The organism is Campylobacter concisus (assembly GCA_002092835.1).
Taxonomy (GTDB): domain Bacteria; phylum Campylobacterota; class Campylobacteria; order Campylobacterales; family Campylobacteraceae; genus Campylobacter_A; species Campylobacter_A concisus_K.
Window position 1 is genome coordinate 1 of sequence record LVWL01000008.1, and the last position, 40,681, is coordinate 40,681.

Genomic DNA, 40,681 nt, shown 5'->3' on the forward strand with positions numbered 1-40,681 from the left:
CCCCTCATTAAAAGTGAGATGCTCTACCGACTGAGCTAGCAAGACATTTGCTTAAAAAAGAATTGAGATTATACAAAAAACATTATTACATGTCAAGAAACAAGAAAAAGTACCTAATACTTTCTATAATAAAGGTTAACTTTAATTTTTAACAACATAAGATTATCTAAAACTATAAAAAGAATGGTGCGGATGAAAGGACTTGAACCTTCACGCCGTGGGGCACCAGATCCTAAGTCTGGCGTGTCTGCCAATTTCACCACATCCGCACAACAATAATAAAGTGGTACGCCCATCAGGATTCGAACCTGAGCCTACGGCTTAGAAGGCCGTTGCTCTATCCAGCTGAGCTATGAGCGCATAAAGTATTTTAAGTGGCGCGCCCGATAGGAGTCGAACCCATAACCTACAGATCCGAAGTCTGTCGCTCTATCCAATTGAGCTACGAGCGCCCAAAATGGGGTGAGTGATGGGAATCGAACCCACGACCCTCAGGACCACAATCTGATGCTCTAACCGACTGAGCTACACTCACCATTTAACATGGTCGGGGTGAAAGGATTCGAACCTTCGGCCCTCTGGTCCCAAACCAGATGCGCTAACCAGACTGCGCTACACCCCGCCTGAGTCGTGTTTGTAAGTTTATGCCACTACCTCATTAAAAAGTCGTATTTTAACTTGTTTTTTTTATAAAGTCAATTAAAAAACACTTAAATTAATAGAAATTATATATAAAAAATAATTCGATCAAAAATATTAATTAGCACTTTACTAAATACATAATCTTTTAAACGAGCTAGCTTTCTATGCTTCTATATTTTGCTATCTACCACAAATTTAACCTTTATTTCATGGATTTTTAGTAGCTTGATAAGAATATTTTACACTGATATTACAACGAAACAAACATCAATCTATTGTCTATTATGCATTTTATGCTTATCAAAATTTTACCTTCAAATTTCAACAGATTTATCTTTTCGGGCTAGAATTTTTTGATTAACATTTTATCCATCATATCATTAGCTTTTTTCATCGTCGTAAAAATATTATTTAGCTATTACTTTCTTTTTTGCATAGATATTTATACTTTCCACTGCCAATGAAAATGCCATCGCAAAATAGATATATCCCTTTGGAATATGAAATCCTAATCCTTCAGCAACTAGTGTCATGCCTACAAGCACCAAAAATGCAAGTGCTAAAATTTTTATAGTCGGGTTATTATCTACAAAATTAGAAATACCTTTTGACGCTATCATCATTACGCCAACTGCTAAAATAACAGCTATGATCATTATCTCTATATGCTCAGCCATTCCAACAGCTGTGATAACACTATCAAGAGAAAAAACAATATCCAAAACAGCTATCTCGCTTACAATAACCAAGAAATTTGCATGTGTTTTTTTACTATTTTTATGCTCTTCGCTTTCGCCAGAAACACTAGAATGTATTTCAAGAGTTGATTTCACAAGTAAAAATAGACCGCCTAGTATAAGTACCAAATCTCGGCCGCTTATGCTAAATTCCGCGATAGTAAAGAGTGGCTTCGTAAGCTTCATGATCCAAAACAATGAAAGTAAAAGTAAAATTCTAGTCACCATAGCTAGCCCTAGGCCGACAATCCTACCACTGCCACGCTGCTGAGGAGGTAGTTTACCTACCAAAATAGCGATAAATATAATATTATCTATGCCTAAAACTATCTCTAAGCCAGTTAACGTAAGTAGTGATATCCACGCTTCTGGCGAACTAAACCATTCAAACATTTGCTTCCTTTGTTAAAATTTTTATTATGCTATCAGGCAAAATTTCATGCTCTATCGCATGGATTTTGCTCTCCCAATCCTCTAAACTCATATCGTCCTCTCGTTCAAAAGCCCTTTGTGCGATGAGTTTACCTCCGTCAAGCTCCTCGCTCACGTAGTGCACGCTAACTCCGCCAAGCATCATCTCGCTCTCAAAGCTCTCTTTTATCGCATGAGCGCCTTTAAAAAGTGGCAATATGGAAGGATGTAAATTTATGGCTTTTATCTTTGATGTAAAAACAGGAGTTAATATCCTCATAAACCCAGCAAGCACCGTTAGTTCAGCGCCGCTTTTTAAAATTTGCTCTACAACTACAGCGTCAAATTCTTCTCTATTTGCAAATTTGGCACTCTCTATTACCATCGTATCAAGCCCAAATTTCTTAGCTCGCTCGATGCCAAATGCACCAGGCTTGTTGCAGATACAAAGGCAAACTTCGATCTTTACGCCATTAAAAATTTGATTATGAACTTTTTTAAGTATCGCTTCTAAATTTGAGCCACTGCCGCTAAAAAGCACGGCTATCTTTTTTGTAAGCATTTTACTCCTTTGATGATGTCTGTTGGCTCGAGCGCGTAGCTGTTTTTGTCAAAATTTCTAAGGCTAAGCGCATGAGCTAAAGTGGCTGAGATGGCAGCATCAAGAGGCTCATAGCCTTGAGCCAAAAGTGCTAGTACAAGACCGCTTAGCACGTCGCCGCTACCGCCTTTTGCAAGCGTGTTTTTGCCATAAGGCATGACGTAAATTTGCCCATCTTTAGCAATTATGGTGTTTGCCCCTTTTAGCACAAGCACAGCCTTAAATTTCTCGCTCCAAGCCCTCGCGTAAGCGTATCTGTTTTCTTGCAAAGTTTGCACATCTATATCGGCTATTTTGCAAATTTTTAAAAGCGAGCAAAACTCCTTTGGATGAGGTGTCAAGACGCAGTTTTCGCTTAGCAGCTCAAGCACTTTTTGGCTGTAAAAGATATCAGCGTCAAGAACGAGCTTTTTGCCCTTTAAAATTTGCACCTCAAGCTCTTCTACGCCCCTTTTGCCAAGCCCCATACCAAGGGCTCCAGCGTTCATTTTTTCGCTTATCTTGCTAGCTTGCATGATATGCGTTGGTAAATTTAAACCTTGCTCGCCTATCACGCTAACTAGCCCAGCTCCAAAGGCAAATGCCGCCTTTGCGCAAAGTTTGCTAGCTCCTATGTGCTCGCCAGATATGATAAAAGCGTGGCCAAAATCGCCTTTATTTACGCACTGATTTTTTCTATTTGGAAGTATGAGGTCGCATTTTTCAAGCAAGTGATAGTCGCTTTCGCACTCGTAGTTTTGAGCGCTTATGCCAAGAGTAGCGACCTTTATCTTGCCCACGTAGTCCTTTGCCGCGTCACTATAAAGAGCTAGCTTTCTAGCTCCCATCGTTATAGTAGCGTCTGCTTTTACGCAAGTGCCAAGCACCTTGCCCTCGCTACTTAGCCCGCTTGGCACGTCGCAAGCGATGATATAGGCAGTGCTAGCGTTTATTTTTGAGATAAGCTCTATGTGTTTTTCGTCTAAATTTCTATTTAGCCCTGAGCCAAAGAGCCCGTCTATAACGCATTGTGCGCTATTTAAGCTATTTTCTACGTCTTTGCTCTCTCGCACGCCAGCAAATTTAGCCCTTTCAAGCTGTTTGCTCGCAAGTGGCTTTAAATTTTTACTAGCTAGGATAAATTCACACTCATACTCGCCCTCTAGCATCCTTAAAGCGCAAAGCACGTCAGCGCCGTTGTTTCCGCCACCGCAAATGCCAAGCACTCTCTCGCCTTTTTTAAATTTCATACGTATGAAATTTGCTATGCCCGCAGCTGCATTTTCCATTAAAAGCTCTTCACTAAGGTCAAATTTCTCGCCTGCTCGCTCGTCCAAAACTCTCGTGTCTAAATATAAATTTTTCATTCTATGCCCTAAAACTAAGCGCCTCTAGGATGTGGGGCTTTAAAATTTGCTCGCTCTCATCAAGATCAGCGATGCTTCTAGCCACTCTAAGCGTCCTTTTTATGCCCCTTTGAGAGAGGTTGTACTTCGTGGCGGCCTTTTGTAAAATCTCACTTGCCTCGGCATTTAACGTGCAAAATTTAGCTACCTGCGCGTCATTTAGCTTGCCATTTAGCTCATCTTGACCCCGCTTTTTTTGAAAGATAAAGGCTTTTAGCACCATCTCGCTCATCTGCTGTGAGCTCAAACTCGCCTTATCATCTGGCGAGCTCTCATCCATCGCTACTTTTAGATCGATGCGGTCAAGCACTGGGGCTGAAATTTTGGCTTTGTAGTTTTTTATCTCATTTTCGCTGCATTTGCAGTTTAGGTTGCGTGAGAATAAATTTCCACAAGGGCAGGGATTTTGAGCGGCTACGAAGATAAATTTAGTCTCATAAGTCACTTTTGAATTCACTCTTGCGATATGGATTTGATTGTCCTCTAGTGGCTCTCTTAGGCTTTCAATCACCTGCTTTGAAAAGTGAGGAAACTCGTCAAAAAATAGTACCCCGCCATTTGCAAGCGCGATTTCGCCGATCTTTGCGACGTTTGAGCCTCCTCCAAAGATCGAGCTTTTAGTCGAGGTGTGATGGGGCGAGCGAAAAGCTCTAATACTTGTAAATTCGCTATCTTGAAGATTTAAAGAGCGGTAGGCGGCAGACTTTAGCACCTCTTCTAAGCTTTGTGGCGCCATGATATAAACTAGGCGTTTTGCACACATGCTCTTGCCACTACCTGGGCTGCCTTCAAATAAAATATTGTGCATACCAACGGCCGCAATAACGCAGGCTCTTTTTGCGCGATCCTGACCCAAAACATCCCTAAAATCAAGCTCGAAGTTTAAATTTGGAACATATCTTTTACCAGAAATTTCTATCACATTTGAAAATAGTTCATGAGTAGCGTTAAAACGTATGCTTTTTGCAAATTCTTCATCGCTAAAAAATCTGATCGCCTCCTCTAGTGTGCTAACTCCATAAACCTCTAAATTTGGGATCATCGAGCTTTAGCGGCTATCTCACTAGGCACTAAAATTTTTGCCTTTTGCACCTGTGTGCTTAAAAAAAGTAGGATCGAAAACAAATTTGCCGTGCTTTTTACACTGCCATCAAGTCCAAGCTCGCCAAAAACAAAAATTTTCTCCAAGCTTTTTGCTTTTTGAAGTGCGATTAAAAGGGCGATACTTAGGTCAAAATGTGAGCCGCTTTTTGGCAGGTCTGAGGGGGATAAATTTATGGTTATTTTCTGAGCTGGAAAGGCAAAGTCAAGCGCTAAAAGTGCCGCCTTTACGCGCTCTGTGCTCTCTTTGATGCTGGTGCTTGCAAGTCCTACGATACTAAAGCCAGGAAGCCCACGAGAAAAGATTGACTCAACATCAATAATCTTTAGTCCGTCGCCGTAAGTAGCACATTTTAGGGACTTCATGATGTCTTTTCTTTTTTCTGCTTTTTGTATTCCTTGTCGAATTTTTTGCGTTTGTTAAAGCCTATTTTTTCTATAAAAAGATGTCCGTCTAGGTGGTCATTTTCATGCTGGATAGCGATCGCTAGAAGCCCATCAGCTCTTAAGCTTTGCTCTTTGCCAAAGCGATCTTGATATTTGATAGCCACAACCTCATTTCTTTTTACATCTTCATAATATCCGGGCACACTAAGGCAACCCTCTTGATAGATGCATTCTCCTTCGCGTAGTTCAAACTTTGGATTTATGATTTCGATTAAATTTTCTTTATCTTGCACGCCCTCGTCATTGGCTAGATTTATAATAAAAATTCTTTTTGCGACACCTATCTGAATAGCAGCAAGACCGATGCCCTCTTTTGCAATCATCGTATCATACATATCATCAAGTAGTTTGTGAAGTTCCTCATCAAAATTTTTAACCTCTTTTGAGACTTCGTAAAGCTTTTTATTTGGATAAGATAAAACCTCTAAGATCAAGCCCAAACTCCTACTTATTCACCCAAAAATATAGGCTGCTCATCATCTTGTGTTAGCATTAGTTGATCTAACGAGTAAGAGATTAATTCTTCAGCACTTCTTGTCTTTGTTATCATGCTTGAAACCACTTGGATGTCAAGCTTGCACTCTTCACCATCTATCTTCCAAGGTATAGATGAAAGCATATTTAAAATTCTACTACCGGCTTGTTTTGTACCATTTTCATCAGTATATTTCATAACCATAGCAAAACAGCCATCTCCGTAATGAGCTACTATATCGCTTCTTCTAGAAGTTCTTAAAAGAAGCTGTGATATAGCTTTATACATATTGTTTCGCTCTTTTAAATTTTTAACACGATTTGTAAATCTATCTTTTGCTCTTACTAGTAAAAACGATGCGTTATAGCCATATCTTTTAACAGCTTCTACTTCACTTTGCACTGTGGCTACTAAAAATTTTTTATTATAGACGTCATATGTCGTATCATAAATCGACTGCTCTTCAATAGATTTAAGCATCTTGGCTACTTCGTCATAGCTTACTTTAATGACATCAAGATGCTTATCCATAAGGCTGTTTAATTTTATTAAGTCATGGTTAAATGCGCTTAAAACATTTTGAAGAGCTAGGATATTTGTATTATTTTTAAGTGCATCCATGCGCTTTTGCACTAGGCCTCTCATAATGCCTAAATTTTTATAGATTAGCACCACGGCTTGAAGCATGCTTTTTATTTGGATAAAACCTTGCTTTATCTCTTTTTCAATAGAGATATTACCATTTGTAGGCACTGAGATTTCAGAATTTGCGACTATAATATCACCGATCTCTTTTCTAAATTCATCAGGCTGTCCATCAAGCATTTTCTCAAAATAAATAGAGTAATTATTTGGCGTAGATGGAACATTATCGTCGCTTAATTCATGCAAAACATTTTCTGAAAATCTGTAGATATCTACCTTTTCTTTTTCTAGAATATGTTTTACCTCAACCGCTTTTTTCTTAGGGTCTGGTGCATTATCTATCTTTATCACTTTGGGCCTTATTTAAAACTTTTCTCCAAAATTTTATCAACAAGTCCGTACTCTTTGGCTTCGGCCGAACTCATAAAGAAGTCACGTTCAGTATCTTTTACGATCTTACTTAGCTTTTGGCCTGTATTTTTGGCCAAAATTCCATTTAAAATCTCTTTCATACGCAAAATTTCACGAGCTTGTATCTCGATATCAGTCGCTTGTCCTCTAGCACCGCCAAGTGGTTGATGTATCATGATGCGAGAATTTGGTAGTGCATATCTTTTACCTGGCGCACCACAGCTTAATAAAAATGCACCCATACTAGCGGCTTGGCCAATACAGATCGTGCAAACATCTGGCTTTATGTAGTTCATCGTATCATAGATGCTAAAGCCACTTGTTATCACGCCACCTGGTGAGTTTATATATAGATAGATATCTTTATCTGGATCTTCAGCCTCTAAAAATAGCAGCTGGGCGACTATAGAAGCAGCCATGCCATCTTCTATCTCGCCACTTAGCATAACGATCCTGTCTTTTAAAAGACGGGAGTATATATCATAGCTTCGCTCACCTCTGCTAGTTCTTTCAACTACGACAGGAACGTAATAGCTCATTACTCGGCCTTCTCTTTTTTACTTGCTTTTTTCTCGTCTTTTTCTTTGTTAAATAGCTCACCAAATAGCTTCTCTTCGATCATTGACATCTTTATAGCTGGAAGCATGCCTTGGTTGCGGTACATATCAAGGTGTGCTTTTGGATCTTGTCCGCTTCTATACGCCTCAAAATAGATCGCTTGAACAACCTCTTGATCGCTTACTTTTACGCCTCTTACACGAGCTAGTTCATCAATGATGAAAGTTAAACGAACGCTATTTTCAGCGTCTTTTCTAACTCATCACGTTTTTTAGAAAGAGCATCTTTATCCTCTCTAAATTTTTTCATATCATCTGGAGTAAATGAGCTCCATGCGTTTCTAAACTGCATATCAATCTCTTGCTCGACAATATTTTTTGGCACGTCAAATTTAAATTTCTCAACCGCAGCTTCAGCAAATTTTGGCTTAAGCTCATCATTTATAAGTTTATAAATTTTCTCTTGGCGGATTTGCTCTTTTATACGCTCATCAAGTACCTCTTCAGTTGGTTTTTCTTCATTTGGAAGTAAAGTTTTTAGCATCTCTTCATCTAGTTTTTCAGGAATTTTTTTCTCTTGAATTTCATGAAGTTTGACTTTAAAAACAGCATCTTTGCCAGCTAAATGTGCAGCGCCGTAGTTTTCTGGGAATTTAACCTCGATATCTTTTTCGCCACCAGCTTTTATGCCTACCATGCCATCTTCAAAGCCTGGGATGAATTGATTTGAGCCGATCTCAAGCACATAGTTTTCAGCCTTGCCACCATCAAATGCAACGCCATCAACAAAGCCTTCAAAGTCAAATTTAGCAAAATCGCCAACCTTTAGGCCTCTTTTGCCATCAATTTTCTCAAGTGGAGCTATCATTTTTAAAAGTTCAGTTTTTTTCTCATCGATATCTTTTTTCAAAACACGTGGGTTTGAAAACTCAGGTATCAAGCTCTCATAGCCGCTCACATCGACACTTGGCTTAAATGAAACTGTTAGCTCAACATCGATCTTACCATCTTTTCTGTCAAATTTTGAAACGATAGCTCGCCGATAAGATCATCATTTTTCTTTCCTGCTTGTTTTATAGCCTCATCAACAACATCTCTTAAGACATCTTGCTCAGCATCATTTGTTAGCTCTTTCTCGTAGCGTTTTAGCACAATAGCAACTGGCACATGGCCTTGTCTAAAGCCATCTACTTTCATAGTTTTTGCTGCTTTTTTTGCTAGTTTCTCTACGCTAGATTTTATAGCATCCGCACTTATAGTCGTGCTTGCTAAGGTATTTACGCTATCTAGAGCTTTTGTTTTGATTTCCATCTAATTCCTTTATGAATACAAATTTTTAGCCCAAAATATAGCAGAATTTTCCTTATTTCATTGTAAATTTGTAAATTTTTATAGATATAAAAGGCGTTTTAACGTAGAATCTAGCAATAAAATCATGGAGAAAATTTATGCAAGAGAGTTTTGAAAATTCGGTTAAAAACATGCTAACGATTATAGGCGAAGATCCAAATAGAGAAGGGCTTATAAAGACGCCTGAGCGTGTCTTTAAAGCATTTAAATTTCTAACTAGCGGATATGATGAAGATCCAAAAGAGGTTCTTGGTGACGCACTTTTTACTAGCTCAAATAATGAGATGGTTTTGATGCGAAACATCGAATTTTACAGTCTTTGCGAGCACCATTTGTTGCCTATTATCGGCCGTGTGCATGTGGCGTACATCCCAAATGGCAAGGTCGTTGGCCTTAGTAAAATTCCACGCATGGTAAATATCTACGCAAGACGCTTGCAAATTCAAGAGCAAATGACTGAGCAGATCGCAAAAGCACTTGAGGACGTAATCGCTCCAAAAGGCGTTGGAGTCGTCGTCGAGGCTAGACATATGTGCGTTGAGATGAGAGGTGTGCAAAAGATAAACTCAACCACCACGACCTCAGCACTTAGAGGCTGCTTTATCAAAAACGCAGACACAAGGCGAGAATTTTTCTCACTTATAAATTCTCCTATGGAAACGCATTTTTGAGCTTAGAGCATATAAATTTAAAGCTTAAAGAGGGTGTGAAACTCTCAAACACCTTTGGCATCATAACCAAAATCACAGCTACGACTATCGAGATCACTGGACTTCGTCCAAGTATCGGTGACATCGTGCGTATAGTTGCAAAAGATAAGAGTAAAAATGGCCTTGGCATGGTTACACAGATAAAGACAGATGGCGCTTATATCAGTCCATTTGGCTTTGTTGAGGGCTTTAGGATAGGCGACTTCGTCTATGAGAGCGATCAGGGCATGAGCATACCTGTGGGGCCAAATTTGCTAGGCCGCGTGGTCGATCCATTTATGAAGCCCATTGATGGCAAAGGAGCGATCGAGACGACTGAATATATGCCGATCATGAGAGCGCCGATAGATGCGATGAAAAGGGGGCTTATAAATGAGCCATTTAGCGTTGGTATAAAGACGATAGATGGGCTGCTCACTTGTGGTAAAGGGCAAAAGCTGGGAATTTTCGCAGGTTCGGGCGTGGGAAAATCAACCCTCATGGGTATGATCGTAAAAAATACGCTAGCTCCCATAAAAGTAGTCGCACTAATAGGCGAGCGTGGCCGTGAGGTACCTGAATTTATAGAGAAAAACCTAGGAGGCGACCTGGAGGGCACGGTCATCATCGTAGCGACCAGCGATGATAGCTCACTCATGCGAAAATACGGCGCATTTTGTGCGATGAGCGTGGCTGAGTACTTCAAACAGCAGGGCAACGACGTACTTTTCATCATGGATAGCGTGACGCGTTTTGCGATGGCACAGCGTGAGATCGGCCTTGCGCTTGGCGAGCCACCGACCTCAAAGGGTTATCCACCAAGCTCGCTCACACTTTTACCTCAGCTAATGGAGCGTGCTGGTAAAGAGGAGGGCAAGGGCAGCATCACGGCATTTTTCACAGTGCTCGTCGAAGGCGATGACATGAGCGATCCGATAGCTGACCAAAGCCGCTCTATCCTAGACGGACACATCGTACTAAGCCGGGAGCTAACAGACTTTGGAATTTACCCACCCATCAATATCCAAAACTCGGCCTCGCGTGTCATGGGCGATGTGATCAGCAAAGAGCACAAGCTAAATGCGATGAAATTTAAGCGTCTTTACTCGCTTTTAAAAGAAAACGAAGTCTTGCTTCGTATCGGTGCTTATCAAAAGGGTAGCGACAAGGAGCTTGATCTTGCGATCTCAAAAAAAGAATTTATGGAAAATTTTTTAAAGCAAAGTTCAGAAGAGACCTTTACGCTCGAAGAGGTCGAAGAACTACTCGATAAGATCAATCAGTAGATTTCTAAAATTTGTAAGCCTTTTGACAAATTTTGCTACTAAAATTTTTATAGCTTCTTGAGTCTTGCCAAAAATATAATCAATTTTTTATACTAATTGCTAAAGTGATCACGCATTACTTCTTTGCTTCGGGTATAAAAATTGCGCTCAAGGACCTATATAAATTTCTATTTTCTCATCTTTTTTTTAATTTCAAAAAGCGCTGCTACAAACATCATGAAAGAGAATTTGAAATTTATGAGGCTTTTTATTTTAGACTTCGTGAGGACAGTTTTTGTGTTATGCAAAACGATAAAGTATTAAAAACTCTTTCTAAGCACAATACGCATTCCAAACAGCGATCACAAAGTGGACAAATTCCAAAATTTGGGATTTTTTGACAAAAATTACTTATTTGCAAACTCTACAGTAGTGAATTTGAGACAGGCGAGCGAGCTAAATTTATAATATACTGATGTCTGTCTTGCTATAAATTTTGGTGGCAGTCATAGCGCAAATTTAATTATAAAATCAAAATTTTACGTTTAGTCCAGTAATCCCTAGCACTTTAGACTTTACCTCTTGGCAAAAGCGTATAGTCACACGAGATAGTAAAATTTGAAAGAGATTAAGAACCAAATCCCATCTTTTTATCCTCGCCAAAGCTTGAGTTTAGTTCGCGCTCTATCGTAGTTTTGAAGTCCTCAAAGGTAAAAATTCCATCATCTTTTATCGCAACTTTTAAGGCGGTATTTTTTAGTGCAAGGACGATCTGAGCGCCACTTAGGTTAAACTCAGCCAGCCTTTCTACACTAAAGCCATCTTCAAAGCTCGCATTTTCAGGCAAAATTTTACGCCAAATGGCAAGCCTGCCGTTGAAGTCTGGTTTTTTAAACTCGATCTTATAGTCAAACCTTCTAGAAAACGCGACATCAAGGCTTTGCAAGAAATTTGTCGTAGCGATCAGCACACCCTCAAAGCGTTCGATCTGCTCTAAAAAGATGTTTTGCATTTGATTATGCATCTTCTCAGCGCCGCTTGAGCTCTCCACTCTCGTGCTTAAGAACTGATCGGCTTCGTTTAGTAAAAGTACTGGCTCACTGCCACTTTTTTTGCAAATTTCTTTGTAGGTGTCAAAAATTTTCCTTACATTTTGCTCGCTCTCGCCGACATATTTGCTTAAAATTTTTGAACAGTCAAAGCTTAGAATTTGCTTTTTTAGGCTCTTTGCAAGTCCAACGGCGCTCATCGTCTTACCAGTGCCAGGCTCGCCGTAAAAGATAATCTTAGCGTCTATATTTTTTCTAGTTTTTATGCCCCAGCTACTAAGTCTGGCGAGCACTTTTTTATCTACTTGCTTTAGGATCGTGCTTAAAAGCTGCTTTGTCTTTTCGTTTAGCACGACATCTTCTAGGCTAGTTACCGGCTCTATTAGCTCAAAAATTTCTTGCTCTTTTACTAGGCTTTCGATCTTGATTTTTTTGCTATTTTTATCATTTTTTGGATGCATTATGCTTTGCAAAATTTCTTCATTTATAAAAAAGCTCTTGCTTACATTGCCGTAAGCGTTTAAAACCTCATCATAATCGATCAGCGCACCTTCAATGAGCCTTGAGCCGTCCTCTAAAAGCGTGCGATTTTTGATGCGCTCAAGCTCGTCTTTGCTTATTAGCCCAACTAGCGTGTTTAGATCACGACCGTTCTCAAAGTCGCCCGCGTACTCCTCTTTTAAAAGGGCTAAAAAGATGATCTGCTCTTTTTCATCAAGCGAATTTTCTTTAAAGATTTGCTCTATTTTTAGACTAATCTTGCTTAGTTTTACGCGCTCGTTGATTCGCTTTGTAAGCTCAGAAATTTGCTCATTTATGCGCTTTTTGGCATCACTTGAGCTGTTTTCAAAAATAGCAGCCTTTGAGTAAAGCTCCACCTTTAAAAACTGATCTTTTAAATACTCCAAATGATCCTCATATGGCGTAAGCTCTGGTAAATTTATATCAGCGTTGCCATCTTCAAGAATTTTTAAAAATGTGGCTGATAGAGAAATTTCAGAATGAAGCAACGAAAGAAGCCCTTGAGCTGAAGCCCTTTGCGTACTCTCAGGTATTTTAAAAAGACTATAATTTTGTACAATCCAACCGCTATCAAGCAAATTTTTTATAAATTTTAGATACAAAAGCTGCTTATCATTTTGCGTGCCAAAGACTGCTCCAAGTAGCTCAAAAACGCTCATATTAGCTGTTCCTTGCACATAAGCTTTACTTAGATATTTTAAAATTTCTCCCTCTTCGTCGCCACACTTTATCAGCTCGTAAATTTTGCTTTTTTTAAGGTCCTGGTTTAAAAAATCAAGCAAGTATTTCACTAAAATTTATCCTTCATCTGCTCTATTTGCTCTTTTAATACACGTTTTAGCACCTTGCCAGTAGCATTTCTAGGCAACTCTTCGGCAAAATAGATACTCTTTGGTATCTTGAAATTCGCTAAATTTTTCTTCAAATGCTCTCTTACTGTCTTTTCATCAAGATCCATGCCCTCTTTTACTTGTATGAAAGCGACGACCTCTTCATCGGCATGTACGTCTTTTACGCCAATTACCGCTGTTGCTTCGACTGCTTCAAGTTTGTAAATAACCTCTTCGATCTCGCGCGGATAGATGTTAATGCCCTTTGATATGATGAGGTCTTTTTTGCGATCAACGATGTAGATAAAGCCCTCTTCATCGACTTTTCCAAGATCTCCGGTCTTTAACCAGCCGTTTATTATGGTCTCATCAGTGATGCTTGGCATACCATAGTAGCCTTGCATGACGCAGTCGCCCTTTACAATGATCTCGCCGATCTGGCCAACTGGAAGCTCCATCATCTCATCATTTACGATCTTTACCTCATAGCCATCAAGCACAGGCCCTACACTTAAAAGCTTTTGTTTATCATATAAATTTGCAGCTACGACAGGTGAGCATTCACTAAGGCCATATCCCTCGACAAGTGTTGCACGTGGAAATTTCACTCTAAAGTCATCTATCGTCTGCTTTGCAAGCGGAGCTGCACCGCTTACAAATAATCTAATGCGGTTAAACCATCTAAAATACCAAGGAATTTTTGCCTTACCAATAGCTGTATAGATGGCTGGAATTCCTAAAAATACAGTTACACGCTTTAGCAAAGTTTGCTTTAACACATTTGAAAATGGAAATACTGATTTTACAAGAACCATAGATGCACTCGCAAATATCGGAAGCAACACCATTGCAGTTAGCGTAAAACTATGAAACATCGGTAAAAAGACTATGAAACGATCGCTTTTTTTCACTATAAAACGATCATGAGCTCCAATTAAATTTGAAAAGATATTTTTATAGCTTATCATCGCACCTTTTGGCTTGCCAGTAGTGCCTGAAGTGTAAATTATATGCATTAAATCATCTATTGCCGGATACTTTGTGATACTAAGGGCGTATTTGTGATTTAGAGTTTCTGTAAAATTTACATTTTTAACAAGGCCATTATTTTCATAACCCTTGCTCATATCCTCTTTTGAAATTTGAGGTGTTGAAGTAAGATACGCGCTCTCGCCATACTCTTCATCAGTGTCTATATATTCATCCTTTGAGGCACTTTGAAGTTTCTTTGGTATTGCTCCGATCCAGATTATCTTTCTTAAAATTTCAAGCTCATTTAATGCGATTAACTCTTTTGCAAGCGAGCTAGACGCAAAAAGCACCTTTGCACCGCAGTCATTTAAGATATACTCAAACTCATTTGTTTTTAAAAAGGTATTCATCGGCACCGCAACCGCACCGATAGCCGTGATGGCAAGGTATGAGATGATAAATTCTTTCGAGTTTGTAACCGCCATAGCTACTTTATCACCAAATTTTACTCCAGCAAGTTGCAGATAAGCTGCCACTTTATCGACATTTTGCTTTAATTCGCGATATTTTAGTTTCTCTTTTTCTTCAAAAAGAACTACTTGATTTGGATTTTCCTTTGCTACTTTGGTTAAAATTTCATAAAAATTATTATAAGAGTATCGCATTCTTGACCCTAACTAAAATGTATATTTAAAAGTCGTACCAAGGATCTGGATCTTGCCAGTTTCAAACTCGCCTGATATTTTTCCAGCAGCTGTTGAAATACCTGTTGCGCGCTTTTTGTCACGATGTTGATAAACATATCCAACTGCCATTTCAAGATTTGGTGTAAATTTATAATTTACTCCAAAAGAATATACCTTAGATGTGGTATTTGGAAGCTCTAAGCCAGTATGCTTGCTGCTTGTAATATCTTCATCATAGGCAAAGCCAGCCATTAGTCTAAATTTTTCATTTACGTCGTAGGCAAGACCTAGCCTATATGTATTTGTATCTTTTGCATTTTTTATGACTGGATCATCCATGAATCTTGCAAAAGCTGGATGCGAGTGAGCTGGACCTTTATCCATGTATTCAAAGTCATAGCCTTTAAATTTAGACCAATAAGTCCTCTCAAAAGCTAGTAAAAGAGTAAAGTCGCTAAATTTATATCCAGCAGCAAGCACAAGCTGAGCAGGAAGTGGGATCTCAACTTTTGTTTTGCCATGATAGCTTATAGGGGATAGCGCTCCGTTAAAATCAGCATCTGTATGGCCTTTAAGTTCTAAATTTACATTTGAGCGGTAAGTAACGGCAAAGCTCAAATCCTCAATAGGTCTATAAGTAAGCGCGACATTATAGCCATAGCCCATACCATCGCCTTTTATCTCTCTGTAGCCTATTCGTCCAAAGTCGCTTGCTATCTTACCTTTGGTGTAAACACCTCTAGCACCAAGAGCAACGGCAAGTTTATCATTTATGCGGTAAGCCACGGTTGGATTTAGCTCAACAACTTGCAGCTTAAACCTTTTAGCGGTAAATGCAGTAGCTGGATCCTCCCATGATACACCAACAGCAGCAGGAACGGCAAGAGCTAAACCAAATTTCCAGTTTTCATAAATTTCTGGCGTTACAAAACTAAATGTACCAGCTAGCGAGTCAAATTTTTCTGACCTGTAGCTTTTGCCACTATCACTTTTAAACTCAAGCTTATTTATATGAAACCAGCCAAGGGTACTTTCTATGTGATGACGTCCATCTAAAAACATCATATTTGCAGGGTTAAAATATGCCGCGTCAGCCCCAAAACTAAAGGCTACGTTACTAGCAGCAAGACCTAAAGAATCAGCACTTTGCTCAGGAACCTTATAACCTCCAGCATTTAGCAAAGTAGATGCCATAATAATGCTTAATAGCACTTTTTTCATAGTTTTTCCTTTTCGAAATTTCTTAAAATTTTTATCTCGTCTTCCCAAATACTCTCGTCAATCGTCTCTAATATTAAAGGAATTTCGCCTATTTTATCATCATTTATTATATTTTTAAAAGTACTAAATCCAAGCTCACCCTTGCCAATGCTCTCGTGCCTATCTTTTTTCGAGCCAAGTCCAAATTTTGCATCATTTAAATGCATGCCAGATAAAAATTTATAGCCAATGATCGCATCAAATTCCCCCATCGTTTTGGCGTAGGCCTCTTTATTTCTTAGATCATATCCAGCAGCAAATGCGTGACAGGTATCAAAGCAGACACCAACCCTACTCTCATCGTCTACTCGCTCTATCAAATAAGCAATCTGCTTAAAACTAAAGCCTAAATTTGAGCCTTGTGCAGCTGTATTTTCGATAACTAGCTTTACACCGCTTGTACGCTTAAGTGCCGCATTCATGCAGTTTGCAATATTATCTAAGCACTCTTTTTCGCTTATTTGTTTTAGATGTGAGCCTGGATGAAAATTTAAAAGCTCTAGCCCAAGCTTACTGGCGCGATCTATCTCATCTACAAAGGCTTCAAGCGACTTTGCTCTTGCCTCCTCATCTGGATGGCCTAAATTTATCAAGTAACTACTGTGTGGCAAAACATGCTTTGTGCTTATGCCAGAAATTTTTAGATTTTCTTTAAACTGCTCTATTTCACTAGCACTTAGCTCTTTTGCATTCCACTGGCGTTGATTTTTTGTAAAAAGCGCAAAGGCATTTGCTCCTATTTTTGCAGCATTTAACGGAGCGTTGAACACGCCTCCAGCTGCACTTACGTGAGCTCCTATGTATCTCATTTTAACTCTTTTATTATCACTCTTATTTTATTTTTGCTATCTACAAATTTGACGTAGTTATCACAAACCTCGTATTTTATAAAATATGAACTTAGATCTTGTCTAAAGCCACACTCCGTATTTATCAAGCCTTTGCCGTCGTAAATCTTTTCTTTTTGCAAAATTTCTTCAAAAAGGCTCTCGTAGTGCGGGGCTAGAAAAAATTTCTCATTAAACTCAGTCTTGTTAAAGCAAGCGTTATTTACGCAAATTTTATCTCTTATGCTTATATTTGCGGTGTTTACACCAGAACTATAAATTTGCAAATTTAGCTCATTTTTATATTTATGGAAAAATCCAACGTCATTTATCTTGATCATCGGCGAAAATAAAGTAACTTGAAAAGCTTGTGAATTTTGCGGCGTTTTGGTAGCCACGCAACCTGTAAAAATAAAAACAGACAACAAAGTAAATAAAAAATTTTTCAAAAATTTTTCCTTATTAATCTAAAATTAAGTATAAAAGAAATATAATCCCAACTTCATAACCGACATGTGGCCCATTCGTCTAGCGGTTAGGACATCGCCCTTTCACGGCGGTAACACGAGTTCGAGTCTCGTATGGGTCACCACTTCTAAAAACCAAAATCTTATCCATATAAGCTTTAAAATATAGTTAATCTTAAATATTATTTTTAATTGTTATTTTAAATTTTTATTGAACTGCGCCGCTTTCAATTAAATGTGTTATTAAAATTTTAAAACCTAGAAAAATTAATATCGCTCCTCCCAAAAAGAGCGCCTTTTTCTCTAAAATTTCACCCATAAATTTACCTATATAAAAAGCAATCAAACTTAATGCAAAGCAGACTACACCGATGATGAGCGAGCTTTGAAAGATATTTATCTATTCAAAGCTAAGTGTGACGCCAACGGCAAGAGCATCCACACTAGTAGCAAATGCCCCATACAAAATGGTCTTAAATCCTATCTTAAGATACTCACACTCCTCTTTGCTACAGGCCTCTTTAAACATTCTAAAACCAAGAAAGCAAAGTATAAAAAATGCAATAAAATGATCAACCGAGCTTATAAATTTTGCAAAACTAACACCTAAAAGATAACCAAGAAGCGGCATAAGAAACTGAAAAAAACCAAGTATAAAAGCAATAAATAAAATTTTATTAAGAGCTAAATTTTTATATCTTGCACCATTTGCCATGTTTAGTGCCGCACTATCCATACTAAGAGCGAAGCTAAGAAGTAAAAGTTGCATAATCTTCCTTTAGAAAAAAGGGTGAATTCTAGTGCAAAAAGATTAAATTTATTTTAAGTGTTTAGATATTTTTTGTATGATTTTGCTCTAAATTTTAAAAAGGAGAGAAGATGAAAAGATCTCTTGTTATTCTTTGTAGCGCGCTTGCTTTAAATTTACAAGCCACAAATATGGATGATATGATAAATAAAGGTGTGAAAATCGCCACTCACGCATCAAGCGGCGACTACAAAAGCTTAGTTAGCGAGGCGCTAAATGCCGCTGTTAGCGAGCTTTCAAAAGATGGCTTTATAAACAATGCCACAGCTAAAATTCCACTTCCAAAAAGCCTTGAAATGGCTTCAAATTTAGCCAAAAAAGTAGGCGGCGAGAAGTGGGCGCAGGATCTTAGCAAGTCGATAAACAACGCCGCGACCACAGCCGTACCAAAGGCCGCTGAAATTTTTAGCGAGAGTATAAAAAATATGAGCGAAGCAGATGTCAAAAAGCTCTTTAACGGCGGCAGTGACAGCGTTACGAAGTATTTGCAGCAAAGCTCCAGCCAAAAGCTAAAGGTAGCTTTTACGCCGATAATTGAGAAAATGATGAGTGATAATAGCTTTGCGACCGCATATAATGGGCTAAATTCTTTCATAGGCGGCTCAGCAAAAAACAACGAAACGATAAAATCAGTAAAGAGCCTAGCTAAAAATTTAGGCGCAAGCGAATATGTACCAGATGATGGTGAGGATCTAAACGCATATATCACAAGAAAGACGTTAGATGGGTTATTTAACGTAATGAGCGAGAAAGAAAAGGGGTTAAGAAGCGGCTTTAGTCTAGATAGTGGTAAAAAGGTACTTGACTCGATCTTTAAATGAAAAATTTAAGCCCACAAAACAGAGCCGACATCGCACTCATCGTAGTTGCTATCGTTTGGGGAGCTACGTTTTTACCTATGGCAAACGCACTAAAAACAAATAGTGTCTTTGTCATGCTCCTTTGTAGATTTTTTATTTCCGCTATCTTTATGGGACTTATAGCATTTAAATTTTCTAAAATTTTTGATAAAAAAAGTGTGGTTTATGGCACTATTCTTGGCGTAGTTCTCTTTAGCTCATTTGTTGCTCAAACTTACGCCCTAAAGCTTACTTTTAGCTCAAGTGTTGCCTTTATTACAGGGCTTGAGTGTGTGATTGTGCCTTTTATGACAGCACTCATTTTTAAAAATAAAATAACCATTTTTGCTATTTTTGGTGCGCTTGTTGCCATTTTTGGACTATGGCTTTTAAGTGGAGCCACTCTTGCCTTAGGAGCTGGCGAGGCACTTGCCCTACTTTGTGCCATATTTTATGCACTTTACACAAGCTTAAATGGCCACTTTGTAAGAAAGTGCGAGCTTTATTTGCTTGTATTTGTGGTATTTCTCACCGTCTCTTTACTCTCATTTGTCTTTGCATTTATTGAAGGTAGTGTGGTGCCAAATTACGATAGGGAATTTTTTATAGCAATTTTTATAACTACATTTATTGGTACCATTTTTTGCTACTTTGTACAAACCATCGCTCAAAGATATACAACGGCTAGCAAAGCAGCTTTATTTTTCTGTCTTGAGCCAGTTTCTGCTGGCTTTATCGGCTATTTTTTCGCTGGTGAAAAGCTAACACTCATACAAATTTTTGGCGCAATCTTAATAATCTTTGGAGTTATCTTTAGCGAATTTGGTAAAAATTTTTTCTCTAGATCAAAACTAGTTTAAAAGACAAAAAGCTTCATTTGAGAGTCAATTTTCTCGTCTATAAATTCGCCGTCAAATCTCTCTTTTAACATCGCTAAAACCACCTTTTCATCGTAGCTTTTAGCTCCGTTTATCTCAAGGTGCCAGCAGATATTCTCAGCAGCTTCTTGCACACTTCGTCTTGCGATCCTTGTTTCGTTTAAAATTTCACTCTTATAAGCTATACTTTGCTTATTTAGCCACGCTTCAAGCCTATTTACAACATTTTTTTGAGAGAGAGTGCGTCCAAATTTTTTAAAAATGGCTCAATCAAATCAGAGCTTCTAGGATTATCCCAGCCAAGATAGAGTCTTTGCTTTGCGATGCTATGAAATTTAGCGAAATCTTCATCGCTAGCAATCGCTGGACTCATCGTACAAATAGCGATATCAAAGTGCTTTGTAGGCTTAAATTCTCTCCAAGAGCAAACCTCGCTGGTTAAATTTGTCACGCCAAATCTTTTGGCATCTTCATTTAAAATTTCTATCATATTTTTTGAGCTATCAATGCCAGTTATATCTTTTGCAGTTTTTGACAAAAATATCGTCCAAACACCGGTACCACAGCCTATATCAAGAATTTCTTTACCGCTAAAATCAACTCCCCAAGCCAAGGCTTTACTATAAATTTGCTGCTGGATAGCGCTGATCTTGCCGTCAAATCTTTGGTAGTTTGACGCCTTTTTATCCCATAAATTTTGCATTTTAGCTCCTTATTTTTTGGTTATAATTCTAGCAAAAAAGGCCAGAAATGAAAGATTTTATCTACAAAGTAATAATCCCGCCACAAGCCATTGATATGCACGGACACATGAATAATGTCTATTATTTCACTCTTATGCAAGAGGCTGCATTTGCACATTCTGCCGCGGTTGGAGACACGGTCGAGGCGCAGTATAAAAGAGGCGAGATCTGGCTCATTAGAAAAAATGAAGCCAAATATATAAAAAGCGTAAAATTGATGGATGAGATAGAAATTTACACTTACACACAAGCTGAAGGCAAGGCGACTTCGTGTAGATATTTTGAGCTTAAAAAAGATGGTGAACTAATAGCAACCGGCAAGACCGAGTTTGTTTATGTTGATCTAAAAACGAATCGTCCAAAAGCCATTCCAGCTGAGATCATTGCTCTTTACTCGTGATCACACTCATCACAAACGCCTTTTATCACGGCGCTTTTTATATTTTTAGCGATGTTTAGATGAGGCATATCGATGTTTGTGACTTTATGACAGACATCGCAGATAAAGTACGCTTTTGCCTCATTTGCTAGTTCGTAGTAGCTTTTATGATTATTTTCAGTTTTTATGACAAGGCCCTTTTTTTCAAAAATTTCTATGCTTCTATAAAAAGTAGTTTTATTTGCATTAAGGCTTTCTAAAATTTCATCATAACTTAATGGAGTTTTGGTATTTTGCAAAATTTCAACGAGCTTTATGCGAAAAGTAGTTGCCTTGATACTATGCTCTTCTAAGAAATTTCTTGCATTCATCCTTGCCCTTTTTATTTTTTGTATATTAACGCTAAAAGTTTTAAATTTCATTTAAAAAGCACTATATTTAGGCTTTCGTTCTTTAAGTTGCAACCAAGTTGCAATTTGCTAAACTTCCGCAATATTTTTTCAAATAAAGGAGAGATGGTGAGAAAGATTTTTGTTTTTTTAGCAGTTTGCGCTTTGTCGCTTTTTGCAAAGCCAGTTGTTACGACTAGTATATTGCCTACAAAATTTTTTGTTGAGCAAATCGCTGGTGATACACTAAGTGTAAATACAATGGTTGGCAAAGGTGCTGATCCGCACACTTATGAGCCAAAGCCAAAACAGATGAAGGAGCTTGAAAAGAGTGAGCTTTACTTTGCTATTGGCATTGAGTTTGAAGATACTTGGCTAGAGCGTTTTTCAAAATCTTTTAAAAATTTACACATTGTAAAAACACAAGAAGGTATCGAAAAGATCGCTATGAGCGATGAACATGAGCATCATGAACATCACGAGCATCACGAGCACAAGCATGAGGGTGAGCATAAACATGAGCATCACGAGCATCATAGCCATGACCACGAAGCTGGCGAACATCATCACCATCATCATGATGGCCTTGATCCGCACATTTGGCTTGATCCAGTTTTAGTAAAAACTCAAGCTGATAATATTGCTAAGGCATTAATAGAGAAATTCCCGCAAAATGCAAAGCTCTATGAGGAAAATTTAGCTAAATTTAAAGCTAGTCTTGACGAGCTTGATAGCTTTATCAAAAATACTCTAAAAGATGTTAAAACTCGCGAATTTATCGTATATCACCCATCTTGGGGATATTTTGCAAAACGCTATAACTTAGAGCAAATCGCTATCGAGATAGAGGCAAAGAGCCAAAACCAGCTGAGCTAAAAGAGCTCATAGAAGAAGCTAAAGAGCACAGTGTAAAGGTCATTTTCGTGGCTCCACAGTTTCCAACAAAGGCTGCAAATTTAGTAGCAAAAGAGACTAGCTCAAAGGTCATAAGCATTGATCAGCTCCCAGAAAATTGGTTAGATGAGATGAAAAAAACAGCAGAAATTTTTGCTAAGAGTCTATAAAAGATGTTAGCACGCCTGATTGTCATTTGCTTATTTGCTATAAATGCCTTCGGGTGTGCTCTTTGCTCGCTTTATAGCCCAACCGCTCACGTGAGCGTGAAATTTGATTCAAATGAAAACAATATCTCTACAATTGCTTTTTCTTGGACATTTTCGCAAAATTTCTCAGAGCTTATGAGGCAAAATTTTGACCTAAATCAGGATGAAAAGATAGATGAAAGCGAGATCAAAAAGATCCGCTTAAATTTACTTGATTATCTTGTGCCAAGGCATTATTTAACGAATATTGAGTACTTTTACAAAGATGAAAATGCTACAAAACTTGAGTTAAATTTAAAAAAGTATAAACTCTATTTTGATGAGGGTAGATTAAAATTTGACGTTAGTTTTAAGACAAATTTGCTTATCAAAGATGGCTTTGTGGTGTCTGTCGAAATGGACGATAAAGAGGGATATTTTAATTTTAAATTTACACAAAACAACGCATTTTTGGTATCAGATCAGTTTTGGACGATACCAAATCCAAACGCAAATTTAATATTTTTTACATTTTCAAGTAAAGCTGCAGCCAAAGCTCATAACGAAAAACCTGCATTAAAAGAGCTTCTAAAAGAGCCAAACTCGGTAAATTTTGAAGATGAAAATTTAAGCCAGATCGATAAGATCGATGAGGCCAAGTTTGATCTTGTTTCAAAAACAAGTCTAAGCATGCTTGATAGATTAAAGCAAATTCTAAGAAATTTTGATCAAAAAAGTCCGCTCACTCTGCTATTTTTAGCGCTCATATCATTTGGTTATGGCTTTTTACACGCTGCATCTGCGGGGCATGGCAAGGTGCTTACAAGCTCTTATTTTGCCGCAACTGGTGGAAGCTACGCCAAAGCCTTTTTCTTCTCTTTAAAGATCGGATTTTTACATGTTGTGGGTGCTTTTATCTTTGTGCTTGCTAGTTTTATGATGTTGCGTGAGATCAGTAGCGATCTGACAAAAGATACAGCAAGCGTTACGACAGCATTTTCTGGCGTTATTATCTTTTTTGTAGCGATTTTTATGCTTTATAAAAAGGTCAAAATTTATTTTTCAAGCAAAAAAGAGTTAAATAAATTTTATATTTTTAGTTCAAGCTTAAGTCAAAATTTGAGTAAAAATACAAAATTTACTAGCGACTGTGGCTGTAATATCTGTACTACAAAAAAACCAAAAAGCAAAGAAGAATGGCTAGTTGCAGCTGCTGCGGCACTTATTCCTTGTCCTGGCACGATACTTGTCTTTGTGCTAGCAAATGAGCTAGGTAGCTACTTTGCAGGCATTATAAGCGGCCTATTTATGGCGCTTGGCATGAGCGCAGTGATATTTTTAGCGGCTGTTTTTGGAGCCAAGATAAATGAGAGCACAAACATTAAGTTAAAAAAGTTTAAAATCTATGCCGAATTTATGGCTCTTAGCGTTATGCTTTGGCTTGGACTTTTTATTTTTACTACGACATTTACGCAAAAGAGTCTGTTTTGAAAGAAATTATAAAAATTAGAAATTTAAACTTTAGCTACGATAAGCAAGTGGTTTTAGAAGGTATCAATTTAGATTATAGTAGCGATGAATTTTTAGCTATCATCGGTCCAAATGGTGGCGGTAAAAGTACGCTTTTAAAGCTTATTTTAGGGCTACTTAAGCCTCAAAGTGGCGAGGTAAAGCTCTTTGGAAAAGAGCCAAGCGAAGTCAGTAAATTTATAGGTTATGTGCCTCAAAATTTTCTCTCAAATCAAAGCTTTCCGATGATGGTTTTAGAAGTAGTTTTAATGGGGCTAATCAATAAAAAAATTTTTGGTTTTTACTCGCGAGCTGAGAAACAAATGGCTCTTGCAGCCCTTGAGAAAGTTGGCATGAAAGAATTTGCAAGCGCTAGAATTGGCGAGCTAAGCGGTGGCCAAAGACAGCGTGTATATATCGCAAGAGCACTTTGTGCAAATGCGAAGGTTCTCGTTTTAGACGAGCCAACAGCTAGTATCGACACAAAGGGCCAGGCTGAAATTTATGAAATTTTAAAAAATATAAATGCAAGCGGTGTTGGCGTAGTCTTGGTAAGTCACGATCTAAATATCGTGCTAAATTATGCTACAAAAATCGCCTATGTGAGTAAAAATTTACATATCCATAAAACTCATGAAGATACTGCAAAAAGAGAATTTATAGAGCATTTAGCAAAATCTCATAGCCATTTTTGCGATGTCGAGATCGCACTTGGCGAATGTGAGTGCAAAATCAAAAGTAATGTTTTTAAGATAAAGAGATAAAATGAGTGAAATTTTAGAGTTAAATTTTATGCAAAATGCCTTTATTGCTGGCATCTTAGTTAGTATCATTTGTGGGCTCATAGGCTCGCTCGTTGTTATAAATAAAATGACTTTTATCGCTGGCGGCATCGCGCACGGAGCGTATGGCGGCATCGGACTTGCCTTTTTCTTCTCGCTTGAACCACTTCTTGGCGCTAGTATATTTTCACTCTTTTTAGCCCTTATAATCGCCACTATCACGTTAAAAGATAAAACCAACATCGACTCAGTTATCGGTGCTATTTGGGCATTTGGCATGGCTATTGGCATCATTTTTATCGATTTAACTCCGGGATACAATGCCGATCTTATGAGTTATCTTTTTGGCTCTATCTTAGCAGTAAGCGGGCAAGATATAACATTTATGAGTATTTTAGATATCTTATTTTTAGCACTCATTGCCCTTTTTTACCGTCAATTTGTAGCTATTAGCTTTGATGCAGAGTTTGCAAAGTTGCGCGGTGTAAATACAACATTTTTTCACTATTTATTAGTGTGCATGATGGCACTTTGCGTGGTGGCTACGATTCGTGTTGTTGGGCTTATTTTAGTCATCGCTCTTCTTACTATACCGCCATATTTAGCACAAATTTTTGCCAAAAGACTGGGGCTGATGATGCTAATCTCTACTGTCTTTTCAGTCGTTTTTTGCTTTAGCGGTCTATTTATTAGCTTTTATTTTAACCTAACAGGCGGAGCTAGCATAATCTTAGTTGCTTCACTTTGCTTTTTTGCTTTTTGTTTTAAATTTAAAAGCTTACGTCAGTAGCCATTCTTAACTGATAAAGCGTCCAAAAGACAAAACAAATGGCTGTGAGATAAACACTAAAAAATAGGGCCAACCATATAAATTTTATCTCAAGACCAAAATAAAAAACTACCGCGTAAAAAAGTGATCCTTGAAGCACAAATTGCCTAAATCCATTTAGCAAAAAGATGGCCACTGGGCGTTTTATAGCCTGAAGAGTGCTGCCTGAGACATTTATCGTACCATAAGCTACGTAAGCAAGAGAATTTATACCAAGATAAAGCCCTGCTATCTCCAAAACTGCCGGCGTATCATCAAAAATTCTTATCATATCTTCACCAAAAAATCTAATAAAAACACAAGCAAATACACAATAAATAAGCAAAAAAAGAAGCGAAATTTTATAGCATTGCTTAGCTCTTTTAAAATTTTTAGCACCATAGTTTCTTGAAACGATACTTAAAACTGCTGCGGCCATACCAATGGTAGGCAATACCAAAATTTGCTCTATCCTTAAAGCTATACCATATCCTGCTACGGCATTTACACCATAGTAGCTTATAAATTTTAAAAGTACAAGTGAGCCAAGCGACATCGATAGATAGTTTAAGCAAGCTGGTAGAGCTTGCTTTGTAATCTTTGCCCAAATGCTAAAATTTGGCACAAAATAGCTTAAATTTCTTGGCTCGATCATCTTAGCTTTTTTAACTTTTACAAAAAGGTAGATCATGCCCAAAAGCTGAACACTAGCTGTTGCTAGAGCAAGTCCTTTTACGCCAAGATCCAAAATGAATGCAAAAAAATAGCAAAAAGATGCGTTGATAAAAAGGCCATAAAATAGCCAATTGCGGTAACTTTTTGTATCTCCAAGTGCTACAAGCACTCCGTTTAGAGATTTGATAATCAAGAAAAATGGTGCAGCAAGAAAGATAACACCTGCGTAATCAAGTGCCTCTTTTAAATAGTGATGATCAGCCCCTAAAAAAGTGAGTAAATTTGGTGCTAAAAAATAGCCACAAAACCCCATAAAAATAGCAAATACCAGCACAAAGATAATTCCATTTGCTGCATAAAATTTAGCCATTTTTATCTTTCCTGCTCCAAGACTATTGCCTATTAGCGCAGTTAGTGCTGAGCCAAAACCAAGCCCAATGCCTACAATACTTAGATAAAGCAAAAAGCTCATAGCCATACCAGCTACGGCAAGGGTAGAAATTCTTGCTGCAAAAAATGTGCCCGCGACGTTATAAAGAGTATTAAACATCATTGCGGTGCCAGCTGGAAGCGAAAGCGAAATGATGAGCTTATTTAACGGGTCTTTTAGTAAATCCATGGCTTGATTTTACGTTTTTTATCTTTAAAATTTGTAAAGGATAAAATCAACTAAATTTAATAAAAAGCCATTACCTATTAGTATAAGTTAGGATTGATACCTTTTGGCAACGCATTAAATCTTAGAAAGCTTATTTTTATGTATATAAATTATTTGTGTAAAAATTTGTATTTCTATTAGTCTTTGTTATATTAAAAATTTAGTAGGACAAAAATCATAAAAAGCAAGGAAAATACCTTGCTAAAAATTTTATTTATATTTTATGCCCATGCCACCGAATTTAAGTGTATTAGCTGTCTTGTTGTCGGTAGTACTTTCGATTAAGGCTTTAACATCCACTAAGCCTGGCAAGCCCCAAACTTGTTTACAAAGACCGCCTGTTTTTATAGTTATTCCTATCTCACCAGTAGTATTATTTCCAGGACGTACTTCTAAACACTCATCATCTTTTGCTTTTACTGGTGTTTTTACATTTGACATTTTTTTGACAGCTTTGTTAATATCCGAATCAGTAGCAAATTCACCTTGCGAAGTATAGTAAGAACCCAAGTCCGAAATAAGTGTTTGTATATTTGAAGCAGTTTTTGATATCTCTGCATCATCCCTTGTTGCAGCTAATTTCGGTATAGCAACCGCAGCTAATATGCCCAATATAACGATCACGAAGATCAACTCAATCATCGTAAAGCCTTTTTTCATGACTTCTCCTCCCTGAAATATAAATATTTTCTAAATCGAGCGAATTGTATCATAAATTTCAAAAAAACAATAAAATAATGTACTATATAAAAAATCAAAAATTTGCCGATATAAAAAAGAAAATTAAAAATTTAGGGGCGTTATGAAGGGCGTTATACTTTGTCTATTTATCATCACGATTTCATTTTGCAAATATGAATCCTACAAACCTCTCACGGTAGTAAAATATAATGAAGAAAAGGCCCTGCTTGGTAAAAAACTCTTTTTTGACAAAAGACTAAGCCCGAATGAAAACTACTCTTGCCAAACTTGTCACAACCTGTATTGGAATTTAAGTGGAAGCAACCAAGATAGCATGGAAAAAGGCACTTTAAATCCTCCAACCATATTAAATGCTGCAGCGAATTATCTGTTTTATAGCGATGCAAAGATTAGCAATTTAAAAGATCAAGTAAAAGAGTCCATAACTTCTAGAATAGAACTAAACTCAGATAACGACAAGATAGTGGATTCTGTAAATAACATCTCTGAGTACAAAATTTTATTTAAAAAAATTTATAATGACGGCATTAATTTTGATAATATTGCAGATGCAATAGCTGAGTTTGAAAAGGCTGTCTTAAGTATTGATTCGCCATTTGATCGTTTTATATCAGGTGATAACAATGCCATAGATGATAGCGCAAAGAAAGGATTTGAGATATTTAATAATATAGGCTGTGCCGCTTGTCACAATGGTAGAAATTTAGGAGGAAATTTGACACAAGATATTGGCCGAGAAAGAATTTCTGCCCTAGATGCAAACAAAAGATTAAGAAGAGTGCCATCACTAAGAAATGTTACAAAAACTGCCCCATATTTATCCCATGGAGAGATAAATGATCTAAAAGAGGCTATAAGCTTTATTGGTAACTACCAGCTAGGATATGAGTTTAGCAAAGATGAAATTGATGCTTTATACTCATTTTTTCTGACATTAAATGGTAAAAAGCCTAGGATACTAAATGAGTACTAAACGAACAAGAACCGTACTTAGCTTCTTAGTAGCTATATTTTTCATTAGTGCATTTTTTATATATAAAGCAAATATAGCCATTGATACGGCTCATAAATTTGATGACGGGATTTTAAATCTAAAATTTATAGACAATGAGATAACTTTTTCTTTGAATAATATTTATGATGTCTCAAACTACGACAAACTCAATGCTGACATAAATTCTTTTGATACAAATTTGAGCAACCTTTCAATGCTTAGTGATGAGATGATGTTGTTTCATCAAAATAAAATAACAAAAGACCTACAAAACATAAGAGATGTATTTATTAAAAAAGCATTTTTTACACAAAGATCAGCTTATGTAAACTCATCTATAGATTCTTATATCCAAATAAGTCAATATGAGATACAAAATCTCGCACTTTCAAATAAGCTTGAGCCTATATTTTATGCGATAAAAGGTGCTTTGATGCTTAGTCCTGAAGCAATAGATGATATTTCAAAGCAAATAAAAATATATAAAAACGAGTATAAAGATAACCAAAAAGCTCAAAATGTATTAGACAAGATGCTTTATGCGACTCAAGCTACAAAAACTTTACATACAATCTCAAATAGTGCAAAAGAGCTACATCTTGATAATATGCTAGAAAATTTTAGAGATAAAATCCTAGAATTTCACTCTGACGCAGTGGATAACACAAAAATAGCTCAGACAATCTGCTTACTTACATTTATAATATTTTGTGCATTTGGCCTCTTTCAAATTAAAATGGCCTCAGAGCGTTTAAGACAGATAAAACTCCTAAGAACGACAGTCGAAAACGATCATAGCTCTGTTATCTATTGCGATAAATACAATAGAATTTCATACGTAAATAAAACCTTTGAAGAAAAAACTGGCTACAAACTAAAGGATGTAATCGGTAAAAATCCTAGAATACTAAAATCATATATGCATCCACAAAGCTTTTATGAGTCCATAAAAGAGGCTGTGCAAAAATCTCTACCTTGGGAGAGCGATGAGCTTATAAGCAGAACAAAAAGCGGTGATTTTTTATATGAAAAGGTAAAATTTTCACCATTTTTCTTTAAAAATAAATTTGAGGGCTATATAGCGGTAAAACTTGATAGGACTAAAGAGACGCTAATACTAAACGAGCTAACTCAAAAAAATGAACAAATAAAAATACAATCTTCAATCGATAAGCTAACAGGCTTTGGTAACTACTTTGCTTTAACTGAAATTTTAGACGCACAAAAAGATGGATTGCTAATTTGCTTAAGCATTAAGAATTTTAAAATTTTAAGATTCTTTTATCAAACTAAGATTATCGATGCAATGCTAAAAGCAGTAGCTGATACACTAAAGCTTTGCATAGATACTTCTGAGATAAAAGCAAAGCTATTTAGATTTCAAGATGACGCATTTTATATATGGTATGAAGGCGATAATATCGTAAGAGATATTGAATATATTAGAGAATATTTTGGTTCAAATAGAACAAATGTCACTATTGATGAAAAATTTGAAAATTTACCAGGCATAAAGATGGTATTTGGTGTTTCATTGCCAAACGACACCCCACAAACCAACCGCCTAATGCAATCAGTCCTTGCAAATCAGCTCGCAATAGAAAATGGTAGCAATATTTACTACTATCTAGAAAATGACGCTATCGAGATGAAATATCACAAAAACCAGCTGGCAGTTCAGCTAATCGAAGATGCGTTAGAAAACGATAGAGTCATAGTGGAAGCACAAGGCATCTTTAACTTAGAAGAAAATGAGACCGAAGCAAAGTATTATGAAGTTTTGGTTCGTATAATCGATCAAAATGGAAAGATACACTATCCGGGCGAATTTTTAGATATTGCCATGAAAACGCAACTATATCCGCAAATAACCAAAAAGGTGATAAGTCTTGCGTTTGATCTAGCCAAAAGATATCCAGATTATATGTTCTCAATAAATTTATCAATTACCGATATTGCTGATGCTAGTATGAGAGAGCTTATAGAGAGCAAGCTAAATGAGTGCAAAGATCCTAATAAAATTTGCTTTGAAATGCTAGAGAGTGAAGAGCTTAGCGACTATGTTGTGGTAAATTCTTTTATAAAACGCGTCAAAGGCTATGGATGTAAAATTTCGATTGATGACTTTGGCTCAGGATACTCAAACTATTACCGAATTTTGGAGCTTGATATAGACACCATAAAAATAGACGGCTCGATAATCAAAAAGCTTCCATTTGATGAAAATGCTAGAGTTCTAGTAGAAACCATCGTAAGCTTTGCAAAAAAGCAAGGCTACAAAATAGTAGCCGAGTTTGCAAGCTCAGAAGAAATTTTAAATCAAATCAAAAATTTTGGAATACCTTACGCACAAGGTTTCTTACTAGGCAAGCCCCGCAGAATGGAATAGTGGCTAAATTTCTATATCTATCCCAACTGGGCAGTGATCGCTGCCTGTGACCTCTGGCAAGATAAATGCGTCTTTTAGCCTATCTTTTAATCCTTGTGAAATAAAGAAATAATCAATTCTCCAGCCGACATTTTTAGCCCTTGCATTAAAGCGGTAGCTCCACCACGAGTAAGCGTCCGCTACGTCGCCATTTATAGCTCTAAAAGTATCTATAAAGCCACTTTTTAGCACCTCGTCGATCCACGCTCGCTCAATAGGCAAAAAGCCAGAAGTTTTGGCATTTGCCTTTGGATTTTTAAGGTCAATCTCGCGGTGAGCGGTATTTACATCACCGCAAAATATCACCTCTTTGCCGTTTTTTACAAGCTCTTTGCAGTAAGCTAGAAATTTCTCGTAAAAGTCCATTTTATAGGCTAGTCGCTCGTCATCCTTTTGGCCGTTTGGAAAATAGATATTAAAAAGCACGATATCATTAAATCTATGCTCCAAAACACGCCCTTCCGTATCGTCGAAAAAAGCTGCCTTTTGTGTAGAAATGTCAAAATTTGCTAGGCTCATCACACCAGAGTATCCAGCTCTCTCGCCTGAGTTTACACTTATATCTTTAAAGCCAAGATTATAAATTTCCTTTGGCACGTCATTTTCTTTGACTTTAATCTCTTGAAGTGCCAGGAAATCAGGACTTATCTCATCAAGCCAACCAAAGCCATCTTTTGTTACAAGTGCTCTAAGGCCATTTACATTCCAGCTAATAAGTTTCAAATTTCATCCTTTTTTTAATTATAATTATGCCAAAAATCGCAAAAAGGAAAATTATGAGGAACCAGCCAGAGTATAAATTTTTAAAAAATTTTGGCTACGCAAGAGAGGGTTTGGCTGAAATTTTTAAAAATGAAAAGAGCTTTCGTATAGAAATTTGCATATTTTTATTAGCAGCACTATCGCTATTTTTTTGGAATTTTGACCTTGTTTTTAATCTATTTTTGATTTTTAGCATGGCATTTGTGCTAGTTTGCGAGTGCCTAAACTCAGGCCTAGAGCGAGTAACTGATCTTGCAAGCCCAGACTATCACGCCCTAGCAAAGGCGGCAAAAGATGCAGGAAGTGCGGCTGTGATGATCGCAAATTTCTTATGTGGCGCGCTTTGGTGCGTGGCAATAGGATATAAATGGATCTAGCATGAATGAAGAAATTTACAAGGCAATAATTGGTGAGAAAAAGGTAGAAATTATAAATTTGCTAGTTAAAAGCTGTGATGAAAATGGCTTTATTGTAGTAAAAATTTCAGAAATTTGTGAAAAGCTAGACGTGAGCAAACCAACCGTGATAAATACCTTTAAGCTACTTGAAGAGAAGAAAATTTTCGAGCGAGTGAAAAATGGAGTTTATAGATTTAAAAATTTATAGTGGCGAGCAAACGCCTGCCACATCTTTTTAACTGATACTCTCAGTAGTGATCATGCTAAATGTCAAGCGGTCAGTTATCACGACTGGGCCTAGACGAATAGCTCATGAACGCCACCTACATTCTCGCCAGATGCATATAAATTTGGTATAGACATAGCTGTTTGAGAGCTTATGACATAGACTTTTGTATTGATACTTAGACCACCTATTGTGTGGTGAACTTTTGGCATGCTACACTCTGCATAAAATGATGGATAGGCTACAAAAGTAAAAAGTAATATAAATTTTAGCTATAAAATTTTTAAGTAAATAGCTTTAAAAATATTTACTACAACTTCTTTAAATTTATAACTTGGCTGATAATTTTTAGAGTATTTTAGATTTTAGTTTAAGAATAAAATTTAATTTAGAAGGAACGGAGCAAAACTGCTCCATAAATTATTTAACACCGACTATAATTTGAGTTGCTTTAATGATTGCAGTTACATCATCGCCTACTTTTAAAGCCAGGTTACCAACAGACTCTTTTGTGATGATAGCTGAAATTTTGCTACTATTTGCATCGATAATCACCTCTGCATTTACAGCTCCATCTTTTATCTCGCTTACAGTGCCTTTTATTTGGTTTGTGGCACTTAGTTTGATGCTATCGTCTTTTGAAACGATAACGCTTGAAGCTTTGAATAAAAATATAGCTTTTTTACCAACTTTTAGATCAAGAGCTTTCTCGCTATCAACTGTAATAGTTGCTTTTAGCACCTCACCACCTGCGAGTTTACCAGCGATCAGCGAATTTACCGCACCTGTTCTTACTTCAGAAATTTCAACATTTAATTGATTTCTTGCGCTTATTGACATTTTATCTCCTTGTTTTGAATTAAATTATGGTGAAATTGTAAGGTAGAATTATTAAGCAAAACTTAAAAGCTATTTATACAAAATTATAATATCAAAAATAAAAATTTTATACTTTTAAATACCCTAGGAATCGCTATTTGAGAAATAAAATCTAAAAATTTAATTTATATTATTTTGAAAAAAATAAGAAAAAATATTACTAATTACCACTTCTAAATATCTATTTTTTGTAAAATCCTTGTAAATTTGGCTTTAAAGCTGGATAAATTTAAAGATATTTTTAAGTTAAAGTAATGTTTTTAGGTAAAGAAATAAATTATAAAATTTGAAGTAAAAATTTGAAAGTTTAAATGCCAGCTTCTAGCATAGCTTCTGCTTGATAATGCGTAATAAGTGGCTCTATGATCTCATCAAATAATCCCGCAGCCATAATCGCATCAAGGCGGTAAAGTGTTAAATTTATACGGTGATCACTTATACGGTTTTGCGGATAGTTGTATGTCCTTATCCTGCCAGAACGATCTCCGGTGCCAACTTGGCTCTTTCGCTCAATAGTCTCTTTTGCAAGTCTCTCTTGCTCTTGAAGCTCATAAAGTCTAGCCTTTAGCACCTTCATCGCGGCTTCTTTGTTTTTGTGTTGGCTTTTGCCATCTTGGTTTGTTACAACAAGTCCAGTTGGTATATGCGTGATCCTAACAGCACTATCAGTTGTATTTACTGACTGACCGCCATGGCCCGAGCTTCTCATCACATCAACTCTTATATCATTTGGATTGATCTCGATCTCGCTATCCTCGACCTCTGGCATAATAGCTACAGTCACAGCCGAAGTGTGCACCCTGCCCTGACTCTCAGTCTCTGGCACACGCTGAACTCTATGTGTACCACCTTCAAATTTTAGCCTTGAGTAAGCACCTTTGCCTTTTATAAGCACGATGATCTCTTTAAAGCCGCCAGTATTGCCTTCGCTTTGGCTAACGATCTCAAATTTATATCCTCGAAGCTCCGCATATCTAATGTAAGCATTAAAAAGATCTCCAACAAATAGCGCAGCCTCATCACCACCAGTACCTGCACGAATTTCTAAAAATATATTTTTATCATCGTTTGGATCTTTTGGAAGAAGTAAAATTTTTATCTCTTCTTCAAGCTTTTCTCTTGAAATCTCTAAATTTTTAAGCTCGTCTTTTGCAAGCTCACCAAGCTCAGAGTCCTCAAGCAGGGCTTTATTTTCGTCAATGTCTTTTAAAATTTCTAGATATTTTGTTGCAGCAGTTGTGACTGGCTCGATAGATGATTGCTCTTTTGAGAGCTTTGTCATCTTTTCGATATCGTTTGCTATATTTGGATCACTAAGAAGCATAGAAATTTCATTATAGCGATCCAAAAATGGATGAAGTTTATCAGCAAACATTAAATTTTATAGATTAAGCAACTTTTAGAGTATTTACTAATTGTGCAAGGCGACTAACACGGCGAGCAGCAGTTTGTTTCTTCAAAAAGCCCCTACTTACGAAGCTGTGGATACTTTTATTAGCAACTTTTAAAGCTTCATTTGCAGCATTTAGATCTTTAGCTTCTACAGCTACACGCACTGCTTTTGTGATATTTTTAAGTCTTGTGCGGTAAAATCTATTTCTTTCTGTTCTTTTTATAGTTTGTCTAGCTCTTTTTTCAGCAGATTTATGGTTTGCCATAATATACCTTTTTGAATAATTTTAGTCGGTGATTATATTAAAGATATAATAAATTTAACCTTAATTTAAGTCATCCTTAATGAAAGTAAAATTTTAAGATTTTAAATTAGGTAATTTCTGATAGAATAGCACAATTTTATAATAAAAAGGATAAATTTATGAAACTATTTGGAACAGATGGTGTTCGTGGCAAGGCAGGCGAAAAGCTCTCAGCTCAAACATCTATGCGTCTTGCAATGGCAGCTGGAATTTATTTCAGAAAGACCTCAGCGACAAATGTGATTTTGGTTGGAAAAGATACTAGAAAAAGCGGCTATATGATAGAAACAGCCATCGTTGCAGGACTAACCGCAGTTGGCTACAACGTCCTTCAAATAGGCCCTATGCCAACACCTGCGATCGCATTTTTAACAGAAAATATGCGCTGTGACGCTGGCATCATGATAAGCGCCTCACACAACCCATACTACGACAACGGCATCAAATTTTTTGATAGCTTTGGCAACAAGCTTGATGAGACAATAGAGGCTGAGATAGAAAAAATCTTCTACGACGATGAGCTCATCGCAAACGCCCAAAAGACGATGACAGAGATCGGTGCAAACAAGAGGATCGACGATGTTATTGGCAGATATATCGTGCAGATAAAAAATTCATTCCCAAAAGAGTTAAATTTAAAAAATTTACGAGTAGTTTTAGACGTAGCAAATGGCGCTGCTTACAAGGTCGCACCAACTGTATTTAGCGAGCTTGGAGCCGATGTCATCGTCATAAACGACGAACCAAATGGTAGCAATATCAACCAAAACTGTGGCGCACTTCATCCAGAGGACCTAGCAAGCGAGGTAAAAAGGCTTCGTGCCGACATCGGCTTTGCATTTGACGGCGATGCTGATAGGCTTGTAGTAGTTGACGAAAACGGCGAAGTTGTGCATGGCGATGCGATACTTGGCTCACTAGCTGCATTTTTAAACGAGCAAAAGGCGCTAAAAGGTGGAGCTGTCGTAGCTACGGTAATGAGTAACGCCGCACTTGATGACTATCTAAAAGCTCGCAAGATCAAGCTGCTTCGCTCAAATGTAGGCGATAAATATGTGCTTGAAATGATGAAAGAAAATGGTATAAATTTTGGCGGTGAGCAAAGCGGTCACGTGATATTTAACGACTATGCCAAAACTGGCGACGGCCTTGTTACCTCAATGCAAGTTGTTGCGATGATGCTTAAAAAAGGCAAAAAAGCTAGTGAAATTTTTGGCGAGCTAAAGCCGTATCCACAAATTTTGCTAAATTTAAAGATCACAGAGAAAAAGCCGCTTGATAAGATAGAGGGGCTAAAAGAGCTTGAGGCTAGCCTTGCAAAAGAAGGCATAAGATCGCTCTTTAGATACTCTGGTACTGAAAATTTGATCAGACTTTTGCTTGAGGGTAAAAATCAAACTTTAGTTGAAAAACGCATGGATGAAGTTGAGAAATTTTTCATAAAAGCCTTAAATGCGTAAAAACTTAGTCAAATTTTTCATCGCGTTTTTCGTCATTTTTATCGTTGATCAAGCGATAAAAATGATATTTATAGATGGCTTTTCGTGGGACGGAGAGTTTTTTTCGCTAGTTCTTACATATAATAAGGGCGTTGCATTTTCGATGTTAGCCTTTTTAGATGAGTGGCTGAAATTTATCCAGATCGCCCTCATTTTAGGCGTTTTTGTCTATCTAGTTGTTGAGAAAAAACTGCTTTGCTCGCATGCCATTTGGCTTGGAGCTTTGCTAGGAGCTGGCAGCTCAAATATCACAGATAGATTTATCCATGGCGGCGTCGTGGATTACGTCTTTTGGCACAAGTGGTTTAACTTTGCGGTCTTTAACTTCGCTGACGCGATGATCGATCTTTGCGTCGTGATGATACTTTGGCAAAGTTTTAGAAAAAGGAGAGAGAGTGGGAAATAATATCTACGTCGCATACGCGCTTTGGCTATTTACTGGCTGGCTTGGAGCGCATAGAATTTACCTTGGTAAATTTATCACTGGCTTTTTGATGATGGGACTATTTTTTATCGGTTACTCTTTACAAATCATCCTCGTTGGTTATTTATTCTTAGCTATTTGGGGCATTTGGTGGATCATCGATGCATTTTTGGTTGGTGCTTATGTCGAGAAAAATTTACAAAAAGTCGAGCTAAAAGAGAGACTAAAACTAAAAGATAAAGAAGAGGACTTAAAAAGGCTTTATGAGCTTTTTGAGAGTGGTGCGATCAGCAAGGCTGAATTTGAAGCTAGAAAAGAGATACTTTTTAGATAAGGAGACGTTATGGCAGAATATTATCTTTACTTAAAATACCTCCACTATTTGTTTTTCATCTCGTGGATGGCAGTGCTGTTTTATCAGCCAAGGCTCTACGTTTATCACGTAGAAAACATGGACAAGCCAGACTTTGTAAAAGTGGTCGAAGTGATGGAGTATAAGATGTATCACTACATCGGTTGGGTCGCGCTCATTGGCTCATTTTTCACTGGCATTTTGATACTTATTGCAATGCCTGATCTTATAAAAACTGGTCACATCCATGTCAAAATTTTAGTTGTCATCTTAATGGCTATCTATCACCTAGACCTTGGACGCTATATGAAGCAGCTCAAAGAGAAACGCTGTAACAAAAGCGGCATCTTCTTTAGAGCCTACAATGAAGTGCCAACTATCGCGATGCTTATCATTATCTGGGTCATGATAGTAAATCCATTTTAAGGGAATTTGATGAAGAAATTTTTAGCATTTATCGCTTTACCAGCACTCTTACTTGCAGCGACTCAGTACTTTGAGCCGGTGCAGATAAAATTTGACAACAGACTCTACTCATTGGCATATTCAGCCAAGCCTGTGCCAAATTTATTCACACAGGAGTACTTGCTCCCTGGCGAGAAGCTAGAGAGTTTTAGCTATATGCTCTCACTAAATACGCTTAAATTTGACGCTACGCCAGAGCAAGCAGTCGAGCAAAAGATAAATGATTTAAAAGAGCTAAAGGCAAAAGGGCTAAAAGTGGCTTATAAAAAGGGCTCGCTGGCAAATGAAATTTATCTTGATATCACGATATTTTCAAACCTAAATGGCGTACCAACAGCTGAGCACTCGATATATCGCTACACCAAACAAGGTGGAAATTTAGTCCTTTTTACCATCCAAAGGCGTGCTTATAAAAAAGAGGGCATTCAAAGATTTGCTACAAATTTCACGATCGAGTCGCAAGATTTTAGCAAAAAAGCCCTAGCCACACCTTTTCCACAAATCATCAATAGATAGAAAAATTTGAGTGTAAATTTAACCTTTGCACTCAAATTTTAAAACTAGACTTAATAAATTTATCTAAAAATAAAACGAATAGTTATATGATAAGCAAAACTCAAAAAGGATAGCCTATGATACATAAAATTCTTATCGCAAATCGTGGTGAGATCGCAGTTAGGATAGTCAGAGCTTGTAGGGATTTACACATCCAAAGCGTAGGAATTTACACAGCACCAGACAGCGAGTGCTTGCATGTAAGGATCGCTGATGAGGCCTATCAAGTGGGTGAAGATCCGATCAAAGGCTATCTTGACGCCAAAGCTATCGTAAAGCTTGCTAAAGAGTGCGGGGCTGACGCGATACACCCAGGATACGGCTTTTTAAGCGAAAACTACGAATTTGCAAAGGCGGTCGAGGACGCTGGGCTTATCTTTATCGGTCCAAAGGCTGAAGTGATCAGAAAAATGGGTGATAAAAATATCGCAAGATACCTAATGAAGAGAAACGGCATACCAATCGTTCCAGGCACAGAAAAGCTAAATGACGAGAGCATGGATGCCATAAAAGAGCACGCTAGACGCATAGGCTATCCAGTCATTTTAAAAGCAAGCGGAGGAGGAGGAGGCCGTGGTATCAGAGAAGTTTGGCAAGAAGAAGATATGCAAGATGCCTTTGAGTCGTGCACCAGAGAAGCAAAGGCATACTTTAACAATGATGAAGTTTTCATGGAAAAGTTAGTCGTTAACCCTAGACACATAGAGTTTCAAATTTTAGGCGACAATTATGGCAACATAATCCATCTTTGCGAGCGTGACTGCTCTATCCAAAGGCGCCACCAAAAGATCATCGAGATCGCACCTTGCCCATCTATCAGCGAAAATTTAAGAAAGATAATGGGCGTAACCGCGGTGGCCGCTGCAAAGGCTGTGGGCTACTCAAACGTAGGAACGATCGAGTTTTTGCTAGATGACTACAACAACTTTTACTTCATGGAGATGAACACCCGTATCCAGGTGGAGCACGGCATCACTGAAGAGATCACTGGCCACGACTTAGTCGTTAGGCAAATAAGGATCGCAGCGGGTGAAATTTTAGAGATAGAGCAAAGCGATATCAAACCACGTGGCTACGCCATAGAAGCTAGAATCACAGCTGAGAATGTCTGGGAAAATTTCATCCCAGCACCTGGCACGATAGAGGGTTACTACCCTGCTCTTGGCCCATCAGTAAGGGTCGATAGCCACGTCTACAAGGACTACACTATACCACCTTTTTACGACTCACTCATCGCAAAACTAATAGTAAAAGCAACCGACTATGATCTCGCTGTAAATAAGCTCGAAAGAGCACTTGAAGAATTTACCATCGAAGGCGTGAGAACGATCATCCCATTTTTGCTAACGATCAGCAAAAGCAAGGAATTTAGACGTGGGTTTTTTGACACTAGCTACGTCGAGAAAAATTTAAAAACTATCCTTGAAAACACCTATGACGATATGAATAAAGAGCCAAACGACGACCTAGAAGAGGTCATCGTAGAAGCGATAAAAAGGTATAAAAAGAAGAGATAAATTTATCTCATTATGGCTTTGGCGATAAATTTCGCCAAGGCTAAATTTCCGCGCAAACTGCGTACGTCTTAGCTTTATAATTTGCCATAGCGTAGAGCTTGCCACCGCTTACTAGTATGATCTGATCTGTGCTAAGTCTAAATTTCTCAAACTCTATCTTTTTTAGTAGCAAGCCATTTTTAGCGCTTATCAAAACTGGCTTATTTTTGTGATTTGCGAGCAAAATTTGACCATTAGTCCAGGCAAAGTACTATGTGCCGCTGGTTTTAAATTTAAATATCACTTCACCATTTTTTACCTCAACAGCGTATAGTTCTCCACTCTTGTCAGCGGTGCCAAAGTAAAGCACTCCCTCACATAGAAAACTAGCGTGTAGAGATATGCGCCAAGCTTTAGCCGCCAGATGGTTTTGCCTGTTCTTGCTCCCTGCTCTTTAGGCGGCACACCCTCATTTAATTTTTTATCTTTTGCTCCACTTTTGAATGCTGCGCCGCCCAAAATTTCTTTACACTCCACTATAAGTGCGAGCTCATTCGTACGCAAAAGCCCTCAAGTTCGTATGTTTTAGCGTCATCATAAATCTCTTTTATGGGCTACGAGGCTTTACCAAGCCAATTTACCTCATCATTAACCCTTTGTAACATCTCACATTTGGCAGTTGCTAGTTTTCTTAGTTATCTCTATCAGCTTCTTAAGATTTTAAGATAGAAGTCAAGAGATTTTTAACAATTTCTTTCAAAGTGCGGAACGTCAATAAAGTTTTTAAAATTACCGCCCCAACGATTAAGAGTATTCAAGCTCTCCCAATAATTGCCAATATCTTGTAATTCTGGTTTTGATTGTAACCAAACATTATTCTTAAATATATGTAGATCTATTGCACATCTTTTTAAATGATTTGAAT

The 40,681-nt window shown here is 37.5% G+C and carries 38 protein-coding genes, 6 tRNA genes and 5 pseudogenes; 20 read left to right on the forward strand and 29 right to left on the reverse strand.

All coding sequences use genetic code 11. The annotated features are described in order from the left end of the window. Positions 1–184 precede the first annotated feature (184 nt). From A3835_09290 to A3835_09350, 13 genes and pseudogenes are all read right to left on the reverse strand, one after another. Positions 185–269: transfer RNA gene (locus tag A3835_09290), tRNA-Leu, on the reverse strand. Between the two features lie 15 nt (positions 270–284). Next, positions 285–360: transfer RNA gene (locus A3835_09295), tRNA-Arg, on the reverse strand. A 15-nt stretch (positions 361–375) separates the two neighbouring features. Beyond that, a tRNA-Arg gene (locus tag A3835_09300) sits at positions 376–452 on the reverse strand. A gap of 6 nt (positions 453–458) precedes the next feature. Continuing rightward, positions 459–535, reverse strand: a tRNA-His gene (locus A3835_09305). 9 nt (positions 536–544) lie between these two features. After that, positions 545–622: transfer RNA gene (locus A3835_09310), tRNA-Pro, on the reverse strand. 427 nt (positions 623–1,049) lie between these two features. Continuing rightward, positions 1,050–1,772 carry a hypothetical protein gene (locus A3835_09315; protein ID ORI09759.1) on the reverse strand — a complete coding sequence of 241 codons (723 nt, stop codon included), beginning with the start codon at positions 1,770–1,772 and terminating at the stop codon, positions 1,050–1,052. Next, a complete protein-coding gene (locus A3835_09320) occupies positions 1,765–2,352 on the reverse strand; it encodes a phosphoribosylglycinamide formyltransferase (protein ID ORI09760.1) in 588 nt (195 codons plus the stop codon). The genes A3835_09315 and A3835_09320 overlap by 8 nt, the downstream gene beginning before the upstream one ends. Further along, positions 2,334–3,737 (reverse strand): bifunctional ADP-dependent (S)-NAD(P)H-hydrate dehydratase/NAD(P)H-hydrate epimerase, encoded by a 1,404-nt coding sequence (locus tag A3835_09325; protein ID ORI09761.1) that lies wholly within the window; start codon positions 3,735–3,737, stop codon positions 2,334–2,336. The genes A3835_09320 and A3835_09325 overlap by 19 nt, the downstream gene beginning before the upstream one ends. A gap of 1 nt (position 3,738) precedes the next feature. Next, positions 3,739–5,243 (reverse strand): annotated as a pseudogene (locus A3835_09330) (Fis family transcriptional regulator). After that, positions 5,240–5,758, reverse strand: a complete 519-nt coding sequence (locus tag A3835_09335; protein ORI09762.1) for a peptide deformylase — start codon at positions 5,756–5,758, stop codon at positions 5,240–5,242. The pseudogene A3835_09330 and the gene A3835_09335 overlap by 4 nt, the downstream one beginning before the upstream one ends. A 14-nt stretch (positions 5,759–5,772) precedes the next feature. Next, complete coding sequence (locus tag A3835_09340) at positions 5,773–6,795, reverse strand: diguanylate cyclase (protein ID ORI09763.1); 1,023 nt, start codon at positions 6,793–6,795, stop codon at positions 5,773–5,775. Positions 6,796–6,803: 8 nt separating this feature from the next. Continuing rightward, positions 6,804–7,394, reverse strand: coding sequence for an ATP-dependent Clp protease proteolytic subunit (locus A3835_09345; protein ORI09764.1), 591 nt, complete (start codon positions 7,392–7,394; stop codon positions 6,804–6,806). After that, positions 7,394–8,723 (reverse strand): annotated as a pseudogene (locus A3835_09350) (trigger factor). Before A3835_09350 ends, A3835_09345 begins: the two are co-directional and overlap by 1 nt. 137 nt (positions 8,724–8,860) lie before the next feature. Here A3835_09350 and A3835_09355 point away from each other — a divergent pair. After that, the gene (locus tag A3835_09355; GenBank protein ORI09765.1) at positions 8,861–9,433 is read left to right on the forward strand and encodes a GTP cyclohydrolase I FolE; all 573 of its coding nucleotides are present in this window, start codon (positions 8,861–8,863) and stop codon (positions 9,431–9,433) included. Then, a complete protein-coding gene (locus A3835_09360) occupies positions 9,430–10,737 on the forward strand; it encodes an EscN/YscN/HrcN family type III secretion system ATPase (GenBank protein ID ORI09766.1) in 1,308 nt (435 codons plus the stop codon). The genes A3835_09355 and A3835_09360 overlap by 4 nt, the downstream gene beginning before the upstream one ends. Before the next feature lie 607 nt (positions 10,738–11,344). Here the strand turns inward: A3835_09360 and A3835_09365 are convergent. The 5 genes from A3835_09365 to A3835_09385 are packed head-to-tail and all read right to left on the reverse strand — an operon-like array spanning position 11,345 to position 17,311. After that, positions 11,345–13,078 carry an AAA family ATPase gene (locus A3835_09365; GenBank protein ID ORI09767.1) on the reverse strand — a complete coding sequence of 578 codons (1,734 nt, stop codon included), beginning with the start codon at positions 13,076–13,078 and terminating at the stop codon, positions 11,345–11,347. After that, the gene (locus A3835_09370; protein ORI09768.1) at positions 13,078–14,754 is read right to left on the reverse strand and encodes a long-chain fatty acid--CoA ligase; all 1,677 of its coding nucleotides are present in this window, start codon (positions 14,752–14,754) and stop codon (positions 13,078–13,080) included. The genes A3835_09365 and A3835_09370 overlap by 1 nt, the downstream gene beginning before the upstream one ends. Before the next feature lie 12 nt (positions 14,755–14,766). Next, entirely contained in the window at positions 14,767–15,996 is a 1,230-nt protein-coding gene (locus A3835_09375; protein ORI09769.1) for a transporter, read from the reverse strand. Continuing rightward, positions 15,993–16,844 carry a deoxyribonuclease IV gene (locus tag A3835_09380; GenBank protein ORI09770.1) on the reverse strand — a complete coding sequence of 284 codons (852 nt, stop codon included), beginning with the start codon at positions 16,842–16,844 and terminating at the stop codon, positions 15,993–15,995. Before A3835_09380 ends, A3835_09375 begins: the two co-directional genes overlap by 4 nt. Beyond that, positions 16,841–17,311: a hypothetical protein gene (locus tag A3835_09385; GenBank protein ID ORI09771.1), complete on the reverse strand. Its 471-nt coding sequence runs from the start codon at positions 17,309–17,311 to the stop codon at positions 16,841–16,843. The genes A3835_09380 and A3835_09385 overlap by 4 nt, the downstream gene beginning before the upstream one ends. Positions 17,312–17,379: 68 nt before the next feature. On the opposite strand from A3835_09385, the gene A3835_09390 reads away from it, so the two are divergent. Next, positions 17,380–17,454: transfer RNA gene (locus A3835_09390), tRNA-Glu, on the forward strand. Between the two features lie 83 nt (positions 17,455–17,537). On the opposite strand, the pseudogene A3835_09395 reads toward A3835_09390, so the two are convergent. Continuing rightward, a pseudogene (locus tag A3835_09395) lies at positions 17,538–18,098 on the reverse strand (hypothetical protein). A 110-nt stretch (positions 18,099–18,208) separates the two neighbouring features. On the opposite strand from A3835_09395, the gene A3835_09400 reads away from it, so the two are divergent. After that, a complete protein-coding gene (locus A3835_09400; GenBank protein ORI09772.1) occupies positions 18,209–18,958 on the forward strand; it encodes a hypothetical protein in 750 nt (249 codons plus the stop codon). Beyond that, complete coding sequence (locus A3835_09405) at positions 18,955–19,836, forward strand: hypothetical protein (protein ID ORI09773.1); 882 nt, start codon at positions 18,955–18,957, stop codon at positions 19,834–19,836. Before A3835_09400 ends, A3835_09405 begins: the two co-directional genes overlap by 4 nt. Here the strand turns inward: A3835_09405 and A3835_09410 are convergent. Continuing rightward, positions 19,833–20,557 (reverse strand): annotated as a pseudogene (locus A3835_09410) (SAM-dependent methyltransferase). The gene A3835_09405 and the pseudogene A3835_09410 sit on opposite strands and share 4 nt — an antisense overlap. Positions 20,558–20,604: 47 nt before the next feature. Here A3835_09410 and A3835_09415 point away from each other — a divergent pair. Then, positions 20,605–20,997, forward strand: a complete 393-nt coding sequence (locus A3835_09415) for a 4-hydroxybenzoyl-CoA thioesterase (GenBank protein ORI09774.1) — start codon at positions 20,605–20,607, stop codon at positions 20,995–20,997. Here the strand turns inward: A3835_09415 and A3835_09420 are convergent. Then, a complete protein-coding gene (locus A3835_09420; GenBank protein ORI09796.1) occupies positions 20,988–21,347 on the reverse strand; it encodes a Fur family transcriptional regulator in 360 nt (119 codons plus the stop codon). The genes A3835_09415 and A3835_09420 overlap by 10 nt on opposite strands. Positions 21,348–21,494: 147 nt before the next feature. Here A3835_09420 and A3835_09425 point away from each other — a divergent pair. The 4 genes and pseudogenes from A3835_09425 to A3835_09440 all read left to right on the forward strand — a co-directional run bounded on the left by A3835_09425 (position 21,495) and on the right by A3835_09440 (position 25,528). After that, positions 21,495–22,429, forward strand: a pseudogene (locus tag A3835_09425) (cation ABC transporter substrate-binding protein). Between the two features lie 3 nt (positions 22,430–22,432). After that, entirely contained in the window at positions 22,433–23,938 is a 1,506-nt protein-coding gene (locus tag A3835_09430) for a cobalt transporter (GenBank protein ORI09775.1), read from the forward strand. Beyond that, complete coding sequence (locus A3835_09435; protein ID ORI09776.1) at positions 23,935–24,720, forward strand: ABC transporter; 786 nt, start codon at positions 23,935–23,937, stop codon at positions 24,718–24,720. The genes A3835_09430 and A3835_09435 overlap by 4 nt, the downstream gene beginning before the upstream one ends. Position 24,721: 1 nt before the next feature. Continuing rightward, positions 24,722–25,528 (forward strand): hypothetical protein, encoded by an 807-nt coding sequence (locus A3835_09440; protein ORI09777.1) that lies wholly within the window; start codon positions 24,722–24,724, stop codon positions 25,526–25,528. Here A3835_09440 and A3835_09445 read toward each other — a convergent pair. Next, positions 25,509–26,840 (reverse strand): MATE family efflux transporter, encoded by a 1,332-nt coding sequence (locus tag A3835_09445; protein ID ORI09778.1) that lies wholly within the window; start codon positions 26,838–26,840, stop codon positions 25,509–25,511. The two genes, A3835_09440 and A3835_09445, sit on opposite strands and share 20 nt — an antisense overlap. 249 nt (positions 26,841–27,089) lie before the next feature. Next, positions 27,090–27,539, reverse strand: a complete 450-nt coding sequence (locus A3835_09450) for a prepilin-type N-terminal cleavage/methylation domain-containing protein (protein ID ORI09779.1) — start codon at positions 27,537–27,539, stop codon at positions 27,090–27,092. Positions 27,540–27,681: 142 nt separating this feature from the next. On the opposite strand from A3835_09450, the gene A3835_09455 reads away from it, so the two are divergent. Together A3835_09455 and A3835_09460 are read left to right on the forward strand one after the other, a co-directional pair. After that, complete coding sequence (locus A3835_09455) at positions 27,682–28,554, forward strand: cytochrome-c peroxidase (GenBank protein ID ORI09780.1); 873 nt, start codon at positions 27,682–27,684, stop codon at positions 28,552–28,554. Next, positions 28,544–30,964, forward strand: coding sequence for a diguanylate phosphodiesterase (locus tag A3835_09460; GenBank protein ORI09781.1), 2,421 nt, complete (start codon positions 28,544–28,546; stop codon positions 30,962–30,964). The genes A3835_09455 and A3835_09460 overlap by 11 nt, the downstream gene beginning before the upstream one ends. 3 nt (positions 30,965–30,967) lie before the next feature. On the opposite strand, the gene A3835_09465 is transcribed toward A3835_09460, so the two are convergent. Next, the gene (locus A3835_09465; GenBank protein ORI09782.1) at positions 30,968–31,726 is read right to left on the reverse strand and encodes an exodeoxyribonuclease III; all 759 of its coding nucleotides are present in this window, start codon (positions 31,724–31,726) and stop codon (positions 30,968–30,970) included. Positions 31,727–31,779: 53 nt separating this feature from the next. On the opposite strand from A3835_09465, the gene A3835_09470 reads away from it, so the two are divergent. Both A3835_09470 and A3835_09475 read left to right on the forward strand, forming a co-directional pair. Continuing rightward, positions 31,780–32,142 (forward strand): diacylglycerol kinase, encoded by a 363-nt coding sequence (locus A3835_09470; GenBank protein ORI09783.1) that lies wholly within the window; start codon positions 31,780–31,782, stop codon positions 32,140–32,142. 1 nt (position 32,143) lies between these two features. After that, complete coding sequence (locus tag A3835_09475; GenBank protein ID ORI09784.1) at positions 32,144–32,371, forward strand: ArsR family transcriptional regulator; 228 nt, start codon at positions 32,144–32,146, stop codon at positions 32,369–32,371. Between the two features lie 438 nt (positions 32,372–32,809). Here the strand turns inward: A3835_09475 and A3835_09480 are convergent, their stop codons facing one another. The 3 genes from A3835_09480 to A3835_09490 all read right to left on the reverse strand — a co-directional run bounded on the left by A3835_09480 (position 32,810) and on the right by A3835_09490 (position 34,926). Next, on the reverse strand, positions 32,810–33,229 hold the full coding sequence (locus A3835_09480; protein ORI09785.1) for a ModE family transcriptional regulator: 420 nt from the start codon (positions 33,227–33,229) through the stop codon (positions 32,810–32,812). Between the two features lie 346 nt (positions 33,230–33,575). Further along, entirely contained in the window at positions 33,576–34,643 is a 1,068-nt protein-coding gene (locus A3835_09485; GenBank protein ID ORI09786.1) for a peptide chain release factor 1, read from the reverse strand. Between the two features lie 13 nt (positions 34,644–34,656). Continuing rightward, positions 34,657–34,926: a 30S ribosomal protein S20 gene (locus A3835_09490; protein ORI09787.1), complete on the reverse strand. Its 270-nt coding sequence runs from the start codon at positions 34,924–34,926 to the stop codon at positions 34,657–34,659. 158 nt (positions 34,927–35,084) lie between these two features. On the opposite strand from A3835_09490, the gene glmM reads away from it, so the two are divergent. The 6 genes from glmM (at position 35,085) to A3835_09520 (ending at position 39,777) form a co-directional block, all read left to right on the forward strand. After that, positions 35,085–36,425, forward strand: coding sequence for a phosphoglucosamine mutase (gene glmM / locus A3835_09495; GenBank protein ID ORI09788.1), 1,341 nt, complete (start codon positions 35,085–35,087; stop codon positions 36,423–36,425). Continuing rightward, positions 36,418–36,870: a signal peptidase II gene (locus A3835_09500; GenBank protein ID ORI09789.1), complete on the forward strand. Its 453-nt coding sequence runs from the start codon at positions 36,418–36,420 to the stop codon at positions 36,868–36,870. The genes glmM and A3835_09500 overlap by 8 nt, the downstream gene beginning before the upstream one ends. Then, positions 36,860–37,222, forward strand: a complete 363-nt coding sequence (locus A3835_09505) for a hypothetical protein (protein ID ORI09790.1) — start codon at positions 36,860–36,862, stop codon at positions 37,220–37,222. The genes A3835_09500 and A3835_09505 overlap by 11 nt, the downstream gene beginning before the upstream one ends. A gap of 9 nt (positions 37,223–37,231) precedes the next feature. Beyond that, positions 37,232–37,666 carry a hypothetical protein gene (locus A3835_09510; GenBank protein ORI09791.1) on the forward strand — a complete coding sequence of 145 codons (435 nt, stop codon included), beginning with the start codon at positions 37,232–37,234 and terminating at the stop codon, positions 37,664–37,666. 9 nt (positions 37,667–37,675) lie between these two features. Beyond that, positions 37,676–38,221 (forward strand): hypothetical protein, encoded by a 546-nt coding sequence (locus A3835_09515; protein ID ORI09792.1) that lies wholly within the window; start codon positions 37,676–37,678, stop codon positions 38,219–38,221. 116 nt (positions 38,222–38,337) lie between these two features. Further along, positions 38,338–39,777 carry a pyruvate carboxylase subunit A gene (locus tag A3835_09520; GenBank protein ID ORI09793.1) on the forward strand — a complete coding sequence of 480 codons (1,440 nt, stop codon included), beginning with the start codon at positions 38,338–38,340 and terminating at the stop codon, positions 39,775–39,777. A gap of 40 nt (positions 39,778–39,817) precedes the next feature. On the opposite strand, the gene A3835_09525 is transcribed toward A3835_09520, so the two are convergent. Next, positions 39,818–40,000 carry a hypothetical protein gene (locus A3835_09525; protein ID ORI09794.1) on the reverse strand — a complete coding sequence of 61 codons (183 nt, stop codon included), beginning with the start codon at positions 39,998–40,000 and terminating at the stop codon, positions 39,818–39,820. Between the two features lie 71 nt (positions 40,001–40,071). Then, complete coding sequence (locus A3835_09530; protein ID ORI09795.1) at positions 40,072–40,275, reverse strand: hypothetical protein; 204 nt, start codon at positions 40,273–40,275, stop codon at positions 40,072–40,074. Positions 40,276–40,681 lie beyond the last annotated feature (406 nt).

Excerpts from the sequence above, each read along its gene's own strand:
- A3835_09315 (ORI09759.1), bottom strand. The coding sequence starts at position 1,772 with ATGTTTGAATGGTTTAGTTCGCCAGAAGCGTGGATATCACTACTTACG.
- A3835_09320 (ORI09760.1), bottom strand. The coding sequence starts at position 2,352 with ATGCTTACAAAAAAGATAGCCGTGCTTTTTAGCGGCAGTGGCTCAAAT.
- A3835_09325 (ORI09761.1), bottom strand. The coding sequence starts at position 3,737 with ATGAAAAATTTATATTTAGACACGAGAGTTTTGGACGAGCGAGCAGGC.
- A3835_09345 (ORI09764.1), bottom strand. The coding sequence starts at position 7,394 with ATGAGCTATTACGTTCCTGTCGTAGTTGAAAGAACTAGCAGAGGTGAG.
- A3835_09355 (ORI09765.1), top strand. The coding sequence starts at position 8,861 with ATGCAAGAGAGTTTTGAAAATTCGGTTAAAAACATGCTAACGATTATA.
- A3835_09370 (ORI09768.1), bottom strand. The coding sequence starts at position 14,754 with ATGCGATACTCTTATAATAATTTTTATGAAATTTTAACCAAAGTAGCA.
- A3835_09375 (ORI09769.1), bottom strand. The coding sequence starts at position 15,996 with ATGAAAAAAGTGCTATTAAGCATTATTATGGCATCTACTTTGCTAAAT.
- A3835_09380 (ORI09770.1), bottom strand. The coding sequence starts at position 16,844 with ATGAGATACATAGGAGCTCACGTAAGTGCAGCTGGAGGCGTGTTCAAC.
- A3835_09400 (ORI09772.1), top strand. The coding sequence starts at position 18,209 with ATGAAAAGATCTCTTGTTATTCTTTGTAGCGCGCTTGCTTTAAATTTA.
- A3835_09405 (ORI09773.1), top strand. The coding sequence starts at position 18,955 with ATGAAAAATTTAAGCCCACAAAACAGAGCCGACATCGCACTCATCGTA.
- A3835_09415 (ORI09774.1), top strand. The coding sequence starts at position 20,605 with ATGAAAGATTTTATCTACAAAGTAATAATCCCGCCACAAGCCATTGAT.
- A3835_09420 (ORI09796.1), bottom strand. The coding sequence starts at position 21,347 with ATGAATGCAAGAAATTTCTTAGAAGAGCATAGTATCAAGGCAACTACT.
- A3835_09430 (ORI09775.1), top strand. The coding sequence starts at position 22,433 with ATGTTAGCACGCCTGATTGTCATTTGCTTATTTGCTATAAATGCCTTC.
- A3835_09440 (ORI09777.1), top strand. The coding sequence starts at position 24,722 with ATGAGTGAAATTTTAGAGTTAAATTTTATGCAAAATGCCTTTATTGCT.
- A3835_09445 (ORI09778.1), bottom strand. The coding sequence starts at position 26,840 with ATGGATTTACTAAAAGACCCGTTAAATAAGCTCATCATTTCGCTTTCG.
- A3835_09450 (ORI09779.1), bottom strand. The coding sequence starts at position 27,539 with ATGAAAAAAGGCTTTACGATGATTGAGTTGATCTTCGTGATCGTTATA.
- A3835_09455 (ORI09780.1), top strand. The coding sequence starts at position 27,682 with ATGAAGGGCGTTATACTTTGTCTATTTATCATCACGATTTCATTTTGC.
- A3835_09460 (ORI09781.1), top strand. The coding sequence starts at position 28,544 with ATGAGTACTAAACGAACAAGAACCGTACTTAGCTTCTTAGTAGCTATA.
- A3835_09470 (ORI09783.1), top strand. The coding sequence starts at position 31,780 with ATGAGGAACCAGCCAGAGTATAAATTTTTAAAAAATTTTGGCTACGCA.
- A3835_09475 (ORI09784.1), top strand. The coding sequence starts at position 32,144 with ATGAATGAAGAAATTTACAAGGCAATAATTGGTGAGAAAAAGGTAGAA.
- A3835_09480 (ORI09785.1), bottom strand. The coding sequence starts at position 33,229 with ATGTCAATAAGCGCAAGAAATCAATTAAATGTTGAAATTTCTGAAGTA.
- A3835_09485 (ORI09786.1), bottom strand. The coding sequence starts at position 34,643 with ATGTTTGCTGATAAACTTCATCCATTTTTGGATCGCTATAATGAAATT.
- A3835_09490 (ORI09787.1), bottom strand. The coding sequence starts at position 34,926 with ATGGCAAACCATAAATCTGCTGAAAAAAGAGCTAGACAAACTATAAAA.
- glmM (ORI09788.1), top strand. The coding sequence starts at position 35,085 with ATGAAACTATTTGGAACAGATGGTGTTCGTGGCAAGGCAGGCGAAAAG.
- A3835_09500 (ORI09789.1), top strand. The coding sequence starts at position 36,418 with ATGCGTAAAAACTTAGTCAAATTTTTCATCGCGTTTTTCGTCATTTTT.
- A3835_09510 (ORI09791.1), top strand. The coding sequence starts at position 37,232 with ATGGCAGAATATTATCTTTACTTAAAATACCTCCACTATTTGTTTTTC.
- A3835_09515 (ORI09792.1), top strand. The coding sequence starts at position 37,676 with ATGAAGAAATTTTTAGCATTTATCGCTTTACCAGCACTCTTACTTGCA.
- A3835_09520 (ORI09793.1), top strand. The coding sequence starts at position 38,338 with ATGATACATAAAATTCTTATCGCAAATCGTGGTGAGATCGCAGTTAGG.